Source organism: Roseateles flavus (assembly GCF_039872765.1).
Lineage (GTDB): Bacteria > Pseudomonadota > Gammaproteobacteria > Burkholderiales > Burkholderiaceae_C > Roseateles_B > Roseateles_B flavus.
In genome coordinates, this window is record NZ_JBDPZC010000019.1 from 1 (window position 1) to 57,264 (window position 57,264).

General features: G+C 67.3%; 46 protein-coding genes. 30 read left to right on the plus strand and 16 right to left on the minus strand.

What is annotated here, in order from left to right:
* Positions 1–383: 383 nt before the first annotated feature.
* Positions 384–1,556, minus strand: coding sequence for a hypothetical protein (locus tag ABDJ40_RS23565; RefSeq protein WP_347613419.1), 1,173 nt, complete (start codon positions 1,554–1,556; stop codon positions 384–386).
* Between the two features lie 269 nt (positions 1,557–1,825).
* On the opposite strand from ABDJ40_RS23565, the gene ABDJ40_RS23570 reads away from it, so the two are divergent.
* From ABDJ40_RS23570 to ABDJ40_RS23580, 3 genes are all read left to right on the plus strand, one after another.
* A complete protein-coding gene (locus ABDJ40_RS23570; protein ID WP_347613422.1) occupies positions 1,826–2,467 on the plus strand; it encodes an ATP-binding cassette domain-containing protein in 642 nt (213 codons plus the stop codon).
* Positions 2,468–2,539: 72 nt separating this feature from the next.
* Positions 2,540–3,175, plus strand: a complete 636-nt coding sequence (locus ABDJ40_RS23575) for a glutathione S-transferase family protein (RefSeq protein WP_347613424.1) — start codon at positions 2,540–2,542, stop codon at positions 3,173–3,175.
* Positions 3,176–3,243: 68 nt separating this feature from the next.
* A complete protein-coding gene (locus ABDJ40_RS23580) occupies positions 3,244–3,855 on the plus strand; it encodes a LysE family translocator (RefSeq protein WP_347613427.1) in 612 nt (203 codons plus the stop codon).
* 66 nt (positions 3,856–3,921) lie between these two features.
* On the opposite strand, the gene ABDJ40_RS23585 is transcribed toward ABDJ40_RS23580, so the two are convergent.
* Entirely contained in the window at positions 3,922–5,253 is a 1,332-nt protein-coding gene (locus ABDJ40_RS23585; protein WP_430765676.1) for an MFS transporter, read from the minus strand.
* A 96-nt stretch (positions 5,254–5,349) separates the two neighbouring features.
* On the opposite strand from ABDJ40_RS23585, the gene cyoA reads away from it, so the two are divergent.
* The 13 genes from cyoA (at position 5,350) to ABDJ40_RS23650 (ending at position 20,518) form a co-directional block, all read left to right on the plus strand.
* Positions 5,350–6,423 (plus strand): ubiquinol oxidase subunit II, encoded by a 1,074-nt coding sequence (gene cyoA, locus ABDJ40_RS23590; protein ID WP_347613430.1) that lies wholly within the window; start codon positions 5,350–5,352, stop codon positions 6,421–6,423.
* Positions 6,424–6,440: 17 nt separating this feature from the next.
* The gene (gene cyoB, locus ABDJ40_RS23595; protein ID WP_347613432.1) at positions 6,441–8,450 is read left to right on the plus strand and encodes a cytochrome o ubiquinol oxidase subunit I; all 2,010 of its coding nucleotides are present in this window, start codon (positions 6,441–6,443) and stop codon (positions 8,448–8,450) included.
* 19 nt (positions 8,451–8,469) lie between these two features.
* On the plus strand, positions 8,470–9,096 hold the full coding sequence (gene cyoC, locus ABDJ40_RS23600; RefSeq protein WP_269633894.1) for a cytochrome o ubiquinol oxidase subunit III: 627 nt from the start codon (positions 8,470–8,472) through the stop codon (positions 9,094–9,096).
* A 30-nt stretch (positions 9,097–9,126) separates the two neighbouring features.
* On the plus strand, positions 9,127–9,504 hold the full coding sequence (cyoD, locus tag ABDJ40_RS23605) for a cytochrome o ubiquinol oxidase subunit IV (protein ID WP_347613435.1): 378 nt from the start codon (positions 9,127–9,129) through the stop codon (positions 9,502–9,504).
* Between the two features lie 38 nt (positions 9,505–9,542).
* A complete protein-coding gene (locus ABDJ40_RS23610) occupies positions 9,543–10,313 on the plus strand; it encodes an SURF1 family protein (RefSeq protein ID WP_347613437.1) in 771 nt (256 codons plus the stop codon).
* Positions 10,297–11,667, plus strand: coding sequence for an ATP-binding protein (locus ABDJ40_RS23615; protein WP_347613439.1), 1,371 nt, complete (start codon positions 10,297–10,299; stop codon positions 11,665–11,667). Before ABDJ40_RS23610 ends, ABDJ40_RS23615 begins: the two co-directional genes overlap by 17 nt.
* A complete protein-coding gene (locus ABDJ40_RS23620) occupies positions 11,657–12,196 on the plus strand; it encodes a response regulator transcription factor (protein WP_347613440.1) in 540 nt (179 codons plus the stop codon). The genes ABDJ40_RS23615 and ABDJ40_RS23620 overlap by 11 nt, the downstream gene beginning before the upstream one ends.
* A gap of 44 nt (positions 12,197–12,240) precedes the next feature.
* Positions 12,241–13,932, plus strand: a complete 1,692-nt coding sequence (locus ABDJ40_RS23625) for a hypothetical protein (RefSeq protein WP_347613441.1) — start codon at positions 12,241–12,243, stop codon at positions 13,930–13,932.
* 355 nt (positions 13,933–14,287) lie between these two features.
* Positions 14,288–15,610, plus strand: a complete 1,323-nt coding sequence (locus ABDJ40_RS23630; protein WP_347613443.1) for an efflux RND transporter periplasmic adaptor subunit — start codon at positions 14,288–14,290, stop codon at positions 15,608–15,610.
* Between the two features lie 7 nt (positions 15,611–15,617).
* Entirely contained in the window at positions 15,618–17,669 is a 2,052-nt protein-coding gene (locus tag ABDJ40_RS23635) for an ATP-binding cassette domain-containing protein (protein WP_347613444.1), read from the plus strand.
* A gap of 15 nt (positions 17,670–17,684) precedes the next feature.
* A complete protein-coding gene (locus ABDJ40_RS23640; RefSeq protein WP_347613445.1) occupies positions 17,685–19,124 on the plus strand; it encodes a TolC family protein in 1,440 nt (479 codons plus the stop codon).
* Between the two features lie 145 nt (positions 19,125–19,269).
* Positions 19,270–19,932, plus strand: a complete 663-nt coding sequence (locus tag ABDJ40_RS23645) for an RHS repeat-associated core domain-containing protein (protein ID WP_347613447.1) — start codon at positions 19,270–19,272, stop codon at positions 19,930–19,932.
* A 196-nt stretch (positions 19,933–20,128) separates the two neighbouring features.
* Entirely contained in the window at positions 20,129–20,518 is a 390-nt protein-coding gene (locus ABDJ40_RS23650) for a hypothetical protein (RefSeq protein WP_347613448.1), read from the plus strand.
* A 176-nt stretch (positions 20,519–20,694) separates the two neighbouring features.
* On the opposite strand, the gene ABDJ40_RS23655 is transcribed toward ABDJ40_RS23650, so the two are convergent.
* Both ABDJ40_RS23655 and udk read right to left on the minus strand, forming a co-directional pair.
* The gene (locus ABDJ40_RS23655; RefSeq protein ID WP_347613451.1) at positions 20,695–21,990 is read right to left on the minus strand and encodes a hypothetical protein; all 1,296 of its coding nucleotides are present in this window, start codon (positions 21,988–21,990) and stop codon (positions 20,695–20,697) included.
* Positions 21,991–22,451: 461 nt separating this feature from the next.
* A complete protein-coding gene (gene udk / locus ABDJ40_RS23660) occupies positions 22,452–23,093 on the minus strand; it encodes a uridine kinase (RefSeq protein WP_269633229.1) in 642 nt (213 codons plus the stop codon).
* A gap of 491 nt (positions 23,094–23,584) precedes the next feature.
* On the opposite strand from udk, the gene ABDJ40_RS23665 reads away from it, so the two are divergent.
* Positions 23,585–26,551, plus strand: coding sequence for a KAP family NTPase (locus tag ABDJ40_RS23665; RefSeq protein WP_347613453.1), 2,967 nt, complete (start codon positions 23,585–23,587; stop codon positions 26,549–26,551).
* A 475-nt stretch (positions 26,552–27,026) separates the two neighbouring features.
* Here ABDJ40_RS23665 and ABDJ40_RS23670 read toward each other — a convergent pair whose 3' ends face one another.
* Both ABDJ40_RS23670 and ABDJ40_RS23675 read right to left on the minus strand, forming a co-directional pair.
* A complete protein-coding gene (locus ABDJ40_RS23670) occupies positions 27,027–28,892 on the minus strand; it encodes a DUF885 domain-containing protein (protein ID WP_347613454.1) in 1,866 nt (621 codons plus the stop codon).
* A 100-nt stretch (positions 28,893–28,992) separates the two neighbouring features.
* Positions 28,993–30,915 (minus strand): bifunctional 2',3'-cyclic-nucleotide 2'-phosphodiesterase/3'-nucleotidase, encoded by a 1,923-nt coding sequence (locus ABDJ40_RS23675; protein WP_347613455.1) that lies wholly within the window; start codon positions 30,913–30,915, stop codon positions 28,993–28,995.
* Between the two features lie 226 nt (positions 30,916–31,141).
* Here ABDJ40_RS23675 and ABDJ40_RS23680 point away from each other — a divergent pair, with 226 nt between their 5' ends.
* The 3 genes from ABDJ40_RS23680 (at position 31,142) to ABDJ40_RS23690 (ending at position 34,897) form a co-directional block, all read left to right on the plus strand.
* Entirely contained in the window at positions 31,142–32,413 is a 1,272-nt protein-coding gene (locus ABDJ40_RS23680) for a 3-methyl-2-oxobutanoate dehydrogenase (2-methylpropanoyl-transferring) subunit alpha (protein WP_269633226.1), read from the plus strand.
* Positions 32,414–32,478: 65 nt separating this feature from the next.
* Entirely contained in the window at positions 32,479–33,483 is a 1,005-nt protein-coding gene (locus tag ABDJ40_RS23685; protein ID WP_269633243.1) for an alpha-ketoacid dehydrogenase subunit beta, read from the plus strand.
* Positions 33,484–33,589: 106 nt separating this feature from the next.
* The gene (locus ABDJ40_RS23690) at positions 33,590–34,897 is read left to right on the plus strand and encodes a dihydrolipoamide acetyltransferase family protein (RefSeq protein WP_347613457.1); all 1,308 of its coding nucleotides are present in this window, start codon (positions 33,590–33,592) and stop codon (positions 34,895–34,897) included.
* A 66-nt stretch (positions 34,898–34,963) separates the two neighbouring features.
* On the opposite strand, the gene ABDJ40_RS23695 is transcribed toward ABDJ40_RS23690, so the two are convergent.
* The 7 genes from ABDJ40_RS23695 to ABDJ40_RS23725 are packed head-to-tail and all read right to left on the minus strand — an operon-like array spanning position 34,964 to position 42,267.
* Positions 34,964–36,658, minus strand: a complete 1,695-nt coding sequence (locus tag ABDJ40_RS23695) for an asparagine synthase-related protein (RefSeq protein ID WP_347613460.1) — start codon at positions 36,656–36,658, stop codon at positions 34,964–34,966.
* The gene (locus ABDJ40_RS23700) at positions 36,658–38,106 is read right to left on the minus strand and encodes a lipopolysaccharide biosynthesis protein (protein WP_347613461.1); all 1,449 of its coding nucleotides are present in this window, start codon (positions 38,104–38,106) and stop codon (positions 36,658–36,660) included. The genes ABDJ40_RS23695 and ABDJ40_RS23700 overlap by 1 nt, the downstream gene beginning before the upstream one ends.
* Before the next feature lie 21 nt (positions 38,107–38,127).
* A complete protein-coding gene (locus tag ABDJ40_RS23705) occupies positions 38,128–39,060 on the minus strand; it encodes an AAC(3) family N-acetyltransferase (RefSeq protein WP_347613462.1) in 933 nt (310 codons plus the stop codon).
* Positions 39,047–40,231, minus strand: coding sequence for a hypothetical protein (locus ABDJ40_RS23710; protein ID WP_347613463.1), 1,185 nt, complete (start codon positions 40,229–40,231; stop codon positions 39,047–39,049). The genes ABDJ40_RS23705 and ABDJ40_RS23710 overlap by 14 nt, the downstream gene beginning before the upstream one ends.
* Before the next feature lie 21 nt (positions 40,232–40,252).
* Positions 40,253–41,158, minus strand: a complete 906-nt coding sequence (locus ABDJ40_RS23715) for a hydrolase 1, exosortase A system-associated (RefSeq protein WP_347613465.1) — start codon at positions 41,156–41,158, stop codon at positions 40,253–40,255.
* The gene (locus ABDJ40_RS23720; protein ID WP_347613467.1) at positions 41,155–42,000 is read right to left on the minus strand and encodes a hydrolase 2, exosortase A system-associated; all 846 of its coding nucleotides are present in this window, start codon (positions 41,998–42,000) and stop codon (positions 41,155–41,157) included. Before ABDJ40_RS23720 ends, ABDJ40_RS23715 begins: the two co-directional genes overlap by 4 nt.
* Before the next feature lie 33 nt (positions 42,001–42,033).
* Positions 42,034–42,267, minus strand: a complete 234-nt coding sequence (locus ABDJ40_RS23725; protein WP_430765677.1) for an acyl carrier protein — start codon at positions 42,265–42,267, stop codon at positions 42,034–42,036.
* 216 nt (positions 42,268–42,483) lie between these two features.
* Here ABDJ40_RS23725 and ABDJ40_RS23730 point away from each other — a divergent pair, with 216 nt between their 5' ends.
* From ABDJ40_RS23730 to ABDJ40_RS23740, 3 genes are all read left to right on the plus strand, one after another.
* Positions 42,484–44,136, plus strand: coding sequence for an acyl-CoA ligase (AMP-forming), exosortase A system-associated (locus tag ABDJ40_RS23730; protein WP_347613470.1), 1,653 nt, complete (start codon positions 42,484–42,486; stop codon positions 44,134–44,136).
* 36 nt (positions 44,137–44,172) lie between these two features.
* Positions 44,173–45,432, plus strand: a complete 1,260-nt coding sequence (locus ABDJ40_RS23735; protein WP_347613471.1) for a pyridoxal-dependent decarboxylase, exosortase A system-associated — start codon at positions 44,173–44,175, stop codon at positions 45,430–45,432.
* A 141-nt stretch (positions 45,433–45,573) separates the two neighbouring features.
* The gene (locus tag ABDJ40_RS23740) at positions 45,574–47,646 is read left to right on the plus strand and encodes a GGDEF domain-containing protein (protein ID WP_347613472.1); all 2,073 of its coding nucleotides are present in this window, start codon (positions 45,574–45,576) and stop codon (positions 47,644–47,646) included.
* Between the two features lie 12 nt (positions 47,647–47,658).
* Here ABDJ40_RS23740 and ABDJ40_RS23745 read toward each other — a convergent pair whose 3' ends face one another.
* Positions 47,659–48,726, minus strand: a complete 1,068-nt coding sequence (locus ABDJ40_RS23745; RefSeq protein ID WP_347613474.1) for a serine hydrolase domain-containing protein — start codon at positions 48,724–48,726, stop codon at positions 47,659–47,661.
* A gap of 24 nt (positions 48,727–48,750) precedes the next feature.
* Positions 48,751–49,629, minus strand: coding sequence for a helix-turn-helix domain-containing protein (locus tag ABDJ40_RS23750; RefSeq protein ID WP_347613477.1), 879 nt, complete (start codon positions 49,627–49,629; stop codon positions 48,751–48,753).
* A 331-nt stretch (positions 49,630–49,960) separates the two neighbouring features.
* Here ABDJ40_RS23750 and ABDJ40_RS23755 point away from each other — a divergent pair, with 331 nt between their 5' ends.
* Positions 49,961–51,181, plus strand: a complete 1,221-nt coding sequence (locus ABDJ40_RS23755; protein WP_347613478.1) for a tyrosine-type recombinase/integrase — start codon at positions 49,961–49,963, stop codon at positions 51,179–51,181.
* A gap of 178 nt (positions 51,182–51,359) precedes the next feature.
* On the opposite strand, the gene ABDJ40_RS23760 is transcribed toward ABDJ40_RS23755, so the two are convergent.
* Positions 51,360–52,316, minus strand: a complete 957-nt coding sequence (locus ABDJ40_RS23760; protein WP_347613480.1) for a WYL domain-containing protein — start codon at positions 52,314–52,316, stop codon at positions 51,360–51,362.
* A gap of 81 nt (positions 52,317–52,397) precedes the next feature.
* On the opposite strand from ABDJ40_RS23760, the gene ABDJ40_RS23765 reads away from it, so the two are divergent.
* From ABDJ40_RS23765 to ABDJ40_RS23790, 6 genes are all read left to right on the plus strand, one after another.
* The gene (locus ABDJ40_RS23765) at positions 52,398–52,757 is read left to right on the plus strand and encodes a hypothetical protein (RefSeq protein WP_347613482.1); all 360 of its coding nucleotides are present in this window, start codon (positions 52,398–52,400) and stop codon (positions 52,755–52,757) included.
* A 41-nt stretch (positions 52,758–52,798) separates the two neighbouring features.
* Positions 52,799–53,695, plus strand: a complete 897-nt coding sequence (locus ABDJ40_RS23770; protein ID WP_347613485.1) for an AAA family ATPase — start codon at positions 52,799–52,801, stop codon at positions 53,693–53,695.
* On the plus strand, positions 53,692–54,180 hold the full coding sequence (locus ABDJ40_RS23775; RefSeq protein WP_347613487.1) for a hypothetical protein: 489 nt from the start codon (positions 53,692–53,694) through the stop codon (positions 54,178–54,180). The genes ABDJ40_RS23770 and ABDJ40_RS23775 overlap by 4 nt, the downstream gene beginning before the upstream one ends.
* Positions 54,177–54,677 (plus strand): HORMA domain containing protein, encoded by a 501-nt coding sequence (locus tag ABDJ40_RS23780; protein WP_347613489.1) that lies wholly within the window; start codon positions 54,177–54,179, stop codon positions 54,675–54,677. The genes ABDJ40_RS23775 and ABDJ40_RS23780 overlap by 4 nt, the downstream gene beginning before the upstream one ends.
* Positions 54,674–55,576 (plus strand): CBASS oligonucleotide cyclase, encoded by a 903-nt coding sequence (locus ABDJ40_RS23785; protein ID WP_347613491.1) that lies wholly within the window; start codon positions 54,674–54,676, stop codon positions 55,574–55,576. The genes ABDJ40_RS23780 and ABDJ40_RS23785 overlap by 4 nt, the downstream gene beginning before the upstream one ends.
* The coding region (locus ABDJ40_RS23790; protein ID WP_347613493.1) for an SAVED domain-containing protein at positions 55,488–57,264 on the plus strand (1,777 nt) is incomplete at its 3' end. The genes ABDJ40_RS23785 and ABDJ40_RS23790, both read left to right, overlap by 89 nt.

The window sequence follows — 57,264 nt, forward strand, 5'->3', positions numbered from 1 at the left end:
GGCATGCTTATGGCTGTTCATCCGGTGTTGGCTCTGGAGTGGATTGGGTGTTTGGCGACTTCCAGTCTCTCAAACCCAATCCGGATGAACACCGGATACAACCTATTGAAGCTTCACAACTAGCACTCGGGGTGGCTCGACAAACCCAAACGGATCAGGCTGGCTCACCCCATGAGCCACCAGGGCCTCAGCATCGGGCCCATGAAGCAAATCCAATTCTGGCAATGGACGCTGCGCGACCCCGTGACGGGGCGCGTGGCGCGCACGCAGCGCAAGATGTGCGCCGAGGAGGCGCGGGCGCTGGATGCAATGGCGCAGCGTGTGGACGGCACGCTGGAGTGGCGCCCGGCAGGCGGCACCCCAGCGCCGGACGATGGCGTCGATCAGGCGGCGCGTGAGCGGCGGCGCAGCGCGGCAGGCGTCAGCAGGCCGAGGGCGCCCAGCCCGCCCAGTGCCAGCCACACGGACGCCGGTTCAGGCACCTCGGAGCAGCCGGGCGTGCTGGCCGTGCAGGCGAACTGTGCGGCGCGGCCCATGAAGATCTGCTCGTAGCCGTTGTTGAGGTCCCGGCCGAAGGGCACGCCGCCCTTGAGGTCGCCCGTGCAATTGCCCGGTGTGGTGGCCGCATCGCAGCCCAGGCGGATGTCTGCGTGGAAGGTGTACTTGGCCAGGACGGTGTCGTCCAGCACCGTCGCGAACAGCGTGTTCATCTGCGCGTTCAGCTCGGGGAACAGGATGGCGTAGGCCGCTTCATTGGCGCCCAGGTTGTGGTCCACCGGCTTGTTGCTGGTGGTGCTGCAGGAGACCGGGATGCCGAAGTTGTTGCGGCAGATGGCGCCGCCGGACAGCACGTAATCGGTGCTGCTGTTGTCACCGGCCAGCGGGCCACCGCCCAGTGAGGTGTAGCTGCCGACGTCGCCCAAGAAGGTGCCGCCGCCGCCTTCGGTGAAGAGGGCGTAGCGGCCGGCGCGGTTGGTGAAGTCGTAGTAGCCGAGGTTCATGCCCTGGTCGTCGGTGATCCACACGCGCGCCCAGGCGGCCAGGCTCTCGGTGGCGGTGCCGCCGCTCTTGGTCTGGTTGTTGTTGAAGAAGAAGACCATCTGGTCCGAAGCCAGGAAGGACTTGAGGGAGGTCAGCGAGGCGTCCCAGGTGTTGGAGAGGTTGCCGGTGATGCTCCCCTGTGAGCCGCGGGAGTTGCCGGCATCCGGACGGAAGAAGGGGGCGCCGCCCGCGCCATCCGGCGTGCGGTAGGCGTTGTCCATGCCCAGGAAGTTGGTGGTCGTCGGCCCGCTCTCGGTGCCCGTGGCCAGCACGACCAGGCTGTCGATCTGACCGGGGCTTGACGGCACGTAGTACTGGCAGCCGGCCTTGGTGCCGCCGCATTGGTCGATGACGGCGAAGGGGAGGGAGTAGGACTGGCCGTCTCCGTACTGCACGTACTGGACGCTGCTCAGGTTGATGCCTGGCGCGGCCTGTGCCAGCGGGCTGGTACTCAGGCCCAGGCAGACCAGCAGGGTGGAGGACAGCGGGGAAGCGAGGCGAAGACGGCGGCCCATGGCAACTCCATGAAGTCTTCCCGTCCATGATCGTCCTGCGAGGGCGGAGGCCACTGACGGACCTGTCCTGCGACCGCGACGAATCATGCCGACCCATCCTCGTCAGTCCCGAAGCATGCATAGGCTGTGCCCACTCCCCCGAAATGGTGGGAAATCAAGCACTTGCCCGCACGGCTTGGGCGAATTGCGAACGCAAAGTCTGGGGTCTGTCAAGAAATCCGACAGTGCCTATGCAGGTCCGGGCGTCGGCGGGCACTACCATGGCCGCCATGACTGGACACGACCACCTCCCGCATACGCCTGGCACGGCGCCGTATCTGCGGGCCCATGGCCTGGGCTGGCAGCCGCCGGGCGCCGGGGCGCCGCGCCTGCTGGCCGGGCTGGATTTCGAGCTGGGCCCCGGCCTGCACCTGGTGCAGGGCGGGGAGGGCCGTGGCAAGACCGCGCTGCTGCGCCTCCTCGCAGGCCTTCTGGCGCCGGATGCCGGCCGGCTGGAGCGGCTGCTGGCAAGCCAGGCCTGGCCTGAACCGCTGGACCCCGCGCGCGACGCGCAGCAGGCCGCCGACTGGCTGGCCGAGGAGCGCGCCAGGCATGCCGCCTGGCATGCTGACGCGGCGGCGGCCCTGCAGGAGGCCTGGCAGCTGGGGCCCCACATGGTCAAGCAGATGCACATGCTTTCCGCCGGCAGCCGGCGCAAGCTGGGCCTGCTGGCGGCCGCCGCCAGCGGGGCGGAGCTGGTGCTGCTGGACATGCCCTTTGCCGCGTTGGACGGCGTCTCCCGGCGCGTGCTGCTGGAACTGCTGGAGGACGCCGCCCGGCAGTGCCGGCAGATCTGGGTGATGGCCGACTACGCCGCGCCGGCCGGGCTGGATGCCTCCTTGTTCGCCTCGCGCATCGACCTCGGCGAATGAGGGCCTCCGCCGGGGCGGACTTGCGCTAGCCTCTCTCCATCGACAGCAGCCAGGGCCAGGCCCGGAACACTCATGAGCCAGCGACTGCGCCTGCTGGGGCGCGCCTCCTCCATCAATGTCCGCAAGGTGCTCTGGACGCTCGATGAAACCGGGCTGCCCCACGAGCACGAGCCCTGGGGCGAGGGCGCGCTCTCGCTGCAGAGTCCGGAGTTTCTGGCCCTCAATCCGCTGGGCATGGTGCCGGTGCTGGTCGACGGCGACCTGGTGCTGCGGGAGTCCAATACCTTGTGCCGCTACGTCGCCCAGCGTGCCGGCCGCCAGGACCTCCTGCCGGACGATGCCGGCGGCCGCGCCCAGGTGGAGCAGTGGATGGACTGGCAGGCCACCGAGCTGAACAACAGCTGGCGCTATGCCTTCATGGGCTTGGTCCGCCAGAGCCCGGCGCACCAGGACACCGCCCTCATCGCCCAGGGGCTGCAGGGCTGGAATGCCCAGATGGCCGTGCTGGAGGCGCAGCTGCAGCGCACCGGCGCCTATGCGGCCGGGCCGCGCTTCACCCTGGCGGACGTGGTGCTGGGCCTGTCGGTCGAGCGCTGGCTGCGCACGCCGCAGCAGCAGCGGCCGGTCTTTGAGGCCATCGCGACCTATCACGCGCGGCTCTGCGAACGGCCGGCCTTCCTGCGCCATGGCGCCAACGGCCTGCCCTGAAGGCCTGTTGTGCAGGGGCTGTCGCCTCGGCGCTTGACGACCCGCAGGCCTGCCGCGACAGTCGCCGCATGGCATTCGACACTTGGCTCCTGTACCTGCTGGCCGCCACCGGCCTGTCCCTCTCGCCCGGCCCCAACGGCCTGCTCGCGCTGACTCACGGTGCCCTGCACGGTCGCCAGCGTGCGCTGTGGACCATCCTGGGCGGCGCTCTGGGCTTTGTGGGGGTGATCGCGCTCTCGCTGTTCGGCATCGGCGCCTTGCTGAAGAGCTCGCTGCTGTGGCTGACGGTGCTGAAGTGGGTGGGCGGGGCCTACCTCTTCTGGCTGGGCGTGCAGGTCTGGCGCTCGCCGCCCATCGGAGTGGATCTGCCCGAGGCGGCGGCGCCGCGCAGTGGCTGGTCGCTGTTCCGCCAGGGCGCGCTGTCGGCGCTGACCAATCCCAAGGGCCTGCTCTTCTTTGCGGCCTTCCTGCCCCAGTTCATCGACCCGGCCCGCAGCCTGTGGGTGCAGTTCGCCATCCTGGCCGGCACCTTCGCCGCGGTGGAGTTCCTCACCGAGTGGGGGCTGGCCAGCGCCGCGCACCGCATCAGCCCCTGGCTCCAGCGGGTGGGGCGGCGCTTCAACAAGGGTTGCGGCGGGGTCTTCATGGCCCTGGGGGCGGCGCTGCCCTTGCGCGGCTGAGGGCAGGGCGTCGCTCCAATGAAAACGGACGCCGAGGCGTCCGTTGTCCCTTGAGGGCGACGGGGGTCAGTCCTTGATGGTCTGCAGCCGGCGGTTCACGCGCAGCGCCAGCAGCGTGGCGGCAACGCCCGAGAGCAGGTAGAGGCTCACCGAGATCAGGCCGAACTCCGCCGACAGGCCCAGGGCCACCAGCGGCGCGAAGGCGGCGCCCAGCAGCCAGGCGAGGTCGGCCGTCAGCGCGGCGCCGGTGTAGCGGAACTGGGGCAGGAAGTTGGAGGTCACCGTGCCGGCGGCCTGGCCATAGGACAGGCCCAGCAGGATGAAGCCCACCAGGATGAACATGTCCTGACCCAGCGCGCCGCCCTTGAGCAGGGCCGGCGTCGCCAGGGCGAAGAGGCCGATGCCGATGGCCACCGCGCCCAGGGTGCGGCGCCGGCCGAAGGTGTCAGCCAGCAGGCCGGACAGCGGCATGGCCGCGGCCGCCAGCAGGGCACCCACCACCTGCACCACGAGGAAATCACCCACATCCTGCTTGGAGAACAGCAGGATCCATGACAGCGGGAACACCGTCACGATGTGGAAGAGGGCGTAGCTGGACAGCGAAGCGAAGGCGCCGATCAGCACGTTGTGGCCCTGCTGGCGCATCAGCTCGGCCTCGTTGCAGGGTTCCAGCTCGTGGGCCTCCAGCTCGCGCTCGTATTCATGCGTCACCACCAGGCGCAACCGGGCGAACAGCGCGACGACGTTGATGGCGAAGGCTGCGAAGAAGGGATAGCGCCAGCCCCAGGAGAGGAAATCCGCGCTGCTGAGGTGCGTCCACAGATAGGCGAAGAGCCCGCTGGCCACCAAGAAGCCCAGGGGCGCGCCCAGCTGGCCCAGCATGGCGTACCAGCCGCGCTTGTGCTCGGGGGCGTTCAGGGCCAGCAGGGAGGGCAGGCCGTCCCAGGAGCCTCCGAGGGCCAGGCCTTGCCCCAGGCGGAAGGCCGCGAGCAGCCAGATGGCCGTGGAGCCCAGGCTGGCGTAGCCCGGCAGCATGGCCATGCCGGCGGTGGAGGCGCCCAGCAGGAAGAGGGCGGCGGTGAGCTTGACGCTGCGGCCCCAGCGGCGCTGGATGGCCATGCTCAGCAGCGAGCCGATGGGGCGCACCACGAAGGCCAGCGCGAAGAGGGCGAAGGCGTAGAGCGTGCCCGTGAGGTGGTCGGCGAAGGGGAAGAAGAGGGCCGGGAAGACCAGCACCGAGGCGATGCCGTAGACGAAGAAGTCGAAATACTCGGACGCCCGGCCGATCACGACCCCCACCGCGATGTCGCCCGGGGCGACGTTCTGCTGCTCTGAATCCGCCCCGCCGGGGCTGATCGCGCTCAAGGAATTCAGGGGCAGGGCACTGCTGGTAACCATGGGGCCTGGGACAAAATGTCCAATCGTTGACATGGGTCAATCAGGATACATTCGCGCCCGAAACGCAAGCTCGTTAACCCGGCGCTGGTTATCCCGATGTATAGAAAACCCCTGCTGTCCCCGGCCGCCCTGGCCCCCGTCCTCGGCCGCTCCGTGCTGGCCCTGGCCCTCCTGCCCCTGGCCGCCTGCAACACGGTGGTGATGAACCCTTCCGGTGACATCGCACGCCAGCAGGCCGACCTGGTCACCACCTCGACGCTGCTGATGCTGCTGATCATCGTGCCGGTGATCCTGCTGACCCTGCTGTTCGCCTGGCGCTACCGCCAGTCCAACAAGGAGGCGACCTACACCCCCGACTGGGACCACAGCACCAAGCTGGAGCTGGTGATCTGGGGCGCGCCGCTGATGATCATCATCGCGCTGGGCGCCATCACCTGGATCAGCACCCACAAGCTGGATCCCTACCGCGCCCTGGAGCGGCTGGACGAGTCCCGCCCCCTGCCCGAAGGCGTCAAGCCGCTGGAAGTGGAAGTGGTGGCCCTGGACTGGAAATGGCTGTTCCTCTACCCCGAGCAGGGCATTGCCACGGTCAATGAGCTGGCCGCCCCGGTGGACCGCCCCATCCGTTTCAAGATCACCGCCTCCACGGTGATGAACGCCTTCTACATCCCCGCACTGGCCGGCCAGATCTACGCCATGCCGGGCATGCAGACCCAGCTTCACGCCGTGATCAACAAGCCCGGCGCGTACGAGGGCTTCTCGTCCAACTTCAGCGGCGACGGCTTCTCGCACATGCGCTTCCAGTTCCATGGCCTCTCCGACGCCGACTTTCAGGCCTGGGTCGCGAAGAACAAGCAGGAAGGTGGCGAACTCAGCCGCGCCGTCTACCAGCAGCTGGAACAGCCCAGCGAGAAGGAGCCCGTGCGCCGCTACGCCCGCGTGGCCGACGGCCTGTACGACGCCATCCTGAACCGCTGCGTGGACAGCGCCAAGATGTGCATGGGCCAGATGATGGCCATCGACGCCGCAGGCGGCCAGGGCAAGGGCGGCGTGGACGGTGTGTCCCGCAAGGCCTGGGGCCAGGGCGAGAAGTCCTTCGTGACCGCCCAGTGCACGCCGGCCAATGCCGAGCAGTTCCTCCCCGCGGCCACCGCGGCCCGCCAAGATTGATCCGCTGAAGTACCAAGATGTCTGACGCTCAAGACCTCAGCCGCCTCGTGTTCGGGCGGCTCACGTGGGATGCGATCCCCCTGCATGAACCCATCCTGCTCGCCACCTTCGCCGGTGTCGTGCTGGGCGGGCTGGCCATGCTCTTCCTGCTGACCAAGTACCGCCTGTGGGGCGTGCTGTGGCGCGACTGGATCACCAGCATCGACCACAAGAAGATCGGCATCATGTACATCATCCTGGGCCTGGTGATGCTGCTGCGCGGCTTTGCCGACGCGCTGATGATGCGGGCCCAGCAGGCCATCTCCTTCGGGGACCAGGTCGGCTTCCTGCCGCCGCACCACTACGACCAGATCTTCACCGCCCACGGCGTGATCATGATCTTCTTCGTGGCCATGCCCCTGGTGACGGGCTTCATGAACTACGTGGTGCCGCTGCAGATCGGCGCCCGTGACGTGGCCTTCCCCTTCCTGAACAACTTCAGCTTCTGGATGACGGCCAGCGGCGCCATCCTGATCATGATGTCGCTGTTCGTGGGCGAGTTCGCGCGCACCGGCTGGCTGGCCTACCCGCCGCTGTCCGGCATCCTGGCGAGCCCGGGCGTGGGGGTGGACTACTACATCTGGTCCCTGCAGATCGCGGGCGTGGGCACCACGCTCTCGGGCATCAACCTGATCGCGACCATCATCAAGATGCGCGCGCCGGGCATGACGATGATGAAGATGCCCGTCTTCACCTGGACCAGCCTGTGCACGAACGTGCTCATCGTGGCGGCGTTCCCCGTGCTGACCGCCGTGCTGGTGCTGCTCTCGCTGGACCGCTACATCGGCACCAACTTCTTCACGACGGACCTCGGTGGCAATGCCATGGTCTATGTGAACCTGATCTGGATCTGGGGCCACCCCGAGGTCTACATCCTGGTGCTGCCGGTCTTCGGCATCTTCTCGGAGGTGGTGTCCACCTTCAGCCGCAAGAAGCTGTTCGGCTATGCCTCCATGGTGTACGCGACGGTGGTGATCACCATCCTGTCCTACCTGGTGTGGCTGCACCACTTCTTCACCATGGGCTCGGGCGCCAGCGTGAACTCCTTCTTCGGGATCACGACCATGATCATCTCCATCCCGACGGGAGCGAAGATCTTCAACTGGCTCTTCACCATGTACCGCGGCCGCATCAACTTCGATGTGCCCATGCTGTGGACGGTGGGCTTCATGGTCACCTTCGTGATCGGTGGCATGACTGGCGTGCTGCTGGCCGTGCCCCCGGCGGACTTCGTGCTGCACAACAGCCTGTTCCTGATCGCCCACTTCCACAACGTGATCATCGGCGGTGTGCTCTTCGGCCTGATGGCGGGCATCACCTTCTGGTTCCCCAAGGCCTTCGGCTACAAGCTGGACCCGTTCTGGGGCAAGTGCAGCTTCTGGTTCTGGTTCGTGGGCTTCTACCTCGCCTTCATGCCGCTGTACGTGCTGGGCCTGATGGGCGTGACCCGCCGCATGAGCCACTTCGAGGATCCCTCGCTGCAGATCTGGTTCCAGATCGCCGCCCTGGGCGCCGTGCTGATCGCCCTTGGCATCGGCAGCTTCCTGATCCAGCTGGTGGTCAGCTACCTGCGCCGTGACCAGCTGCGCGACGAGACCGGTGATCCCTGGGACGGCCGCACGCTGGAGTGGTCCACCGCCTCGCCGCCGCCGGACTACAACTTCGCCTTCACGCCCGTCGTGCACGAGCTGGACGCCTGGCACCACATGAAGAAGCTGGGCGTGAAGCGCCCGACCAGCGGCTTCGTGGACATCCACATGCCCGCCAACACCGCCGCAGGCGTGGTGATCGCCGGCCTGTCCACCCTGTTCGGCTTCGCCATGATCTGGCACATGTGGCTGGTGGCCGGCCTGAGCTTCCTGGTGACCCTGGTGGCCATCCTGGCCCACACCTTCAACTACAAGCGCGACTACTACATCCAGGCCGATGCCGTGAAGCGCAGCGAGGACGCCCGCACTGCCCAGCTGGCAACGCTGGCGGCCCGTTGATCGCCTGGAGGACCGAATCATGAGTCACACCATTTCCCTGACCGAAGCCGACGGCGCGCCGCGCTTCTATGACCTGAAGGGCGAGCACCACCCGCAGCAGGGCACCCTGCTGGGCTTCTGGCTCTACCTGATGAGCGACTGTCTCATCTTCGCGGTGCTGTTCGCGGTGTTCGCGGTGCTGGGCAAGTCCTACGCCGCCGGCCCCTCGGGGGCTGACCTCTTCGACCTGCCCCTGGTGGCGGTGAACACGGGCTTCCTGCTGTTCTCCTCGATCACCTATGGGCTGGCGATGATCGCCATGAACCATGGCAAGAAGCAGCACCTGCTGATGTGGCTGGCGGTGACGGGCCTCTTCGGCGCGGCCTTCCTGGGCCTGGAGCTCTACGAGTTCGCCCACCTGCTGCACGAAGGCGCCGGCCCTCAGCGCAGCGCCTTCCTTTCGGCCTTCTTCACCCTGGTCGGCACGCACGGCCTGCACGTCACCTTCGGCATCGTCTGGCTCGTCACGCTGATGCTGCAGGTGAGCAAGCATGGTCTGATCAAGGAGAACAAGCGCCGCCTGATCTGCCTGTCGATGTTCTGGCACTTCCTGGACGTGGTGTGGATCGGCGTGTTCACCTTCGTGTACCTCATGGGCTCGATGTAAGCCCGGCCTGAGATTGATTGAGGAACTGAGATGAGCGAACACAACCACGATCACCACGCGGATCACGCCGACGATGACCTGGCCTACCACGCCACGGTCAAGGGCTACGTGATCGGCTTCCTGCTGTCCGTCGTGCTGACGGCGATTCCCTTCTGGCTGGTGATGGGCCAGGTGCTGCCGTCCAAGAACGCCACGGCGCTGGTGATCCTCGCCTTCGCGGCTGTGCAGATGGTCGTCCACATGGTCTATTTCCTGCACATGAACAGCAAGGTCGAGGGCGGCTGGTCCCTGCTGGCCCTGATCTTCACCGCGGCGCTGGTGCTGATCATGCTGGCGGGCTCCATCTGGGTCATGTACCACATGAACGCCAACATGATGCCCGTGCACGACATGCGCAACCTGCCCTGATGCGAGAGGATCGGAGCCATGCCGCCGATCCAGCTGCCATGAACAAGCCGCCCACCTTCGCCACCCCGCACCGCCCCTCGTGGCGGCTGCTGGCGGTGACGCTGGGCGGCCTCGTCCTGATCGGCGTCTTCCTGGCCCTGGGCCTCTGGCAGGTCCAGCGCCTGGCCTGGAAGGAGGCGCTGCTGGCCCGCATCGAGGCCAGCCAGCACGGCGATCCCCGGCCCTTGCCGGCGCCACAGGACTGGTCTCGTGTCCAGCGTGACACGCACGAGTACCAGCGCCTGCAGCTGTCCGGCCACTTCGATCATGGCCGCGAGACCCGGGTCCAGGCCAGCACCGTGCTGGGCACGGGCTGGTGGGTGCTGACGCCGCTGCGAACCTCGGATGGCCGCTGGGTGCTGGTCAACAGGGGCTTTGTCGATGCCGAGCACCGCGATCCCGCCACCCGGCCCGAGCCGGAGGCCGAGGTGATGCTGCTGGGCCTGCTGCGCCTGACCGAGCCCGAAGGCCGGCTCTGGCAGCACAACGATGCCGGGACGGGGCGCTGGTATTCCCGCGACGTCGAGGCCATCGCCGCCGCGCAGCAACTGCCGGGCGAAGTGGCGCCGTTCTTCGTGGATGCCAGCGAGGGCGCCGAGGGCCAGTGGCCGCGCGCCGGGCTGACCGTCCTGGCTTTCAGCAACAATCACCTGATGTACGCCCTGACCTGGTTTGCGCTCGCGGCCATGGTGGCCGGGGCGCTGGTGTTTGTGTGGCGCTTCGAGAGGCGCCGAGTCCCTGGAGCGGCCTCTGTTGGATCCGACACTTGAAGCGCATGAGCAGGCCGAGGTGGCCCACCTCGGTGCGGCGGGCCGTGCCTCGGAAACGCTGGCCGGCCGGCGCAACCTGCTGCAGCTGATCCAGCTGCGCTGGCTGGCCGTGGCAGGGCAGCTGGCCACGATCCTGGCCGTGCACTTCCTGCTGGCCATCCGCCTGCCCCTGGTCGAGATGCTGACCCTGCTGGGGGCGCTGACCCTCTTCAACGTGGCGAGCTGGCTGCACAGCCGCAGCGGGCGTGACGTCAGCAACGGCGCGCTCTTCGGCGGCGTGCTGATCGACGTGGCCGTGCTCAGCGGCCAGCTCTACTACAGCGGCGGCATCACCAATCCCTTCTGCTTCCTCTTCCTGCTGCAGATCGCGGTGGGCACGGTGCTGCTGCGACCAGCCTACATCTGGGCCATGGTCTTCATCGCCAGCGTCAGCTTCATGACGCTGACCCATGTCTACCGGCCCGTGGCGCTGCCCGACGTGGACGTGCCGGCGCTCTCCGTGCATTTCATCGGCGGCCTGCTGCTGTGCTTCCTGCTCAATGCGGTGCTGCTGGTGGTCTTCATGCACCGCATCGTGCGCAACCTGCGCCAGCGCGACGCCAGCCTGGCCAAGCTGCGCCAGCGTGCGGCGGAAGAGGAGCACATCGTGCGCATGGGCCTGCTGGCCTCGGGCGCGGCCCATGAGCTGGGTACGCCGCTGGCCACGCTGTCGGTGATCCTGGGCGACTGGGCCCGCATGGCGCCCTTTGCCGGCGACCCCGAGCTGCGCGAGGAGATCGAGGAGATGCAGCTGCAGCTCAAGCGCTGCAAGACCATCGTCAGCGGCATCCTGCTCTCGGCCGGCGAGGCCCGCGGCGAGGCACCCGCACAGACCCATCTGCACGCCTTCCTCGACGAGCTCGTGGCCCAATGGCGCCGCACCCGTCCGGCCAAGGCCCTGCACTTCGAGGCGCAGAACCTTCCCGACCTGCCCATGTTCTCGGACTTCGCCCTGCGCCAGATGGTGGACAACGTGCTGGACAACGCCCTCGAAGCCTGTCCGGACGGCGAGATCACCCTGCGCGCCGAGCTCGAGCAGGACGGCGAGGTGCTCGCCCTGACCGTGCTGGACAAGGGGCCAGGTTTTGCCCCAGAGATGCTGGAGCGCTTCGGCAAGCCCTACCAGAGCAGCAAGGGCAAGCCCGGTGGCGGCCTGGGGCTGTTCCTCTCAGTCAATGTGGCCCGCAGCCTGGGTGGCAAGATCGAAGCCCGCAACCGCTGGGAAGGCGGGGCCGAGGTGGGCATGCGCCTGCCCCTGTCCAGCCTCAGCGTCCAGCGGCAAAGCCCATCCCTGAAGGACAAGCGTGGACGCTGAAGACCGCCTGCTGCTGATCGTCGAGGACGACGACAGCTTCGCCCGCACCCTGATCCGCTCCTTCGAACGGCGCGGCTATCGCGTGCTGCGCGCCGCCAACCTGGCCGAGGTCCAGGCACGTCTGGCCGAGCACCGCCCCGGCTTCGCGGTGGTGGACCTCAAGCTGGCCGGCGGCGACTCCGGCCTCGCCTGCGTGCAGGCCCTGCATGCGCACGACGAAGCCATGGTCATCGTCGTGCTGACGGGCTACGCCAGCATCGCCACTGCGGTCGAGGCCATCAAGCTGGGCGCCCGCCACTACCTGGCCAAGCCGGCCAACACCGACGACATCGAGGCCGCCTTCGACAAGGCCGAGGGCGATGCCGAGGTCGAGCTCACCGAGCGCACCACCTCCATCAAGACCCTGGAGTGGGAACGCATCCACGAGACTCTGGCCGAGACCGGCTTCAACATCTCCGAGACCGCACGCCGCCTGGGCATGCACCGCCGCACGCTGGCGAGGAAGCTGGAGAAGCAGCGGGTGAAGTGAGGGAATCTGAGGGGCAGGGCGCGGACTTAAGATGCGAGCCGCCCATGTCCTCGCCCACGCTCCCGCTCGATGCCTTCCTTCCCTGTCATCCGCTGGACGCGGAGGAGCGAGAACGCCGGGTCGCCAGGCGCGACCAGCTGTTCGCCCTGTGCTCGCCGGCGGAGCAGTCCTTGCTCGTGAAGATCGCGCGCTGGCATCGGCGAAGTCAGCCGCGGGTGCTGGTCCGGACATCCGAGCCTCTTCTCGCGCAGGTGGCCCTTCAAAGCCGCCAGTGGCTTGCCATGGACGCCAGGAGAGACCTGTGGCTGAGGGAGCGCTTTCTGCGGCGGCTTTGGACGGCACTTCGCGAGCATCCTGGTGACACGCTCTTCGGTGCCCTGTATGTCCTGCGCGCACTGGACCCGCTCTGTGAGCTGGAGGGCAGGGAGTCCGCAATCAGCCAGGCCTGGACCCGGCTTGCACGGGCCTGCCTGGAAGACCTGCGGTCTCCGGCAGCCGCGCGCCTGGCTGCCTTTCAGCGCTGCGCCGACCTTCCGCAGGCGCTGGTGCCCAGGGCGACACGGCCGGATGAGCTGGATCGGCAGGCCTGGCTGCTGCTGGAAGGGCTGCTCGCGCAGGCAGCACCGGAGGCCTTGCAGCTGCTCGACATGCACTGGCGTCGAAACGACACGGCGGTCCGCCTTGAGCCTCAGAGCCTGTTTCCTCCGGCGGAAAACCTCTGCCGGGTCGCTCGTTTGCTGCGACCGGAGAGGCCGACCGTCGCGGCGCAACTCATGGGCGAGGCGCTGCTCTTCATGGCCTTCCAGCGGGACTCGCAGGAAGCCGGTGGCGCCTTGCGATCCGTCCTGCGGCAGTCCATGGCAGCCGTGGCCGAGGACTTGTTCTCGATGCTGCTTGCCGAACCGCCCTTGCCATTGGAAGACCAGGGCCAATTGCTGCGGCGGCTCTTCAGATTCGGTGACCCCGACGCAGCCTACTGGGCCCAACTGCCTGCTCTTGCCCTTGGGCTGCAGTCTCGACTCGATCCGGCCCAGGAGATGCTGGGCATGCGGCTGCTGGGGCTGGTCGCCGCCTATGCCGCCCCCGCGTCGGGGCTGGCTGGCGTGGCGATTGAACGCCTGGAGGCCTTGGCCGGCAAATGGTTGGCGCTTGCGGAAAAGCCCCGGATGGAGTCTCTCCACGGGTGGCTGCACAGTCTGCTGGGATGCCTGGCCGAGCGGTCGGCGAACAACGGTGCATGGCAAAAGTCCTCGCGGCGTTGGTTCCGCTGGACGGCCCAGGGCGACCTCGTTCTTCAGGAGCGCAACTCGGCCTTGCTCGCCTCGCCGGATGCACCGGCGCTGGCGATGGTCGACCGGGTGCTGGACGACTTCATGGGGCGGGTGATTCGCGAAGCGCCCTGCGCAGCCCTGCGCCACCGAGTCACCCTCATCCGTCACATTCCCCATGAAGGGCTGAATCGCAAGCACCATCAACGGCTGCGCGAAGAGTTTGCGGCGCTGGCTGCTGCGGACCCGTCAGCGGCCGGCGCGGCCTTGGAACGGGTGGCAGGTACCAGCGTGGACGAGCGCGATTCCGACTTGCCCTACCAGGCGGCCTTGTGCCGCGAGACGCTGGACCTCCTGCTGCCGGCGCTGCAAGCCCTCTCGCTAGCCGCCGCCGCCCGGGCGCGCAGGGGACTGGACCTCAATCCGGGACTTGGCAGCCAGTGCGACTACTTCGACGATCTCTACTGACAGCTGCGACCCCGGACGACTGGCCGCGGGCCCGCCACTCTGTCGGGCCGCTGCGGCACTTGGCCCCTCGTGCGGTCCGGTGGTCTGGCGCGCTGCACCGTGGGGCTTGGCGAGCAGGGGGTGGGCCTTCAGAATCACGCCAGCGGTACGTGTGGGGTCAGGGCTTGCGCCCTTTGTCCGGCCCGGATCGCCTCCCGTCCATCGCCCGCCAGGACCTTTGGCGCCTCTCTTTTGGCAGCCTGTCCGGAGCCTGCCTTTCGGCACCCCGGACCTCGTCTTCTCGTCGCTAGACTCCGGCCCCACACCGGGCCCCTGAACAGGAGCCCGCGGACGGACAAGAACGACGGGAGAGACCGTGAGCGACAGCGCCCCCACCACCCTGGTGATCCCACCGGGCAGCCACCCCGCGGCCCCGCGCATTGCCGATGCGCCGTCCAGCGATCCGGTTGATCCGCCGGCACAACCCGGTGAGCAGCCCTCCCAGCCGCAGGGGCCGGCACCGGCGCCGAGGCGGGTGCGCTCGCGCTGGCGTCGCTGGCGCACGCCGCTGACTGTGCTTGCCGTGCTGGCCGTGGCGGCGGGTGGCTGGCGCCTCACGCATCCGCCCAAGCCGCCGGCCGCGCCGCCCGTGGGCGAGGTCAAGCTGGCCGACATCACCCAGCTCGTGCAGGCCTCCGGCATCCTGCAGGCCCGCACCAAGGTGGACGTGGGCGCGCAGGTCAGCGGCCAAGTGCAGACCCTGCACGTGGAGCTGGGCCAGAACGTGAAGAAGGGCGACCTGCTGGTGAGCCTGGACCCCGAGATCGCCCGCAGCGACCTCGCCCAGGCCGAGGCCGCCGTGGCCCAGCAGAAGGCGCAGCTGGAGCGCATGAGGGTGGACATCGAGCTGACCCAGCGCGAAGTCCAGCGCCAGCAGCGCCTGCTTGCGGGCAGCGCCACCGCCGGCCAGGAGGCCGAGAACGCCCAGGCCCAGCTGGACAAGCTGCAGGCCGACTACCGCGGCCAGCAGGCCAGCATGCAGCGCCTGCAGGCGGACCTCGCCAAGCGCCAGCTCAACCTGGGCTACACCCGCATCACGGCGCCCATGGACGGGACCGTGGTCAACATCCCGGTGCAGGCCGGTCAGACCGTCATCGCCGTGCAGATCACGCCGGTGATGGTGACGCTCGCGCAGCTGGACACCATCACCGTGCGGGCTCGCGTGCCCGAGGCGGATGTGTCCGCGGTGAAGGTGGGGCAGGTGGCACGCTTCTCGACCCTGTCCGGCGAGGGCCGGCAGTACGAGGGCCGGGTCCGCGTGATCCAGCCGGTGCCCGAGCGCATGGGCAACGCCGTCTACTACAACGTGCTCTTCGAGGTGGACAACAAGGACCGCACGCTGCTGTCCGACATGACGGTGCAGGTGAACATCGAGACCGGCAGCGCGAAGCAGGTCCCGACCCTGCCCATGGTCGCCCTCGGCGAGCGCGATGCGCAGGGCCGCTACGAGGTGCAGCTCTACAAGCCCGGCAGCGAGCAGGACGCTGCCCACAAGCCGGAGAAGCGCAAGGTGCGCATCGGGCTGCAGGACGGCGGCAAGGCCCAGGTGCTGGAGGGCGTCAAACCCGGCGAGAAGCTGCTGCTGGCGCCTGTGGCCAAGAAGGCAGGTGATGGCGATGCCGGCGTGACCGTCGACTGAGGCCGCCATGAGCACATCGCATCCACACGGCACGCCCCTGATCGAGCTGCGCGGCGTGGCCCGCCGCTACGTGATGGGCAAGGCCGACGATCCCCAGGCCGTCATCGTGCCGGCGCTGCAGGGCGTGAGCCTGCGCATCGAGGCCGGCGAGTACGTGGCCATCATCGGCCAGTCCGGCTCGGGCAAGAGCACGCTGATGAACATCCTGGGCTGCCTGGACAACCCCAGCGAAGGCCAGTTCCTCATCGACGGCCAGGACGCCAGCGAGCTGGACGCCGACGAGCTCGCGGCCCTGCGGCGCGAGCGCTTCGGCTTCATCTTCCAGCGCTACCACTTGCTGCCGGGCATGGACGCGCAGGCCAACGCCTCGCTGCCCGCGGTCTACGCCGGCGTCGGCACTGGCAAGCGCATGGGCCGTGCGGCGCAGCTGCTGGCGGACCTGGGCCTGGGCGAGCGCATGCACCACAAGCCCAACGAGCTCTCCGGCGGCCAGCAGCAGCGCGTGAGCATCGCGCGGGCCCTGATGAACGGAGGGCAGATCATCCTGGCCGACGAGCCCACGGGCGCGCTGGATTCCGCCAGCGGCCAGGAGATGCTGCGCCAGCTGGACGCCCTGCATGCGGCTGGCCACACCATCATCCTGGTGACGCATGATGCCAAGGTGGCGGCGCACGCGCGGCGCGTGATCGAGCTCTCCGACGGCCGCGTGCTGCGCGACAGCGGCACACCCGCCGGCCACACCGTGCCCTCGGCCGCGCTGGCCATGGCCTCGGGCCCGGGCAGCTTCTGGGCGCACTGGCGCGGGCAGCTGCGCGAGGCGCTGAGCTCGGCGCTGGGCGCGCTCTACGCCAACCGGCTGCGCTCCAGCCTGTCCATGCTGGGCATCTGCATCGGCATCACCGCGGTCGTCTGCACGGCGGCGCTGGGCGATGCGGCACGGCAGGGCATCGAGGGCAATCTGGGCGCGGCCGTGGCGAGCAAGCTGTGGGTCTGGTCCGATCCGGCCAAGCTGGCACCCGGGGCGCTGCCGCGGGACTTCCGGCCTTACGAGCTGGACGCCATCCGCGCCATCGAGGGCGTGCAGGACGTGCAGGGCGAGCGCCGCATGATGGGCGGCCTGCGTCACGGCACGCAGCAGGTCAACGGCCAGACCGTGGCCGCCACGACCGACACGCTCAAGAGCTACCAGCTGACACTGGAGCTGGGCCGGGACTTCACCAGCGCCGACCTCCAGGCGCGTGCCCAGGTGGTGGTGATCAGCCATCGGCTCTGGCAGGACCTGTACAAGGGCAGGGCCTCGGCCCTGGGCTCGACGATGCTGATCGACATCCTGCCCGGGCCTGCGGACGGCGCCCAGCCGGGCGCGATGGCACCGCCGCAGGTCGGTGCCGCGCTGCCGGTGCAGGTGATCGGCATCCTCAAGGAGAAGCGCGATGGCGACGGGGACGACGGCCGCTCGGCCAACCTCTACCTGCCCGTCAGCACCTACCTCAGCAAGATCGACGCCCGGCCCGCGGTGGGCAGCTTCCGCGTACTGGTGGCCAAGGGCTTCGATCCCTCCAGCATCGAGGCCCAGGTGAGGCACCGGCTGAAGGCGCTGCATGGTCAGCAGGACTTCGGGCTCTGGAACGGCGACGCCATGTTCCGCCAGGTCCAGCAGGTGATGGGCATCATCGCGGGCATCTTCACCGGCGTGGGCGCGATCGCGCTGCTGGTGGGGGGCGTGGGGGTCATGAACATCATGCTGGTCTCGGTGTCGGAGCGCACGCGGGAGATCGGCATCCGCATGGCCGTGGGCGCGCGGCAGAGCGACGTGCGCATGCAGTTCCTGATCGAGGCGGTGATGCTGTGCTGCCTGGGCGGCCTGGCGGGCCTGGGCCTGTCCTGGCTGGCGGCCCAGGGCGCGAATGCCGTGCAGGACAAAGTGACGCTGGACGTCAGCGGCAAGGCCGTGGCCCTGGCCTTCGCGGTCTCGGGCGGCATCGGCCTGCTCTTCGGCACGCTGCCGGCCCGCCGTGCGGCGGCGCTGAGCCCGGTCGATGCCCTGGCGCGTGAGTGAGTGGAGGCGCAAGACATGAAGAAAGATGAACTGAAGTCCCCGGGCCTGCGCCTGTCCACGCTGGCCGTGGCCGCCGCGATCCTGGCCCTGCTGGGCGGCTGCGCGGCGACAGCCGATCTGAAGCGCCCGGTCGAGCCCGTGCCGCCGGCCCAGTGGCAGCACAGTCCCGAGTCCGCGGCGCAGGTCGGCGCCTGGTCAGCGGTGATGGACGAGGAGCTGCGGGCCTTCCAGCGCGAGGCTCTGTCCCGCAACCGTGACATCGCCCTGGCCGCCCTGCGGCTCAAGGACGCGCAGCGCCAGCTGGAGCAGCAGGGCCTGCGCCTGCAGCCCTCGGCTTCGCTGGGCAGCTCGGCCAATCGCCCGCTGGACAGCGGCGGCAGCACGCGCACGGTGGACGTGGGCGGCGTGCCGGTGCCGGTGGAGACACGGGTCGGCTGGAGCCACAGCTACAGCGCCTCGCTCTCGGCCAGCTACGAGCTGGACCTGTGGGGCCGCCTGGCCGCGCGTGACCGCGGCCTGCTGGCCCAGCGTGAGCAGCTGCAGACCGACGTGGCCGCGGCCCGCGTGGTGATCGAGGCCCGCGCGGCCGAGATCTACTGGACGCTCGGCGCCCAGGAGCGCCTGCGCCCGCTGGCCCGCGATCAGCTGGCGGCGGCCGAGGAGCTGCTGCGCATCGTCAAGCTGCGGGTGCGGGAGGGCAAGCTGCTGCCGGTGGAGTCCGACCGCGCCGCGCAGTCCGTGCTGGCCGCCCAGCATCGACTGGCCGACATCGAGGCCGAGCAGCAGCTGCAGGCCCAGCAGCGTGCCCTGCTGCTGGACCAGTTGGAGCAGGTTGCCTCGGCGGGCGCGCGCGGCCGCTTGCCGGACACCAGTCCGCCGGCCTGGGCCCTGGGCTCGCCTGCCCAGGTCCTGGGTGCGCGCCCCGACGTGCAGAAGGCCCGCCTGCAGGTGGACGCCGCGCTGGCCCAGCTCTCGGTGGCCGAGGCCAGCCGCTATCCCGGCCTGAGCTTCAGCGCCTCCGTGGGCACCGGCGGTTCAAGGATGGGCGATTGGCTCAGCCAGCCCGTGCTGGCGCTGAGCTCCTCCCTGCTGATCCCCCTGGTCGACTGGCGCCGTCTCAACCTGGAGCGCGACGGCGCCCGCAATGCCCTGGAGCAGTCCGCCCTGGGCCTGCGTGACACGGTCCACAAGGCCCTGGTCGACGCCGAAGGCCAATGGACTCAGCGCGAGAAGCTGCAGCGCCAGACCGAGGCCCAGGCCCGGCGCGTGGCCGAGGCCCAGGAGAACGAGCGCCTGGCCGCGCTGCGCCTGGAAGTCGGCGCCATCGGCCGCCACGACTGGCTGCAGGCCCGCGTAGCCCTGCTGGAGGCGAAGCAGTCCCTTGTGCAGCTGCAGCTGCAGGCCTGGCTCAACCATGCGGCGCTGTATCGGGCGCTGGGTGGGGCGCAGGGGTGAGGCCTGCGCTGCTTGCTTCTTGGTCGCGTAGCCATGGCGCCAGAACTTCATCGACTGCGCGGCCGGCAACCTGCAATCAGAGTCCCGGTGGGATGGCTCGCGCAGCTATGGCTACGACGGCTTCAACCGGCTGAGCAGCGTCATCGTGAATGGCGTGGCCAGCCAGTACCTCAGCAACGGCCTGAACCAGCGCGCCCAGAAGACGGTTGGCGGTGTCGCGACCCGCTACGCCTACAACGCCGCAGGCCAGCACCTGCATGAAGCCGCCAGCACCGCCACCAGCTATGTATGGCTGGGTTCGGAGCTGCTGGGCCTGGCTCGAAACGGCCAGTTCTTCATCGCCCACAATGATCAGCTGGGCCGCCCCGAGGCCTTGAGCAACAGTGCGGGTTCGGTCGTCTGGCGCGCCGAGAACAACGCCTGGGATCGCAAGGTCGTCCAGGACTCGGTGGGCGGACTCCAGCTGGGCTTCCCGGGGCAGTATCTGGATGGGGGGACGGGGCTTTGGTACAACTGGCATCGCTACTACGACGCGCAGATTGGGCGGTATACCCCATCTGACCCCATCGGGTTGGACGGGGGCATCAACACCTGTGCATACGTCGAAGGCAAGCCGCTGAGCTTCGTTGACCCCGACGGGTTGGTCCCGATCTATCGGGGTGAAGGCGTCGTGATGCAGTCCTACCCTGGTCCGCAAGCCGGGGCATCGAGCATGCACGCTGGGGCCCCGGGGGAAACTCCCATGTCCACTTGTTCGACAAGGAAGGGCGCGAGGCGCGGATATCCACGGAAACGTGGAAGCCGCTGACGCCGGAGGGCGCGAAGGCGTACAACCAGAGCAAGCAGATGCAGTGCGCTTGCGCTGACCTGACCGAGGGCGAGAAGAAGTTCCTCGACCGGGTCAATCGGACTGTCTTCCACCGTGGTGGTCCAAGCGTCAATCAACTTCTACGACTTGGCGGATGGCGCGGTCGTGGAGGTGGTCCTCAACAGCCAGGTGATTGATGAAACCATCAGCTCAGTTTCTGGAGGCGATGGCGGCATACGACGCCGACAATGAGTCGCAGGCCTTGCGCTTGATGGAGCAATGCGCCGAAGCAGGCGACCCGGTGGCCTGCTTTACGACGGCGCTTGGGTACTACAGCCTGGGGCGCAATCAATCTGGCGAGGCGATTCCATGGCTGCGCCTGGCCTCGAAATGTCAGTCGCCTTCGGTCATGGCCGAGTTGGCCATGCTTCTTCTCGGGGCCGAGTCTTTCCCGGCTGTTGAGTCTGAAGTGCTGGCGCTGGCGGCCCGCATCGGCCCCACGGACCCTCAGCAGGCGGCCGCCGTCCGCGCAGAAGCTGACCTTGCCCGGCAGCGCTGGCAAAGGAGAGCGTCGTCTGCCCCATAGGCTCTCGCCTTGAAACTGCCCGCCTGCCTCTTCTTGCAGCACCCTAGGCACAGCCCCGTAACCATCGGGGCTGTGGCACGCGGTCCCGAGACCGTCCCCAGACTTGTCCACAGAAGTTGTGGACGCCTGCGCACGCGGCCAGGCTGCTGGGGTCAGGTCTCGTTAAGGCACCAGGCTTACTTGCCCGGCATGAAGCCCAGCATCCACGAGAAGTCCACCGGCTCCCAGTGGCGGCCCGGGATGGTGGGCGGGATCACGGGCTTGCCGATGGACGGCCCATTGCCGATGGGGCCGCCATTGCCGGTGCCCGGCGGATTCAGGGCCACGTTGATGGCGGCGTAGCCGTGGCAGGTGATGCAGGAGGCCTGCTGCGGCAGGACCTGGGCATTGAACTCGACGAAGGAATTGCCGAGCTTGCCCTTGCTGGCGAGCGGCTGCTCGTACTGCGTCTGCGTGCCCACGAGGCGGTAGTTGCGGAACTCGGGCGGCAGGCCGGCCTGGTCCATCAGATTCGTCAGGTTCTTGGTGGCTGCGGTGGCCTGGCCCGTGCTGAGCGCCGGGTTGGAGCCCCAGGGATCGTTGCAGGACGAGTAGAGCGAGGGCTTGCAGCGGTTGGGGTTGGTCACCGGCGATTGCGGCTCGAAGGTGGCCCACAGCCAGTTGGGGTAGAGCTTGGACGAGATGTGCACGCCGACCAGGGCGTAGCAGACGCCGTCGATGGTCTGCACATAGACGCCTGCCGGCTTCTTGTCGCTGCAGTTGAAGAAGCTGGCGGCGTTGAGCGAGCTGGCGGCAATCCAGTCGGCCTTGATCTCCACGGCTTCCTTGGGGAAGTCCAGCGGCTTGCCCGTCGTGGCGATGTAGTCGGCCTGCCCGGTCCGGGTGGTCAGCGTGGCCCCGGGCTTGCCGCCGGGCGGCGCGGTGACGAAGGCGGCCTCGCTGGCATTCACGTAGACCTCCTCGCAGAACTGCGGATTGGCACCGAGATTGCCGGGCACGAAGGGCAGCAGGGACTTGGGCGTCTGGCTGGACTTGGACGTCATGGGCTGGCAGCCCGGCAGGCCGCTGGCCGCGGCGGTCGCCGAAGGGGTGTGCAGCTTGCCGCGGGTCGCCAGCAGGCTGATGGCGTGGCTGAAGCGCTTCTTCTCCTCACCGGTCTTGCAGCCCGGCGCGCCGGGATTGAGCCAGCAGGTCTGCTCCGTCCAGGTCTCCCAGTTGAGCTTCTGGCCCCCGGGCGTGTTGACCGTGCAGTGGGCGGCCACGAAGAGTTGCCAGGCGGTCTCCTCCTGCGTGGCGGCGGGCTTCAGCGGCAGGCTGCAGGCAGCCGGCGATGCGGCGGCGGGCATGCTTTGCGCCGCGGCAGGTCCCTGGCACAGCGCGAGGGCCGCCGCCGCCAGCGTGGCATGCGCGATCGAAGGACGCGAACGGCGCGCGGCACGTGAAGGCAGCGACAGGGCTTGCATGAGATTCATCGTGGGTCTCCCAAGTGTTGACAGCAGACGTCTTGTAGATAGGCGTTCCCGCTGCGGACGAACACCAGGACGCACCAACTGGTGCGCTGCTGATGCCAGCGTGCGCAGGGACGCCGTCCCGGCCGCTGCGGCAAGGTTCAGCCGTGCCCGCGGTCCGCAGGCTCGCATGGGGGGAGGGGAAGGGAATCTGTAAGTGCTGACAGGCCGCCGACACGCCGCACCTCGTGCAGGCGCGGCGGCCAGTGCTTCAGAGGGCCTTGCACAGGGCGTCGGCGAGGGGCAGGGACTGTGCACCCGGGCCGGCGCGCGGGGCTGCAGGATCTCGAACTGATCCACGTCGCTGTCGCGGGGCCGCGTCATTTCGTGCCTTGCGCCGAACCATCGAGGAAGGTCATGCGCTCCCAGCCATCCGGGCATGGACGCCCTCCGGGAGTCCCGATTGACGCGGGTCTGTGGCTCAGTCAGCCCCGCTCGTCATCCTGCAGCAGGCTCTTCACTTTGGTGGTGATGATGTCCACCGCCGGGCCGTTGGCACCGTGCGGAAGGATGACATCGGCGTTGCGCTTTGTCGGCTCGATGAACTGCTTGTGCATGGGGCGCACGGTTTCCAGGTACTGGTTCACCACCGACTCGGTGCTGCGGCCGCGCTCAGAGATGTCGCGCTGCAGCCGACGGATGAACCGAACGTCCGAGGCTGTGTCCACATAGATCTTCAGCGACATCATGTTGCGCAGCTTGGTGTCGTACAAGGCGAACAGGCCCTCGACCACGATCACCGGTGCGGGCTTCACGGTGATGGTTTCGCTGGAGCGGTTGTCGGCTGCGAAGTCATACACCGGCATCTCGATCGCCTCCCCCTTGCGCAGCGCGGCCAAGTGCTGTGCCATCAGTGGCCAGTCAAAGGCATCGGGATGGTCGTAGTTCTGCTTGCGCCGGTCTTCCGGCGGCATGTGGGACTGGTCGCGGTAGTAATCGTCCTGCATCACCACCGCCACCTTCTCCGGCCCGATGGCCGCCAGCACCTGGCGCGTCACCGTCGATTTGCCGCTGCCGCTGCCTCCAGCGACACCGATGACGAAGGGCTTGTGAGTGGTCTTGGGCATGAGCGTGTGCTGCGTGAGGAGGCGAAGCCACGAACTGTACAAGGAGGCGCGGGCGGGGAGGTGAGGGGCAGCGCTGGAGAGCTCTTCTGGCTGCAAGCTGTCAGTCGCCTCCAGCCGCTGGGCGGGGAGCTATCGATCCGGAGCGGACGTGGTCGCCGCAGGTGTAGGTGGCAGTTTGGCAGCGGGTGCGGCCGGTCGCGCTGATGACACTAGAAGTCCAGTCTCGGCCAGGACCAGACACTGACGACGCCTTCTTTGGTGCGTTCTAATGAACTGCAAGACTTGCGCTCGTGTCCTGGATGGGCAGGATGATCCGCTGGAGATCGACTGTGGTGGTGATCACTGTGGCAGCGTGGGCGCAACCGAAGCGGAGACTGGCGACGATGAGCCGCAGGCGGTCGCACGGGTTGTTGCGCGCAAGAGATTTGCGGAACGCGCCCCGACAGCACGGGGCGGTTGCAGCGTGCACGCTGCATTGAGGGGAACGGTTAATGGCAGATGCCAAGCAGACGATGAAGATGCCGGAACTCCTGGTCTACGCCAGGATGTTCGTTGTTGGCTTGGTTGGCGCTGAAGTAGGCAGGGCAGCTTATTACCTTGGGACTGCGTTCGCGCCTGTCATGGCTCATCTGGAGGTCTGGGCAACAGGGAGCGTGGTTCTGGCCGGACTGGCGATTTGTGTGGCCTACGCCGCAAATCGCGGCGCATTGACTGCCGCCGCACAAATGGGTCGAAGCGTTCGTCTCGACCTACTGATGGCTGTTTGTCTTGGAGCTTGGTCGAACGAGTTGACTCTGCCGTGGCTCTCGAAGTTTCACGCCGCCTTGAAGGCTGCAAACCCACATTGGGCGCCACTTGCTCTTCTGCTGTTTGCCACGGTGCTGTTATCGCCGCTCGTTCAGCGGCATTGGCCGAGAGGACGGCAGACAGCTTCGCAGCTCCAGTTCCTTGTGGACGAGGAGATCGGGCGCGAGACGGACGACTTGCTCTCCAACGAGGCACAAGCGAAGTCGTTCGCGGAAACCGTCCTCGCGAGCGGCGCTCACGCAGGATTGGTGTTCGGTGTGGATGGCCCCTGGGGCGTAGGCAAGACAAGCTTCATCAATCTTGCCGAACGCTACTGGGAACAAGCCGCCGACAAGGTGATTGTTTGTCGGTTTGAGCCCCTTCGATACGCATCCGAGCCAGATCTCGCTGATCGCTTGATTCGCGACCTGTCCGCCGCGATTCAGAGCCAGGTCTTTGCACCCGAGTTCCGTCCTACGGCCTCCCGATACTCTCGGCTCATCAAGGGTAAGGCTGACGTTTCGTTCCTGGGCTTCAAGCTCTCGCTGGAGCCTTCCCAGGAAACGGTCGATGAGTTGCTCGACGACATTGACGAGGTCCTTCGACGTATAGGTCGACGTGTGATCGTAGTCATCGACGACCTGGATCGTCTGGACGCGAAGACCGTCAACAACGTCCTATTCGCAACGCGACGCACCTTCAAGCTGTCGCAAGCGACCTACGTCCTTTGCTATGACACCGAGGTGCTGGCCGGTGGCAAGGAGGAAGGATCCAGGGCGCGTGAGTTCCTTGAGAAGTTTGTGACCGTCAAACTGAGCTTGTTCGTGGACAGCTCCAGCATCCGCAACTTCTTGCAACGCGACTGGGAAAAGAGCGAGAGCCAGCTCGGGTCCGTGCCATCGGACACGATGTTGAAGCTTGGTGCCGTTCTAAATGAGCTAGCTGAAATCTTGAGCGGTGATCTTGCCGCCAAGTACCTGCCTTTGCTCGGTGATCTGCGCAAGGTCAAGCGCTTCATCAACGCGATGTTGCTCATGCAGATTGAGAAGACCAATCTGGGCCGGACCGACTTTAACAAGCGTGACCTCATCAATTTGATGCTGCTGCACTTGAACTATCCAGGGTTGTTCAGGCGCATATACGCCGAGGAGACAGAGGGGCGTAGTGGTACTTTCTCGATTCGGCGCAAGTACGACGAACCAGATTTCAAGAACGCCGAAAGTTTTGCAGAGGTTAAGGAAGAGCATCCAGGTTCTGCCAGGTTCTTGCTGGAGCAGTTGTTTGACGTGGAGGTTCTGGAGCTGGGCGACGGGCGCAACATTGAAGAGTCCGTTCTTCGGTCTCGGGCGTGCTTCAACAAGGGCGATACCAGAAACCTGGAGGGCTTTCTGAAGCTCATCGTTCGCTTTGCCACGCCGGAGCCGCAGGAGACCTTTGTTCTCTACCAAACAGCCGTGGATCGGGTTCGAAACGGTCGGTCGATTGCCTCGGTTCTCGCGGAGGCTGATTTTGCACTGGAGCGAGCGGAGACCGCACACGACCAGTTCTGGCGGGTACTGGTCAATCAGGCCCACGACTTCACCAGCCCGACCGCAGAAGACGCTATCGAAACGCTCGTTGAGTACCTGCCACGCTACTCGTCGTTTGACAACGATGACCGTGGACTGCGGCCGAGGTCGATCTACTCGCTATTGCGGCTGTTGGATCGCGCGGGCTGGGGGCGTACTGCGGGCCGGCGACGCGTGAACAGTCCGGAGAACGTCATTGAGATCGCGTGGCGCATCTTTGGCGAGCACGCCTTCGTTGGAAGAGGCCTGCTGGAGCGGCTTGCTAGCCCAGACCGAGGCGTTCTGGGTTGGAACGACCTTATGCTCTTCAGGTTGCAGTGCTCAGCGGATCGCGGTGGCCAGTTGTACAACCTGCACACTGCGCTCATCGTCCACCAGGACATGTCTGCTCCAAGGTCCGGGTTGGTCAGTCAGTTGGCGCTGATGGGGATGAGGACGTTGTCTCAGCAGGTCTTCGCGCACTTCAAGCGCACTTACATTGAGAGTGGAAGGAACTTCTTCGCTGAAGCGCGTGAAGTGTCTGTCGGTGCGTTCCTCGGCCAGGCATTTGTGCATCTTCATGAGCAAGCTTCGCTCGACCCCGCATCCGAGCAAGGCGATACAACGGTTGCCCGTCGAGTTACGGCCGCACGGTCCTCTGCCGCGTCGTTCGTCATCAATCAGCTCAGCAATTCGCAGCCCCCGAATGGCTCTGGTGTTGGATGCGGTTACTACGATGAAAGCGGTGCCAAAGACGGCGGGGGCATCTCCATGTTGATGAACGAGTACGTCTTTGGCTTCTGCTTTAACCCGGCCGTCGACGTTAACAACGCGCTGCTGTTCATTGACCATTGCCTCGCCCACTTGAGCAGCCCGTTCCATACGGGGCGAGACGAAGAGGGCTATGTCGCAACCAAGTCTGGAATACCAGGCGGGTTGGATCCGAAGGCCATGGGAAGGTATTGGCTGACGCATGGCGATCACCTTCGGGCGCTGGCCCTCAAAGACAGCGGGCGATGCGTCTTTATGCCTAGTTACACAGCCTTCTATCGTGACGATCTCGATACGGTCTTTGCTGTACTGGATGAGCTGGCTGAGGAAGCAACTCCAAACCCTGCTGAATAGTGAAGCCGGCGGCAGGTTGTCGCGCGCTCCTCGAAGGTGACTGCGAGGCTGGCCCTTGCGATGACGCCGCGGGTCCGATCGTCGATCGAGAGGTGCTTCGGCACGCCGATTGGACGGCGGCTCCAGCGCTGCGCAATTAAAACAGCGAAGGTCCGCTTTGGGTCGGATAGCCGTCGGTCGTCACGCGTGTAACGAGCGGCAGCAAGCAGCCTTGAACTGGCGTAGCCCGCAGCTGGCCGACCTTCCGCTCCTGGCCAAGAGCAGTTCCCTGCCACCGACCTGACTCCTGACGGTTCGTGCTCCAGGCGCTCAGCATGATCAGGCGTCAATCCATGCCAGCCTGAGCCCGGACGGGACTGCTGCCTCTTCTTGCAGCAGCCTAGGCGCAGCCCCGTAGGCATCAGGGCTGTGGCCTGCGCTCCAAGGTCCGTCCCCAGACTTGTCCACAGAAGCTGTGGACGTCTGGGGCGGTGGCTCAGCGCATGAGCTCGCGGATCACGGCCACCGGCGCGCTGCCATAGCTCAGGAACTGGTCGTGGAAGGCCTTGAGGTCGAAGCGGTCCCCCAGGGCCTTCCGGCGCTCCTCGCGCAGGGCCATGATCTCGCTGTAGCCGCTGAAGTAGCTGGTGAGCTGGACCGAGGTCAGCTGTACGCGGCGCCACTTCTCGCGGGCCTCCTGCTCGGTCTGGAAGGCGCGCTGGGTCAGCAGGGCGATGGCCTCGTCCTGCGTCATGCCCAGCACGTGCACGCTGTAGTCCAGGATGGTGTTGGTGACGCTGCGCAGGTTCCACTTGCAGTACATGAGCCACATCTCGGGCGCATGGTCGCCGTAGCCGGCCTCCAGCATCATGCGCTCGCCATACACGGCCCAGCCTTCGATCATGGCGCCATTGCCGAACAGGGCCTTCACGAGGGACGGCGACTTGTTGGCATGGACCAGCTGGGTGTAATGCCCCGGAATGGCCTCGTGGATGTTCAGGATCTGCAGGATCCAATGGTTGTACTCGCGCAGGGTGCTCTCGGCCTGTTCGGGCTTGAGGTCGTCCAGCGGGGTGACGTTGTAGTAGGTGCGGTCCTGCGGGCGGTAGGGGCCGGGGGCCTCGATGCTGGCGCCGGCCACGCCGCGCTGGTAGGCGGGGGTCTCGCGCACCTGCAGGGGCTTCTCGGGGTCGATGGTGAGCAGGTCCTTGGCCTGGACGAAGGCCTGCAGCTGCGGGATCTGCTGCCGGATCTCAGCCAGGAAGTTCTCGGCCTTCACGTGCTTCACGGACAGCGCGGTGATCACGCGGTCGATCTTCTCCAGCCGGTCGGCGGGCTTGGGCCACTCGCCCTGGGTCTTGGTCCAGAGCTGGTCGGCCAGCTCGTCCATCTTCGCCAGCAGCTGCTCGCGGGTGGCCAGGGCCTTCTGGTAGGTCTGCTCGGCGCTGCTGGCGGACTGGATGTCCAGCTGGAACTTGCGCTCGTACAGCTCGCGGCCCAGGCGGAAGGAGCGGGCCTGGCCCTCCTTTCCATGGAGGCTGGCCAGCTTCTCGTCCAGGGCCTGCAGGCGCTGCTGGTAGCCCTTGACGGCGCTGCGTGCGGCGGCCAGGGCCTGGCGATCGGAGGTGGCGAGCAGGTGCTCCTCTTCGGCGGCTTTCTCGATCTCGTCGAACACCGCCAGCGTGCCGCCGATCTGGCTGATGGCCAGCTGGGTGTGCTCGCGGGTGGGCGTCTCGATGCTGGCGCGGGCTGCCGCGTAGTAGGCGGGCACGGCCTTGAGGCGGGTCAGCAGGGCCTTCAGACGCTGCGGTCGGGGGGCATAGTCGGTGTTCAGGATCAGGTCCATGGCACCGGCCACGTTGTAAATGGATGGGTTCCAAGCGAACTCGCGCAGGGTCTGCAGGTACCAGAGGTCCGACGCCAGCTTGTTCTGCAGCAGGATAAGGTCGGTGCGACCGCGGTCGGAGAGCTGAGCGGGCTTCAGCGTGGCGAACCGGGCCTGCCATTGCCGGGCAAAGCTCAGGGAGCGCTGGCGGCTTGCAGCATCCGGGGCCTGCAGTCGGGCTGCACCGTCAAAGCGGCCGGCGATCAGGGCGGCATCCGGGTCCAGCTTCCACAAGGCCTCGATGAACTGGTGGGCAAGGCGATCGAAGGCCGCGTCGGCGGACTGCTGCGTCGTGGCAGGCCCCAGGGCCTGTGTCGACCCAGGAGGGGGGCTCGCCTGGGGCGCGCTGGAGGTCGCGGCAAGGGTGGGCCCCGACCATGCGAGGGCCAGCGCAGCGCCCAGGATGCCGAGTCGCAGGCCCAGGCGGGACCAAGAGGTGCAAGGGGAAGTGGAGCGGGGGACGTGGGCGGCGCGCATGGGGGCTTTCTGGAAGTCGTGCGCCCCGGTCGGGCGCGAGGCGGCAGCATAGCGCTCCAGTCTCGTGCTGCCCCTCCGTTGCTGCCCCAGTGCGACTGTCTCAGGGGCGAAGTTCGAACACCGCGTAGCCTTCGCTCGCGTCCTGGACCCAGCGCAGGCGGCCTCCCTCGGGCAACAGGCGGCGCGCGGCCGGGCTGCCGCGGAACTGTGCCCGCGCACCCTCCGGCAGCTGCAGCGTCCAGCGACCCTCGTCGGCCTCGGGCGCGAAGGCCTGGCCCGACTGCAGCAGGCGCTGCAGGGCCTCGCGGTTCTCGTCCGGGGCGTCCAGCACGATGCGCTCCGGGCCCGCCCCGGGGAAGTTGCCGCCGCCGCCGGCGCGGTAGCTGTTGGTGGCCAGCAGGAAGCGCTGGTCGTCCCGCACGGGCTCGCCGTGATGGCGCAGCTCGCGGATACGGTGGGTGGTCACGGACGGCAGCCGCTTGCCGTCGGTGCCATAGCGGGCGGGCTGGGCGAGGTCGATCACATAGTCCAGGCCCAGGATCACGTCGTAGTTGAAGCTGGGCTGGGCCTCGTCGATCAGAGCCTGAGCCTCGGCCTGCCCGGGTGCCAGCTGCCGGAACTGCGCGGCCGAGCGCTCCAGCCACTCCCGCACCTCGGCGCCGCTGAGTTGCAGCACCTTCAGCGTGTTGGCGTAAGGGTAGAGCTCGGTCACATGCTTGACGGACATGGGGCCCGGGGCGATGTCCACATAGCTGCTCCAGCCCTGGCGCCCGCCGCTGCGGAAGGGGGCGGCGGCGCTGAGCAGGGGCAGGTCTTGCCAGCGCGTGCCGCGCAGGGCCTCGCGGGCATAGACCCGCTGGGCACGGGCGACGAGGGCCAGGGCCTCGGAGGGCTGGATGAGGTCGAAGTAGCTGTGCAGCGGCCGCGGGGCCTGGGCCACGGTCTGGCGGATCTGCGTCAGCGTGGCCTGGTGTGCGGGCTGAAGCAGGGCCTCCAGGGCGGTGTCGGGTTTGCCGTGCTCGTCGCGCAGGGCGCGCAGGCTGCTCTGGCTGTCTGTCACGCGCCAGCGGCCCGCACGCTTCTCCAGGCGCAGGTCGATCACGCCCAGGTGGCTGCCCCAGCTGCCGGGCATCACGGCGGGCACGCCGTGGATGCGGCCGTGGACCAGGTCCGCCCCTGCGTGCCGGGCAAAGGCGGGGCCGGGGAACTCGGCATGGGCGTGCCCCAGCAGCAGGGCATCCAGGCCGGGCAGCCGGGCGATGTCTCCGGCGCGGTTCTCGGCACCCTCGGCCTGGGGGGCGGCGTCGTAGCCGGAGTGGGCGAGGGCGACGACGAGGTCCGCGCCCGCGGCCCTCAGGCGGCGGATCTCGCGGCGGGCGGCCACCACCATGTCTTCGGCCACGACCCGGCCCTGCAGATGCTGGCGGTCCCATTGCAGGACCTGCGGCGGCAGCAGGCCCAGCACGCCGATGCGCAGGCGCTGCGGCCGGCCCTGATCGTCCCTGAAGTCCCGCTGCAGCAGCGCACTGGGCGTGAAGACCGGCTTGCCGCTGCGGGCCTCGCGCAGATTGCTGCTGATCACGGGGAAGCCGGCATGGGCATAGGCCTGCTTCAGAAAGGGCAGGCCGAAGTTGAACTCGTGGTTGCCGATGTTGGCCGCGTCATAGCCCAGCAGGCGCAGGGACTGCAGGGCCGGGTGCGCCTGCCCCGCGTGGCCCTGCTTCGCGATCACGTCGCCCATGGGCGAGCCCTGGATCAGGTCGCCGTTGTCCAGCAGCAGGTGGTTGGGCTGCTCGGCCCGTGCCTGGGCGATCAGCCGGGCGGTACGCGAGAGACCCTGTGTGGCGCTGGGCTGGTCCTGGTAGTAGTCGTAGGCCAGCAGGTTCATGTGGATGTCGCTGGTCTCCAGCAGGCGCAGCCGCAGGGTCTGGGCCTGCAGTCCGGCAGCCAGGCTCAGGCCGAGGAGGGCGAGCGCGCCGTGTCGCAGCCAGGGCGTTCGAGGGGTGGGGCGTCGTTCTTGCATGGGGCGAGGGTAGCGCAGACGGGCGTCGCGCCCCGGCCGCTGCCGCGCTTCAGGCTTTCCCTGATTCATAGCCTGGATCATGGGGATTGGCCGACGGATGCGGTACGCTGCCCGGGCGCACCGGCGTCTGGCGATCCCAGGCCTGTCCGGTGTGGGTGGCAGTGCCCGACCCGGTGGCTGCCAACTGCCTGAATTTCTGCATGGCATCACCATGCGGGAGCGATGTATGAGCGACAAGAACGAGCCCGGTGCGGTGCGCGCGCCGCTGCGCTTGCACGTGCCGGAGCCCACGGGGCGGCCGGGCTGCCACACCGATTTTTCCTATCTCAAGATCAGCGCGGCGGGCGAGGTGCCCCGGCCGGCGGTGGACGTGGCTCCGGTGGACACCGGCGACATGGCCCACAAGCTGATCCGCGTCCTCAACCAGGACGGCGAGGCCTGCGGCCCCTGGGCTCCCGAGCTGAGCGAGGCCCAGCTCAAGCGCGGCCTGCGGACCATGATGAAGACCCGCATCTTCGACGGCCGCATGCTCATCGCCCAGCGCCAGAAGAAGCTGAGCTTCTACATGCAGAGCCTGGGCGAGGAGGCCATCGGCAGCGCCCACGGCATGGCCCTGGAAGAGGGCGACATGTGCTTCCCCACCTACCGCCAGCAGAGCCTGCTGGTCGGGCGGGACGACGTGCCGCTGTCCGAGCTGATGTGCCAGCTGCTCTCCAATGAGAAGGACCCGCTCAAGGGCCGCCAGCTGCCGGTGATGTACTCCATCAAGCGCGCCGGCTTCTTCTCCATCTCCGGCAACCTGACCACGCAGTTCGTGCAGGCCGTGGGCTGGGGCATGGCCAGCGCCATCAAGGGCGACACCCGCATCGCCTCCGGCTGGGTGGGCGACGGCGCCACCGCCGAGAGCGACTTCCACAACGCCCTGGTCTTCGCCCACGTCTACCGCGCGCCGGTGATCCTCAACGTGGTCAACAACCAGTGGGCCATCTCGACCTTCCAGGCCATTGCCGGTGGCGAGGGCACGACCTTCGCCGCGCGTGGCGTGGGGGCAGGTATTGCCTCCCTGCGCGTGGACGGCAACGACTTCCTGGCCGTCTATGCCGTGACCCGCTGGGCCGCCGAGCGCGCCCGCAGCAATCTGGGACCCACCCTCATCGAGTGGGTGACCTACCGCGCGGGCCCGCACTCCACCTCGGACGACCCCAGCAAGTACCGCCCCTCTGACGACTGGACCCGCTTCCCCCTGGGCGATCCCATCGCCCGCCTCAAGCAGCACCTGATCCGCCGCGGCCTGTGGTCCGAGGAGCAGCACACCGCCCTGCAGGAGGAGCTCGAAGCCGAGGTGCTGGCCGCGCAGAAGCATGCCGAGAGCTTCGGCAGCCTGGCCGATGGCCACATCCCCAGCATCGCCTCCATGTTCGAGGACGTCTACGAAGACATGCCCCGGCACCTGCGCGAGCAGATGGCCGAGGCCCAAGCGTTTGGAGGCCGTCAATGAAGGCTGAGCAACTCCCCATCACCAAGGAGCAGGAGGCGCAGGACGCCGAGGGCAAGCCCGTCAACATGACCATGATCCAGGCCCTGCGCTCGGCCATGGACGTGATGCTGGCCCGCGACCCTGACGTGGTCGTCTTTGGCCAGGACGTGGGCTACTTCGGCGGCGTGTTCCGTTGCACCGACGGCCTGCAGGCCAAGTACGGCTCCCAGCGCGTCTTTGATGCCCCCATCTCCGAAGGCGGCATCGTCGGCGTGGCCGTGGGCATGGGTGCCTATGGCCTGCGTCCGGTGGCCGAGATCCAGTTCGCGGACTACTTCTATCCGGCCTCTGACCAGATCGTCTCGGAGGCCGCGCGCCTGCGCTACCGCTCGGCCGGCGACTTCACCGCGCCGCTGACCATCCGCATGCCCTGCGGCGGGGGCATCTACGGCGGGCAAACCCACAGCCAGAGCCCCGAGGCGCTGTTCACCCATGTCTGCGGCCTGCGCACGGTGATGCCGTCCAACCCCTACGACGCCAAGGGCTTGCTGATCGCCGCCATCGAGTGCAACGACCCGGTGATCTTCCTGGAGCCCAAGCGCCTCTACAACGGCCCCTTCGACGGTCACCACGACCGCCCGGCCACGCCCTGGACCGGCCATCCCAAGGCCCAGGTGCCGGAGGGCTACTACACGCTGCCGCTGGACAAGGCCACGGTCTACCGCCCCGGCCAGCAGCTGACGGTGCTGGCCTACGGGACCATGGTCTACGTGGCCGAGGCCGCCGCGAAGGAGACGGGGCTGGACGCCGAGATCATCGACCTGCGCGCCCTGTGGCCGCTGGACATCTCGACCGTCGTGGAGTCCGTGAAGAAGACCGGCCGCTGCGTGATCGTGCACGAGGCGACCCGCACCAGCGGCTTCGGCGCCGAGCTCTCGGCCCTGGTGCAGGAGCACTGCTTCTACCACCTGGAGGCGCCCATCGAGCGCGTCGCCGGCTGGGACACGCCCTATCCGCACGCCCAGGAGTGGGACTACTTCCCCGGCCCCGCCCGCGTGGCCGCGGCGCTGCGCCGGGTCATGGAGTCCTGAGCATGCAGAGCATGAAGGAGCAGCACGGCGCCCGCGCCGGCGCTCGTGAGCAATCGCGCCCTCGGGCGCAGCAGGGTCGCGCGATCGCGGCCCGGCAGGAGGTTTGATGAGCATTCATACGATCAAGATGCCCGACATCGGCGAAGGCATCGTCGAAGTCGAGCTGGTGGCCTGGCATGTGAAGCCGGGCGATGTGGTGCGCGAGGACCAGGTCGTCGCGGACGTGATGACGGACAAGGCCACGGTCGAGATTCCGTCTCCGGTCAAGGGCGTGGTCCAGCGCCTCGGTGCCGAGGCAGGCACCGTGATGCGCGTGGGCTCGGCGCTGATCGAGATCGCGATCGAAGGCGCGGCACCGGTGGAGACCGCGCCGGCCGCCGCGCCTGCCGCTGCAGCGGCCCCGGCACCCCTACCGGCACCGGCCGCGCCCGCGATGCCTGCGCATGCGCCGGCTGTGCCCGCCGTGCCGGGCGCCCGCCCCATCGCCTCGCCCTCGGTGCGCCGCCGTGCCTGGGAGCTGGGCGTGGACCTGTCCCAAGTGCGCGCCACCGGCACCGCCGGTCGCATCATGCACGCGGACGTGGAGGCCTTCGCGGCCTCCCATCCACACGGCCTGCAGCCCGGCAGTGGCGCGCCCTTCGCGAACGTGCCGGGCGCCACCGCGGCGGCCGCCCCCGTGCGGCCCAGCGAGCGTCATCTGGTCTCGCCCCGCGGTGACGGCATCGAGGCCAGCAAGGTCACGGGCCTGCGTCGCAAGATTGCCGAGAAGATGCAGGAGAGCAAGCGCCGCATCCCGCACTTCAGCTATGTGGAAGAGGTGGACGTCACCGAGCTGGAAGCCCTGCGCGAGCGCCTCAACGCCCTGCATGGCAAGACCCGCGGCAAGCTGACGGTGCTGCCGCTGCTGGTGCGCGCGGTGTGCCGCTCGCTGCGCGACTTCCCGCAGATCAACGCGCGCTTCGATGACGACGCCGGCGTGGTCAACCGCTACGAGGCCATGCACCTGGGCATCGCCGCGCAGACGCCGTCCGGGCTGATGGTGCCGGTGATCCGCCATGCCGAGGCCCTGGACCTCTGGAGCTGCGCGGCCGAGATCCGCCGCCTGGCGGAGGTGGCCCGCACCGGCAAGGCCACGCGGGACGAGCTCAGCGGCTCCACCTTCACCATCTCCAGCCTGGGGCCGCTGGGCGGCATCGTCACCACGCCGGTGATCAACCATCCCGAGGTGGGGATCCTGGGCGTGAACCGCATCGTCGAACGGCCCATGTTCAGGAGCGGCCAGGTGGTGGCGCGCCTGCTGATGAACCTGTCCTCGTCCTTCGACCACCGCGTGGTGGACGGGCAGGACGCGGCCGAGTTCATCCAGTCCATCCGCGCGCAGCTGGAGGCGCCGGCCACGCTGTTCATCGACTGACGCAGCGCCGCACCAAGGACAAGGGCGGCCCGCGGGCCGCCCTTTTTCATGGCGAGGCAGGCCCGCTCAGCGGCTGGCCTGCTCCACGGCCTCGGCGTAGCGGCCGTAGAAGCTCTGGTCGCGCAGGCCGGACTTGGTCAGCACCCAGGCCGCCAGCAGGTTGCCGCGCGAGAGCATGGGGCTCTTGGGCTGCAGGGCCGAGCTCAGACAGTGGGCCGTGTGCTGGTCCTTGAGCATCTTGGTGTCGTCCTCGTCGTAGCAGGCTTCCCACTGGTAGCGCAGCTTGAGTTCCTGCGGCACGGGGATGGGGCAGGGATCATGGCCCGGATAGGCCTGCCAGGGCACCTGCGCGATGGGGCCGGGCAGGGCCAGCAGGATGCGGTTGTAGACGCGGTGGTTGAGCAGGTCCTCGTTGGGGCCGGCCAGGACCTTGGCGATGACGCGGGCATCGAAGAAGGGCAGGGCGAAGTCGAAGCCCTTCTTGTGCACCGTCTCGAAGTGTCCGATCAGGTGGCGGCGCTGGTCGTTGAGCAGCAGGAACAGGTAGGCGGCCTTGGCCGGCACGCGGTCCCAGCGGCGCAGCTCCGCCGCGACCTCGGTCTGCAGTCGCCGCGCCAACTCGCGGTAGCGCGGGCGCAGCGCGCGCGAGGGCACGCCCCACTTGTTCTTGCGGCACAGCAGGGCGGCGGCCTCGTCGTAGCGGCGCTCGGTGGCCAGCTGGACGATCTGCTCGTCCAGGTAGACATGGCCCAGGCCCACGCTGCCGCCATCGCCCGACCAGATCCGGCGGTCGAAGTTGCGGCCACCGTCCTGCGCCTTCCAGGCGGAGATGGTCTGGATCTGCTTGTTGTCGAAGTTGTCCGGGCCCAGCGGGAACTCGAAATGCTGCGTGCCCAGGGCGGCCGCGGCCATGCGGCCGAAGGTGAGGTCCTGGGTGTCGCTGGGCGCGAAGTTCAGCGTGTTGAGGCGGATGCCGCTGTGGGCCAGGCTGGCGGCGATCAGGCGCGAATCCATGCCCCCGGAGAGGAAGGCCGTCTGCTCCTGCGCCTCGCCCTGGCGGTCCTGCACGGCCTGCAGGAAGGTCTCGTAGAGCTCGGTCTCGTAGGGCTTGCCCGCGTCCAGCGGGGTCAGGTCTTGCCAGTCGTGGTAGGTCTGGCGATGGGCGCCGGCAGCGGTGGCTTCGATCAGCTCGGCGCCGTAGCAGGCGCGGATGCCCAGGTAGCGCGTGCGCTCGGCCAGGGGGAAAGCCATGGAGGCGATCTCGAGCACGCCCTGCGGGTCCGGCTCCAGCACGATCACCTCGCCCATGCCCTGCAGCAGCCAGCGCGCATTGGTGAAGAAATGGATGCCGCGGTGCTGGCCGGTGTAGAGGGTGCGCACGCCCAGCTTGTCGGTGAAGGCGTGGAGGCGGGCGTGCTTCGGGTCCAGGCGCAGGCCGCAGAAGGTGCCGTGGGACTGTTCGAGCAGGCCGCGCAGATCGCCCTGGGCGAAGTGCACCAGGGCCTCCGTCTGCGGCACGCGCTGGCCGCCTTGCTGCAGGATGGGCTCGCCGGCCAGCAGGGCCAGGCTGCCATCCTCCAGACGGTGATGGGAGACCGGGGCCCAGATGCCCAGCTCGTGCCACACGGCGAAGAGCCCGGGGGCCTCGGTGGCCTCGATGGGGGCAGCGCCCAGTTCACGGCGCAGGGCAGCGGAGGCCGCGGCCTTGAGCCGCTGCAGGTCCTCCGGGGTGCCGCCGACGGCCGCAAAGAAAATCGCCATTACGAATCCTTGTTCAAACGGGTGGCCAGCTGCGCCTGCAGCCACTGCCGGAAGGCGCGGTCCACGACGAGCAGCGCCAGCACGTAGCTCAGCACCCCCAGCGAGCCCGGCACCAGCAGCTGCCACAGCGGCTGTGCCGGCACGAGGTGCCTGGCGGCCATCACCACGCCCACCAGGGGCAGGCAGGCCAGCAGGCCGTTGCGGAAGGTGCCCAGGACGGAACGCAGCGGCAAGTCTAGCAAGCGGGCGCTGCGGGGGGAGTTGAGCAGGAAGACCAGGGGCACGCCCACCGTCCAGGCCGCAGCCAGGCCGTTGGCGCCCCACAGCAGGCCGCCAGCGGCAAAGCCCAGGGGCATCACCAGCGCGCCGGTGATCGTGTTCCTGAAGTCGGCGCCCGCATGGCCGGTGGCAATGAGGGCGGTGGCCAGGATGGCACTGCACAGGCGCAGGGGCACGGCCAGCGCGATCAGCTGCAGGGCCGGTGCCGCATCAGCCCATTGCTGCCCGATGACCAGCAGCACCAGCGGCTGGGCCAGCAGGGCCAGCAGGGCGCAGCTGGGCAGGGAGACCAGGTTCAGCGCACGCAGCCCCTTCAGCAGCTCGGGCGGCACGGCCTGCCCGCTGTTCTTGAGCTTGGCGATGGCACTGAAGGCCACCTGGTTGACCACCTGCATGGACTTCTGCAGCGGCAGCGAGGCCAGCGTGAGCGCCACGGAATAGAGGCCCAGGGCCGCCGTGCTCAGCAGCTTGGCGCCGATCAGCACGTCCACCTGGGACATGAACCACCAGGTGAAGCGGCTGGCCGTGAGGTTGCTGCCATAGGACAGCAGGCCGCGCAGCTGCTGGAAGTCGGCATTGGGCCAGACCCGCGTGTGCGAGCGCAGGTGCAGCACCAGGGTCCGCACCAGGGCCCCGGCCAGGTTGCCCAGCAGCAGCGCCCAGACGCCATGGCCGGCATAGGCCAGGCCCAGGGCGCTGAGGCTGGTGACGATGACGGAGGCGATGTCGGCGAAGGCGATGGCCTTGAAGTCCATCTCCCGGCGCAGCACCGATTCCGGCACCGTGCTGAGGGCCGAGATGAGGAAGATCAGCCCGGCCGGCCGCAGCAGCTCCGCCAGGCGCGGATCATTGAAGAAGTGCGCCAGCGGCGCCGCGCCCAGCCACAGCGCCCCGTTGAGCACGGTGGCCACCGCCAGCATGGCGCCGAAAACGGCGCCGCAGGTCCGGCGGTCCAGGGTTTCGCCACGCACCAGGGCCGAGCCAAAGCCGAACTCGTTGAGGTTGGACAGCAGGGTGATGACCATCATGGTCATCGCCATCAGGCCGTAGTCGCTGGTCTGCAGCAGACGCATGACCACGATGGTGGAGCCCCAGCTGAGCAGCTGGCTCATCAGCTTGCCGATGGCGGACCATTTCAGGCCATGGAGGAAGCGATCGCGTATCTGCATCGATGGGATCGGCGCCCGGCCTCAGGCCGGCAGGCGCGACAGCTCCTCGGCCGTGGTGTAGATGGTGAGACCACGCTGCGCATCCTGCTCGAGGTGGCGGTAGAACTCGTCGGCCCGGATCCACCAGGAGCGCGCCGGCCCCACCTGGCCGGGATGCAGGATGCCCGCCTTCAGGTAGCGGTCGTAGAAATGCTGGCGCAGGTCGCCGCGGGACTTGTGGTCGATGCGCCGGCCCTGGAAGGCCGGGTCCAGCGGACGCACCGGCACCGTGATGTCGCGGCCCTGCCAGTCCTTGCAGGGCATCTTGAACGTCTCGGACATGCGCACCGGCAGCGGGAAGCGCTCGTCCATCAGATCTTCGAGCAGGTGATAGAAGGTCACCGGCCCCATGCTGATGCCCAGTCCAAGGATCTTGGCCTTGTGGTGCACACAGCGCTCCCAGGGCGACAGCCGGCCGCACACCGAGGCCGCGAGATGGTGCTGGCCCACGATGTCCTCGGCCAACGGCCCCAGGGCCGAGACCGAATGCGTCGGGTGGATGCTGCGGCGGATGCCGGGCATCTTCAGAAAGGCCGCGGGCAGGGCGCCCAGGTTGGAGCCATGCTCGCGAGGATCGAAGACATAGCCCTGCATCTGGCAGGTGGCGTAGATGGTGCCGCCGGGCAGGTAGTAGGTCGGCACGACCAGGGTGCCGCCAGGGCTGATGGCCTCGTGGATGGCCTCCAGCACCGCCGTGGGGCCGCCCTCCACATAGCCCAGGCTCTTGAGCGAGGAGTGCAGCATCACTGTGTCACCCGGGACGATGCCCATGGCGCGCAGGCCGGCGACGATCTCGGCCTTGCTGGTATGCGGCTGCTCGGCCTTGAGCTCGGCGCTGCGACGCCGGGCGCGCCAGGCGTTCAGCAGGCGCCGCAGCGGCGCCTTGATGCGCTCCTTGAGATCAGGCGCGGCCATCGATGTCCTGCTCCAGCAGATTGGCGTCGATCATGAACTTGGCCGCCCAGTTGAGGTACTCCCACTGGCCGTAGTCGCCGTCCACCGGGAATGAGCCCTTGACGCCACCGCGCTGGTCCTCGAGGCCGTCGATGGCGATGGCGCGGCGCACATAGCGGTTGGCCAGCTTGGCGGCGTCGCGGTACTTCTTCTGGCCGGTCAGCTCGTAGAGCATCAGCCAGCTGTGGGCGATCTGGACCTCGCCGGTCAGGCAGGACCAGTCCACCGCGGCGGACCAGTCGGGCTTCAGGCGGCCGGGGATGAAGCCGTCCGGGCGCAGGGCCGTCATCAGGCCGTCGGCGGTCTTGATGGCGCGGCGCAGGATGTGCTCGTCCTTCGTGAAGCGGTGCGCTTCCATGAAGCCGCGCAGGGCGTAGCCCAGGGTGTGGGTCAGCGGGGTTGCGGGGATGTTGAGGCAGCAGTTGGCCAGCCAGCCATTGGCCTGCTGCTGCGTGAAGGCCCATTCGACCTGCCGCAGCGCGGCCTCGGCATAGCCCTGGTCGCCCACGTGGCGGGCGGCCTCGAACAGGCCCCAGGAAACGTGGGTCTCGTAGGTCTTGTCGCCGCGCTCGGCGAAGGGCGTGGCGTGCTTGCGCCAGCAGCCGTCGGCGTCCAGCGAGTCGCGCAGGAAGGCGGCCGCCTTGTTCATCGGGGCCAGGTAGGGCTCGCCGAAGGCGCCGACGCCCGAGGCCAGGCCGATCAGGATCTGGCCGGTGTTGAAGGTGACGGGCACGCGCGGCGTGGCATTGATCTTGCCGCCCATGAAGCCGCCCTCGGGGAACTGGATGGACACCAGCCAGTCCAGCATGCGGCGGGCGCGCTCAAGGGAGTCGGGGTCCTGGAAGCGCTGGCCGCAGTCGATCATCGTGGAGACGATGTAGCCGGTGGTCTCGGGGTAGGACACGGCCCAGCCAGTCTTGAGGCTGAAGTCGCGGGCCACGCCGCCATCGTGCGAGGCGGACTGGTCCTGGGCGCGCTTGAGCCACTGCAGGGCGGCCTTCACGGCGGCATCGATGCCGGGGTCCTGGGCGGGCAGGCCGCGCGCGTCCCGGGCGGCTTCGGCCTTGGCCTCGGCGGGCAGGCTGGCCTGCTCACGCCAGTTGCGGAGAACCTGTTTGGCTGCGTTCAACATGCGGTGTCACTCCCTCTTGAATCAGATGACGGCGGGATCCTCGGCCGGGTGGGTGCAGGGCATGGCCGGGGCGGCCAGGAAGTCCTGCAGCCACTGCGCGCTGAGGTTCAGCGCGGCGGCCCGGTGCTCGGGATCGGAAAAAGTATGGTCGGCCCCGTCCAGCACCTGCTGGCTGAAGCCGGAGCGGCTGGCCTGCGCGGCCCAGCCGGGCTCGCGCAAGGTCTCGGTGAATTCCTGCGCCGTGAGGTCGGCGCCGGACAGCAGGCACGTCACGCGGCCGTGCTGGTCCAGTATGCGGGCCAGGCCCTCGCGCATGCCGCTGCGGAAATCGCCGGTGTCCTCGGCGGCGGCAACGCTTCGCCCCATGGCGCCCAGGGCCGCGCGCAGGCTGCTCCAGCGCACCTGGCCGCCGAACAGCCGGCGCCAGAAATCGGCGCTGACGAGCCGGGCGGGGTAGTAGTGGCGGGTGCGGGCCTGGGCCAGGCTGCGCTCGCTGCGCACCCACGGGTTGGCCAGCAGCAGGCCGGCCACGCGGGCGTCGCCCCGGCGGGCATGGAGCAGGGCGGCCGAGGCCCCATCGCACAGGCCCCACAGCAGCACGCGCTCCACGCTCGAGCAGGCCCGCTGGAGGGCGGCGATGGCGGCGTCGATCTCGGGGTCCAGCTGCTCGAAGCCGACGGCCTCGCCGGGTGCATCACCCATGCCGCGGTGGTCGAAACGCAGGACCGCCGCGCCCTGCCCGGCCAGATGGCGGGCCAGGCTGACGAAGAAGCGGTGGGCGCCCACACGGTACTGCGGGCCGCCGACCAGCACGATCACGCCCAGGCGCGGCGAGCCGCCCTGGGGCAGGCTCAGGATGCCGGGCAGACGCAGGCCTTCGCAGCAAACCGGGCAGACCTGCTCGATCACGGCGGAGCGGGCGCTCATGCGAAGGCCTCTTCGGCGCACAGGGCGCGCAGGCTGCCTTCGATGAGGCCCTGGCTGAGGGTCACTTCCTGGCTGGCCCAGAATTGCGGGCCCTGCACGCAGATGGTGCTGGGCTGGTAGCCGGCGGTGCGCCAGGCTTCGATGTGCTGGCGGCTGGCGGGCCCGAGGGTCTGCGTGGCCGCGCTGGCCATCTCGCACCACACCAGGCGGGCGCCGGCCACGCCGCCGGGCGGCTTCAGCTGGGTCGCGGCCAGGGGCAGGGCCAGCTCGGGGCGGACCACATAGCCTGCGGCATGCAGAGCCTGGCCGGCCTGCAGGGCCTGGCGCATGGCGGTGGTGTCGGCGTAGCTGCGCACGGTGCGGCTCATGTCGGCGGCCAGGCGCAGGCGAAGGAACTGCTGCAAAACCTGCTCGCCGCTGGGCTGGGGCTGCCACATCAGCCAGTGACAGGCGAGCTGGCGGGCTTGAGCGAAATCGCTGGCCAGCAGGGCGCCGCTGCGCAGGCTCCACAGCCACAGCGGGCTGTCCGGCTCGCCTTCCTGGCGCAGCCGCTGCAGGGCCAGGTCCAGGTCGTCCAGCCAGGTCTGCCAGCGGGCTTCGCCGTGCTCGCCGGCGCTGTCACCGCAGCCGAAGAGATCGGGCCACAGCACGGTGAAGCCGGCCTGGCGCAGGGCATCGGCGCCCAGGGCGAGCATGCGGCGGCTGCGGTTGAGCTCCTCCAGCCAGGGCGGGACCAGCAGCACCAGGCCGCGGGCAGGGGTGCCGGCGGCGGGCTTGAAGAGGCTCAGGTAGCGCAGGCTGCCGTCACGGCTCTCCAGGAAGAAGGCTGTGGCGGCGTCCATGTTCGGTGCGGGGGCGGACAGGCTGGCCCGGCCTCAGGCCGCCAGCTTGGCCTCGACGAAGCGGGTCAGGGCGCCCACAGTCGCGAAGGTCTGGCCGTCGATCTCGTCGTCGCCGATGCTGATGCCCAGCTGTTCCTCCAGCGCGGTGATCAGGCTCACCACGGCCATGGAGTCCAGTTCGGGCAGGGCGCCCAGCAGGGGCGTCTGCGCATCGAACTGCGCGGCGCGGCCCTGGAGGCCGAGCGTTTCGTCGAGGAGGCGGAGCACGTGAGAGGCTGGGGACATGGGACGACCGGAAAAGGAAAAGGGCGCCTGGGCAGGGCCAGGCGCCGGAGAGGGTGCCGGGGAAGGCGGCCGAATCTTACCCGGGGGCGCTGTCCAGATCCCGGGGGGCGGGCCCCCTCATCCCAAGGGAGGCGGCCCGCGGCGCAGGCCTCCCGCGAGTGCTGGGCCGCCCCCGGACTCGGGGACAATCGCCGCATCATGCAAGAGACTGCCGCCCCAGCCCCTGCCAACACCCCCGGCCAGCCGGGCTTTCGCACGCCCCGGCTGCTCGCCGACCTCGTCCACCACCAGGCGCTGTGCCGGCCCGCGGCCGTGGCCCTGGGCGGGGAGGGCGGCAGCCTGGATTACGGCAGCCTGTCACAACAGTTACACCTGATGGGGGGCTGGCTGGCCGCCCGGGGCGTGTCTCGCGGGGAGCGGGTGGCGGTCTACCTGGACAAGCGCCAGGAGTTCGTCATCGCCTGCTTCGGTGCGGGCGGGGTGGGGGCGGTGTTCGTGCCGGTCAATCCGGTGCTGAAGGCCGAGCAGGTGGCACACATCCTGCGGGACTGCGATGTGCGCGTGCTGGTCACCGCCGGGGCGCGTCTGCAGTCCCTGGCCGAGGTGTTGCCGGACTGCCCGGCCCTGCGCGAGGTGCTGCTGGTCGATGCGCCGCCCGCGGGGCTGGTCCTGCCGCCCGCGCTGCGCCTGCACGATTGGACCGAGCTGCAGGGGGCGCAACCGCAGGAGGCCGTCGCGCCCGTGCTGGACAGCGACATGGCCGCCATCCTCTACACCTCCGGCAGCACCGGCAAGCCCAAGGGCGTGGTGCTGTCCCACCGCAATCTGGTGCTGGGCGCGCAGAGCGTGGCGCAGTACCTGGGCAATCATGCGGGCGATGTGCTGCTGGCGGCGCTGCCCCTGTCCTTCGATGCCGGCTTCAGCCAGCTGACGACGGGCTTTCTGGTGGGCGCCAAGGTGGTGCTGCTGAACTACCTGATGCCGCGGGACGTGCTGAAGGCGCTGGACCGGGAGGGCATCACCGGCCTCACCGCCGTGCCGCCGCTGTACATCCAGCTGACCCAGTTGGCCTGGCCCGAGGGCGCGGGCCGCAGCCTGCGCTACTTCGCCAATACGGGCGGCCGCATGCCGCGCGAGACCCTGGACCGCCTGCGCGAACGCCTGCCGCAGGCCGCGCCCTTCCTGATGTACGGCCTCACCGAGGCCTTCCGCTCGACCTATCTGCCGCCCGCCGAGGTGGACCGCCGGCCCGATTCCATCGGCCAGGCCATCCCCAATGCAGAGATCCTGGTGCTGCGCGAGGACGGCAGCCTCTGCGATCCCGAGGAGCCCGGCGAGCTGGTGCACCGGGGGCCCCTGGTCGGCCTGGGCTACTGGAACGACGCCGAAAAGACCGCCGAGCGCTACAAGCCCCTGCCCGCAGGCGTGGGCGGGCGCGAGGCCGGCCTGCAGCTGCCCGAGTACGCCGTGTTCTCCGGCGACACCGTGCGGCGCGATGCCGAGGGCTTTCTCTACTTCATCGGCCGGCGCGACGAGATGATCAAGACCTCCGGCTACCGCGTCAGCCCGGTGGAGGTGGAGGAGTTGCTGTACCGCTCCGGCCTGGTGGGCGAATGCGCCGCTTACGGCCTGCCGCACGAGCAGCTGGGTCAGTGCATCGAGGTGGTGTTCTGCCCGCCCGAGGGCGCTGAGGCTGATCCAGCGGCGCTGCTGGCCTTCTGCAAGAAGCACATGCCGGCCTATCTGGTGCCGGCGCGCCTGCTGCCCGTGAGCGGCCCGCTGCCGCGCAATCCCAATGGCAAGATCGACCGCAAGCGCCTGCAGCAGCAGGCCGGGTCGGCCGAGGCGTGATCGCGCCGTTCTCATCCCTTCCTGCCCTTCGCCTTCATGGACACACCCTCCGCCGCCACCCCCGCCCGTGCCCTGCCGGTGCATGCGCCGATGCACCAGTTCCCGGTCCGGGGCCATGAGCTCATCGTCGGGGGACGGCCGCTGAGCGAGCTGGCGGCCTCGCTCGGCCAGACGCCTTTCTACGTCTACGAGCGATCCCTTCTGCAAGCCCGCGTGGCTGCGCTGCGCGAGGCCTTGCCGGCGGGCCTTCACCTTCATTACGCGATGAAGGCCAACCCCCTGCCGGCCCTGGTGGCCTGCATGGTGGGCCTGGTGGACGGCATCGACGTGGCCTCCGCCGGCGAGATGCAGGTGGCGCTGGCCCAGGGGGCGGATCCGCGGCACATGAGCTTTGCGGGGCCAGGCAAGCGGGCGCAGGAGCTGCAGGCCGCGGTGGCGGCGGGCGTGCTGGTCAACGTGGAGTCCTTCCGCGAGCTGCCGCTGCTGGCGCAGGCCGCGCAGGACCTGGGCCGACCGGCGCGCGTGGCCGTGCGCGTGAACCCGGACTTCGAACTCAAGGGCTCGGGCATGCGCATGGGCGGCGGACCCAGGCAGTTCGGGGTCGATGCCGAGGAAGTGCCGCGCCTGCTGGCCGAGATCGGCCGCCTGGGGCTGCAGTTCGAGGGCTTCCATCTCTTCGCGGGCTCGCAGAACCTGCGTGCCGAGGCGATCTGCGAGGCTCAGCGCCTGAGCTACCAGCTGGCCCTGCGCCTGGCCGCTGACGCGCCTGCGCCCGTGCGCCACCTCAACCTGGGCGGTGGCTTCGGCATTCCCTATTTCCCCGGCGAGCAGCCGCTGGACCTGGGCCCCGTGGCCGCCAACCTGGCCGAGCTGCAGGCCAGGGCAGGGCGCGAGATGCCCGAGGCGCACCTGGTGCTGGAGCTCGGGCGCTATCTGGTGGGCGAGGCGGGGCTCTATGTGGCCCGCGTGCTGGACCGCAAGGTGTCACGGGGTCAGGTCTTTCTCGTGACCGATGGCGGCCTGCACCACCACCTGGCTGCATCCGGCAACTTCGGGCAGGTGATCCGCAAGAACTACCCCGTGGCCATCGGCAACCGCATGGGCGAACCGGCCACCGAGTCCGTCCATGTGGTGGGCCCGCTGTGCACGCCGCTGGACCTGCTGGCCGAACGCATGATGCTGCCGGTGGCCCAGGAGGGGGACCTGGTGGTGGTCTACCAGTCGGGGGCCTATGGGGCCAGCGCGAGCCCGCAGGGCTTCCTCGGGCATCCGGGCTGCCTGGAAGTGCTGGTCTGAGCTGAAGAACGGCAGGATCGCACGGAGCCGGCGACCCCGCGGCCTGGCGCAGGAAGGGCTGCGGCCTACCATGGCAAGCCCTGCTTGTCCTGTCCCAGGTCGCGAAACTTGGCTGTTGAACCGCTCATCACGACTGCGCCCGTGCCCGTCTGCAAGAGCGGCCGGCCTGCTGCCCGGCTTGTCGCTGCGGGCCTGAGCCTGCTGCTGGCCGGCCTGGCGGTGTCGCAGGTGCAGGCCCAAGTGCTGGCCCAGGTGCCCTCCCAAGGGCCTTCCCAAGTGCGGGCTGCGCTCACTTTCGAGCAGGTGCGTGCGCTGCCGGCGCCGCCAGCGGTCTATGCCGACGAACCCTCGCTGGAGGCCCGGCTGCGCTGGCTGCAGACGCGCCTGGCAGGATCGCTCGACGCCCCGGAGCGCTACCGCAGTCAGCGCCTGCTGTTCAGCGAGTACTACTTCGCCAACCGTCACGCCGAGGCGGCTTCCCTGTGCCGCCAGCATCCGCCGCTGGCGGAAGATCTCCTGTTCCGGGCGCACTGCATCCTCGCCACGAAGTCCGGCCCGCAGGATCAGCTGCCGCAGCTGCTGTTGCTGACCCAGGAAGCGCGCAGCCGCCGCAATCCCGGCATGGAGGCGCTGCTGCTGCAGGAGATCGCCTGGCGGCAGTCGGAGCTCGGGGACATCGGCGGCGCCTTCGAGAATCTGGAGGCCGCGCTGGCGGCGGCGCCGGTCAGCGATGTGGGGCTGCTGACCGACCTGATGATGAACACGGCGACCAGCTACATCGTCAATGGAGACGAGGGCTATGTCCGCAAGGGCATCGCGCTGCTGGCCAGCAACCGCGAGCGCCTGGCGCGGATGCTGGAGGAGCCCACGGGCGACATCGACAAGGCCGTGCTGCGCGAAAGCATGCAGCTCACCGAGTTCAACCGCGGCATCGCCTATGCGCTGCATCTGGGCGACTATGCCAACGCCCTTCAGCACTTCGATCGGGTGCTGGCCGAGCCCAATCCCTATACCGAGGATGCGCTGGCCTTCGCCGCGCTGGCTGCGGCCGAGTTGCGCCAGAACGAGCGCGCCCGTGCCTACCTGGCGCGCGCCGGTCGGGAGGGCACCGGCAACGCTGCTCCCGCCGTGCGGCAGTACCTGAGCTGCTACCGGCAGCTGGCCGGCCGCCGCCTGCAGCCCGGGCATGCCTTGAGCGACTGCCTGAGCCTGCACCCTGACACCGCCACCGAGGTGCAGCTGGACGTCTACAAGCGCCTGTCCCATATCGACGATCCCGCGATCGCACTCGCCGGACTGAAGGGCCTGCGCACCCTGTTCCTCGAGAAGCTGGAGCCCCAGCTGCGCCGCCGCGGTTCCACGGCGGCCTCCAATGCCGAGCTGCGCCGGCTGCAGCGCGAGTCGGAGTTCAAGAGCCTGGTCCTCGAGCAGCAGCAGGCGCTGCAGCGCGAGCGCGATGCCACCGCAGCCCAGCGCCAGACCACCTTCATCGCGCTGTCCTTGCTGCTGCTGGCCGTGCTGCTGCTGATCGGCCTGAGCTGGCGTTCGAAGAAGAGGCTGGCCGAGCAGTTCGAGCGCATGAGCCTGGTCGACACGCTGACCCAGCTGGGCAATCGTCGCTTCCTGGAGCAGCAGGTCGGGCGCGAGCTGGCCTCCCTGGAGCGGGCGCGGCACCGGCACCCGGAGGCGGCGCTGGGCCTCTATCTCTTTGATGTCGACCACTTCAAGTCTGTCAACGACCGCTTCGGCCATGGCGTGGGGGACGAGGTGCTGGTCGAGCTGGCACGGCGCCTCCAGGCCGTGACGCGAGACACGGACCTGCTGGTGCGCTGGGGCGGCGAGGAGTTCCTGCTGGTCGCCCGGCTCGACACCGCCCAGCACGGCTCCCAGCTCGCCACGCGCATCCTGGAGGCCATCAACGGCAGCCCCTTTGCGCTCCAGCGCGGCGACGCGCTGCCTGTCACTTGCACCGTCGGGGCGGTATGTCTGCCCTTCATGCCCGGCAGTGATCCTGGCCTGTGGCCCGAGCTGGTCGAGCTGGCCGACCTCGCGCTCTACGAGGGCAAGCGCGCCGGCCGCAACCGCTGGGTGATGCTGTCGAACCAGGGGCTGGCAACGCCGGAGTCCTTGAGGCAGGCGCTGCAGCAGCCCCTGGCGCAGTCGCTGGAGGCCGGGCTGCTGGGCCTGCGCAGTTCGGCAGAGCCGGGCGATTGACCGACGCGCGGCCTAGAGTGCCGGCAGCAGGTCCTGGGTCAGCAGCTTGAAGGTGTGGAGGTGGGGCTGCCGCTCGTTGAAGTTGGTCGTGGTGATCACGATCACGGCGCGCTTCTCGGGCAGGAGGAAGACCGCGTTGCCGCCGTTGCCCGCCATCGTGGGCGCCGTGAGGGTCGAGGCGCCGAAGGGGATCTTCATCAGCCACCACAAGTAGCCGTAGTCGGCATCCTCGCGCGCCACAGCCTGCGGGGCCAGCGAGCGTCGGACCCAGTCCGCGGGGATGAGCTGCTGGCCCCCGGCCCGTCCGCCATCCAGGTAGAGCTGGCCGAGCTTCCAGAGGTCGCGAGTGCGCAGGCCCAGCCCGCCCCCGGCCTGGGCGAGCCCCAGCGGCGAGTGCTGCCACTCGGGGGCGTGAATGCCCAGGGGATCGAACAGGCGGCGCTGGGCGTAGGCGTCGAGCGGTTCCCGCACGGCGCTCTGGATGACGTCCCCCAGCGTGGTCACGCCGGCGGTGCAATAGCGGAAGCTGCGGCCGTGCGGCGAGTCCGCCGGCTTGGGCATCCAGGCGGGGAAGCCCTGCACCGGCAGGTCCGCATAGAACTGCACCCAGTCCTCGACGAGGTACATGCGCTCCTCATTGCCGCGGGAGAACTGGTTGTCGTCGTTGCACTCGACCAGCGAGGACATCGTCAACAGGTCCTCGACGCTGATCGCCAGCTTGCGTGGATCCGGATGCTGCATCCGGGCGCGACGCTGCGCCGGCAGCAGGTCAAAGATTCGCGAGCTGCCGCTCATGCGGCCGTCCGCGACGGCCAGGCCCGCCAGCATGCCGGCTACCGTCTTGGTGGCCGAGCGGGTGTTGCGGCGCGCTTCGGTGCCCTCGGCGTCGAAGTAGTGCTCGTACACCACCTGGCCCTCCTGGGCGACCAGGATGCTGGTGATGGCCTTGTAGCGGCCCTGTTCGACGTTCTTCTGGGCCTGCTCGAAGCGGGCGGGCGGGGCCGTCTGCGCCGTGGCAGCGTCGGTGGCAGCGGTGAGCGAGGCCACAGCGAGGGTGAAGCAGAGTAGGGTGCGATGCATGAGGGGTCCTTGTGTGCCCTGATGCTATCGGCGCCGCAGACGGGCATCTTGTACATGGGAAACCTCGGCGCGGCTGAGTGCGAGCTGCCGGAACGCCCCCGGCGTGATGCCGAACTCCGCCACGAAGCAGCGGTGCAGATGGCTTTCGTCGAAGAAGCCGAGCTCCGTGGCGACGAAGCTCAAGGGGCGACGTCGCACGATGAGCGACACCGCCCTGTGCAGCCGCAGCCTGCGCAGATAGTCGCTGGGGGCGATGCCATGGCGCTTGCGGAAGGCTCGTGCCAGGTAGACCGGGTGCAGATCGGCGATCGAGGCGAGCTCCTCCAGCGTGGGGACGGGCAGGCCGTCGGCTTCCAGGCGGTCCAGGACACGCTGGAGCTTGTCGCCGACCTTTGGCAGAGGCCGCGGCAGCGCGTCCGCCACCAGTTCGGTGACGATGGTCTCGATGGCGAGCGGGGATGCCGGCTCCCAGCGCCGGACCTCGGGCAGCAGCGACAGCGCGCATGACAGCGAGCGCCGCGGCAGCCGGCGCGGCTCATCGCCGATCGAGCGGCCATCGCTCAGGCGCTCCAGCACGGCGGCGGGCATCGTCACCGTCAGGAACAGGCCGTCGTGAGAGCGAAAGCGGTCGCGATGCTCGGTGCCGGGCGGATTCAGGATGACGGCAGGCCCGGTGCACAGGGCGGGCATGCCGGCCGCATCACTGACGTAAGTCCCTGCCAGCAGCAGCACCAGGTGCATGTCCGCATGCTGGTGCTGGTGAATCTCGTGCTCAGGGACGGTGGGGCGCAGCAGCGCGACGGCGAGTTCGGCGGTGGCCTGCTGGTGCAGCGCGGCGCCCTTGACGCCGAGGCCAGTCAGGGCTGGCGCCTGCGACGGCATCGTGGAAGGCGATGAAAGCATGCGGGGTGTGTCTGTGCGTCACCCCCGGGGTCCATCGTGAGGGCGACGCGAGTATGACCTGCTTGCGGCTGAGCACGGCGTGCCGACCCTATCGGCCCCACGTGTCCCCAATTTGGCCCCCGTGCCCCGGAAACGAAAAACGGGCCCAGAGGGCCCGTTCTTGCGTGGTTCTTGGCGGAGAGGGCGTCCGCCATTCGCCATTTCCATGAGTCTTCGCCGGATGGCAGCAATGCTCATACACAATTGCAAATCAACAGCTTAGCGGCGCTTGGCGGCACCATCGGTTCTCCAAAGGTCCACCGCATCTCAGATTTCAATTGTGGGTACACCCGTGGGTACAAGAACATCTTCCGCAAGAGACAGAAAGCGAATCTCTGCCGTCAGCCTGCCCAAATTGTTCAGGACCCCTGGCTACCACCATGACGGTGGGGGGCTCTATCTCCAGGTTACGGCGACCGGCGGGCGGTCATGGGTGTTCCGCTACATGCTGAACAAGCGTAGTCGTGAAATGGGTCTGGGCTCGGCCGACAACTGGGACCTCACGTCAATCCGGCAACGTGCAGATGAGCTGCGGCGCTTGCTGGACCAGGGCATAGATCCCATCGAGCAGCGCAATGCCGAACGCCGTGCCTTGGCGCAGAAGCAGGAGACGAGTAGGACCTTCAAGCAATGCGCCGAGCTGTTCCACGAGAAGAACGCCGCAGCATGGAAGAACGCCAAGCATTCAGCACAGTTCCTCAGCACACTGGAGACCTACGCCTATCCCACGTTTGGGGAATGGCCGGTCTCTGAGATAACGGGCGATGCCGTCGTCAAGGCAGTGCTGCCGATCTGGACGACCAAGCACGAGACTGCCACGCGAGTGCTTCAGCGGATCAAGAAAGTGCTGGTGTGGTCTGCTGCAGCCAGGCATCGTGAGCCACTTCCTTCCGACTTCTGGGACTTCGTGCAGACGCATCTGCCAGCTGTCAAAGTTGAGGAAAAGCACCACGAGGCGTGCCCCTACGCAGAGGCTGGCGCATTGCTGGTTCGCGTCAGGGACAGCAGTGCGAGTGACATCGTGAAGCTTGCATTCCTGTTCACCGTGTTGACGGCGGCCCGTTCAGGCGAGACACGGGGAGCCATGTGGGATGAGATCCACCTGGACAACAAAGTGTGGGTCATTCCAGCAGAACGAATGAAGGCAGGGCGGGTGCACCGAGTGCCCTTGAGCCCCAGCGCGGTGGCGATTCTCAAGCGGGCACGCGAGCTCTCCAGCAACGAGATGCTGGTCTTTCCAAGTCCTCGCGGCCTCAAGCTCAGCGACATGGTGTTCACGCAGCTGCTGCGGCGCCTGGAGGCTGGTTGCACCATGCATGGCTTCCGGTCGACGTTCCGTGACTGGGCTGCAGAACAGACCAACTATGCGGCGCAGGTCTGTGAGACGGCGTTGGCACACGTCAATGAAGATCAGGTGGAGGCTGCGTATCTGCGTTCAGACCAGTTTGAAAGGCGTCGTGGGCTGATGGCGGATTGGGCGAAGTTCTTGGAAGACTCCGCAATTCGAGGCTGACTGTGCCCACCTAGTCGAGCGTCGGTCGTTGCATACCGACCTGAAGGCGCCGAAACGGCACGCAGCGTGCGCAAGCCCTGGCGCCGCGTGGAGCGATAGGTTGGCACATGCTAAGTTTCCGGCTTGGCGAACGGGCCTGCTGGACGTGCATCTGCGCCGATTGCTTCCTAGCCTTCCGTCAGGACGCCCCTGTTGCGCTTGCTTCTGTGTTTTGCTTGGTCAGCTGAACTTTTGGATCTTGGTATCCCGGCGCGATCGTCGCGTTGGGCGATCCATAAAGTGACAACGGATCTTGTAGCCAAAGCATGTACTCAAGACCTCGGAGGTGATGGTCGGGAGAACAGTCCACGTTCCAACGTCTGAGCATATAACCAACGTTGGCTGAGCGGACTCTGACCGTCAGCACGCCATCGCGCATCGGATAGTCCATGAGAACGATCTCAGGGCGAGGGTGGTTCGGATGAGGAACTAGCTTCAGCTCGATGATTCGACTCCACTGAACATCTTGGTCGGCACGCTCTTCGCGGCCGACAGGGCTGGTTTCGAGAACCTCGACACCTTCCATCCGCGTAGGGACGAAGTCGGTGAAGTGCTGCTTCAGGCGGTCGAAAGCTCGAACATGCCAGCGGACTCCGTTATCTACAAGTGCGAGAGGAACTAGCTCTCGACGAGTCGCGCCACTGCTCACCGAGTGATAGGTCAAAGAGACGGCTTTGCCTCGGTGAATCGCACGTGTGATTGGGGCAAGAACATCCACTGAGGGAGCACTGAGCGTGGAGGGGAACTCGCAGGGGATGACTTGCGAACCCTTCTCCTCTTCGATCTGGCTGAATCCTTGAGAGAGCGTCGCAAGTGCGCGTAGAGGCGGATGGTCAAACAGTGGTTTGAACTTAGGGCTGGGCCGATAGAGCTTGCCTGCGCTGTCGAACTCAAGGTTGTCCGGGGCAAGGGCGCGATACATAGCGATGTCTCGCGTGACGCCAGCTGGGGCTGTCTCAAACTTGGAGATGACGTCTGCTCGCCGGAGCTCCCCAAGGAACAGTAGTGTGAAATCGATGTGAGACAGCCGCTCCCGTTGAGCTCGGGTCAGAACCTCGAGAGACGGGGATGGTTTGGGGCTGGAATGGGCGTCCATGTATAGATGATACCTAAGGCGCCACTTCATCTGATCCCAGAATTACGATCATCTAATCAAATTTAGCATGACTAGTGATATATGATTGCCTATCATGGCATCGCAATGATGCTTCCTGGTGAGCTCGAATGGAGGGTGGTGGCGGTGGAATGGGTTGCTGACTACTTCTATCAGCGGGGGCGTTTGCTCGGTGCGGGGCGCTTTTTGATTCACCTGGCGGTGTATTGGTGCCTCGTAGGTGCCGTCGGCCAAGTCATCACCGCCGTCCCGGCCGGTCTGCAGCAGGGGACACCGCAGACGCTGGCCAAAGTGCTGCCAGAAGTGCCAACTTGGTGGGGTCCTGAACACCCGTTGGCATTCGTTTTGGTCCTTGCCATAGGGATGCTGGGTTTCTTCCTTTCCCTCATAGGCAAGCGTCTGGACCGCTACCAGAGTGCGTAGGGCGTTTGCGTAATCATCTACCTTGAATCTCAGAAGAACTGATGTCGAACCAATCCGAAACTCCCAAGGGCATCCAACGTGTCGTCAAGCTGCCTGAAAGAGGTCTGGCAGACCTGTGGAAGTCAATTGTTGTTGACGAAGGCATCAAGTCGCGCCTTGTTTCCCAGGCGATAGTGAACTTCACGGTCCGTTCAAAGGTTAGTCGGACGGTGCTGCCGTTGCATGGCGCCATCCTGCTCGTGGGGCAGCCCGGGACGGGCAAGACATCGCTGGCCCGCGGGCTGGCAAATGAAGTAGCGACGCTGATGTCGAAGGCCGGCTTCCACTTGCTGGAGGTTGACCCTCACGCGCTCGGCAGTGCAATGATGGGTAAGACCCAAAAGGCCGTTTCTGAACTGTTCTCTCAGACGGTGGCAGAGGCGGCTGGGCGCGGGCCGGTCATTGTGTTACTGGACGAAGTGGAGACCCTGGCGGTGGACCGCTCCAAGCTGAGTATGGACGCCAACCCGGTCGACGTGATGCGAGCCACCGACGCGGTCCTCGTGCAGTTGGACGCCCTGGCGGAGCAGTTCAGCAACATCCTGTTTATTGCAACCAGCAACTTCCCGCAGGCGGTCGATGCCGCCTTCACGTCGCGCTGCGACCTGGTGCTCGAGGTTCCGCTTCCCAACCGCGATGCCTGTGAGCAGATCCTGACCGAGTGCCTGACGGCCTTGGGGCAGACCTTCCAGGGGATCGAGAAGCTGCCGATGGAAAAGGGCTTCAAGGCCGTGGTCGAGCAAGCCGTCGGCCTTGACGGTCGGACGCTGCGCAAGGTCGTGGCCAACGCGCTGGCTTTTCGCAAAGAGGTAGCGGTCGAGCCTACGAAGTTGACTCTGGCGGATCTTGCTGAGTCGCTGGTCATGGCCCAGGCCGTGCGCCGGAAGGGCAACCAATGAGCACAGCAACCGTCGTGAAGCGCGTCGTGCGCGGTTCACCGCACCGGGATTCAGTCGAGACTTGGGAATTCATCGTCGACCTGCTGACCCAGGGGAAGTCGGGCGTCAAGCGTGACGAACTGCTTTCGGTCTCAGGCATGGCCAGCTCCATCCTTACTGAGATGGCACCTCAAGACGCAGCCATCGTGGTCACCTGCGATGGTCCGCGAACGCGCATCTACTGCCTCTACGACGAGGATGCGATTGATGGCAGCGACGCCAAAGAGGACGCGCTAGGTCACGACCCTCTCCAGGGCGATTGGGCTATCTCGCTGCCATGCCTCACGGAAGACCTCGCGTGGGTCGAACGCTCCCTTAGAGCAATTAGTACGCGCATCACGGTTCGGGACATGGCCTCCAAGCTTGGCGACTCCGACTCGTCCGAGGACACCAGGAAGGCGTCTGCTGACTTCTCCTTTGACACCAGCGAGTTCCTGAAATCATGAGCGCCGTTGCCGTCTATTCCTATTCGCACTCGGTGAGCTATGTCACTGACAACATCCTGAAGACCTTCAAGGATGTACTGGTGCAGACCGGTCTGGATCCTCAAAAGCTAGCCGGGGACCACAAGGTGCTGCACGCCGGCATCAAGCGCTGGATCGATACCGAGCACCTCGAATTCGTCACCCTGGAAATTTACCACCCGAAGACGGACGCGCTTATCACGCGCTGGGATGTTGCCGTGTCGTACGCCTGGTCTTCTGATGCGGGCAGCTTCTGGGTCGACACCGAAGGCTTGCGCTACGCAATCAAGAAGCTTGGATTGTCGCCATCAGAAGCGCTCTACCGCGTCTTGGTGAAGAACAAGGCGGGCCGGCCCGACGTGGAAGGCTGGTCTGCAACTCAGTTCAGGTCGACCGATGGCATGGTCCGTCAATGCATTGGTACTGGCGTCGAGCACAGCGGCCTGAGCGCAAGCACGAGTTACTGGAGGACGAAATGACCCTATCCATTGATGAAGCCTTCCGCAAGTTCAAAAGCCGCCTGGAGCTGAATCAGAAAGAGCAGGACAACGCCTCGGCGAAGCACAAGGAGGTGCGGGAGTACCTGCACACCAAGTTCGACATTGAGGGCGACTTCCTCACTGGCTCCTATGCCCGCTACACAAAGACGAAGCCGCTCAAGGACATCGACATCTTCTTTCCCATGAAGGAGTCAGAGAAGGCGTACCGCGAGAAGGCAGCCAGTGTTGTCCTTGACGACTACAAGGCTGCGCTCGTTGAGAAGTACGGAGAGAAGGCCGTCCGTCGCCAGAGCCGCTCCATCAACGTCGACTTCGGCGTTGAAGTCAAAGAGGATGACAAGACTGACTACAAGGTGCTAAGCATCGACGTCGTTCCTGCCTTCAAGAGCGGTGACGACTATGAAATCCCGGACGGCGACACCGGCAAGTGGATCAAGACCAATCCGAAGATTCACGCGCAGAAGGCGGTGGACGCGCACCAAGCCTACTCCAATGAGTGGAAGGGGTTAGTGCGCATGGTCAAGTACTGGAACAACAACCCCAAGCACGGTGAGAAGCCCGTGAAGCCATCGTTCCTCATTGAGGTGATGGCGCTTGAATGCCTGCATGGCGGCTGGGGAGGGCAGTTCGACCGAGAGATTCAGTCTTTCTTCGCAACGCTCGCCGGCCGCATCGGAGAGACTTGGGCCGACCCGGCTCAGCTTGGCCCACCCATCAGCGGCTCTATGGATGCTGCTCGGGTTGAGCGTGCCCAAAAGCTGCTGACGGCTGCTGCTCGGGAAGCTGACCATGCGATCCACCTTGTCCGTCAAGGTAAGAACGGCGAAGCGCTGCGGGCTTGGCGAGACTTGTTCGGTCCAATGTTCCCGCTCAGCTGAACTTTCAAGCACCAAGAAGGCAACAGAACAGATGACGCAGGCGGTCAACACACTACGGTACGGGCAAGCGTTCCAGGCGCGGATTTTCTGGACTTACGCGGTGCAGCTTCTGAAGGCATCCCCGACAGTCCGTCGCGTCGGCTTCGAGTCGGGGCCTCAGGGCTTCGACGACGTCTGGGTGGAGTACGAGCCCGGCCGCGGCCTGATCGACCGGTTTGGCCGTCGACTTCAAGTTGAACGTTTTCAGTGCAAGTGGCACGTTGCCAACGGAACGTTTACGCACGTAGACCTGACCTTGCCGGCGTATTCGGGCGCTACGACTACGTCCCTCCTGCAGCGAGCGCGTGATGCCTTTTTGAGCGACCAGGCGAAAGGTCAGGAGTCACGGATCCGCCTGATGACCAACCACAGGATTCACACGGACGACGTGCTTTACAAGGTCGTCGAGCAGCAGCACCACATGCTGAAGATCGAGGAGTTCTTCCAGGGGGTTAGAAGGAATAGCCAGTATTGGCAGGCGCGTGAGGTCTGGCGTAGCCATCTGGGAATGGACGATGATGCGCTGCGCCCCTTCGTAGAGCGTCTGGCTTTGACGTCGGTGTCCGAGTCACTGGACGATTTCCGGCAGAAGATGGATACCGCGCTCCATGCGTATGGCTTGCAGCCCAGTGATTCAGGCGTCAGCTCAACGCACTACGACCAGCTGCCATACGACTGGCTTGCGCAGGGCAGGAACCAATTTGACGCCAAGTCCTTCCGCGAGGCCTGCAGTGACGAGATGCTTTTCGCCGACCAAGCGCCTCAACCGGTCAAGGTCTTTGGCGTCAAGTCCTTCGAGCATGGTTTTGACCGCCTTGAGGCACGGTGCGACGACGTTCTGAACCTGCTGCGTCACTTTGAAGACCGGTTCATTCGGCCAGAGTTCAAGTGGGATACAGATCTACTGCCACAGCTGGACTCGTTTGTCCGCCATGCTGCGCAGGGCGAATCTCGTCTGCGCTTGGCGATGGACGCTCACACCACGCTAGCGTTCGCCGCTGGCGTCGTGCTTGATACCAAGTCAGGAAAGACCGTCGAACTGCAGCAGCGTACTCGCGGTGGCTACGCCATCTGGGCGGCGGATGACACCCCCGTTGATTCCAGCTGGCCTGCCTGGCAATTGACTGACGTGGATCTGGAAACGGGGGGTGCTGATATCGCAGTGGCCGTGTCCATTGCGCGCCCTTGCGAGCAGGATGTTCGCAGATTCATTGCCAGTAAATCGGGCGTCGGGCGGCTGGTTGTCGCCAACTTGGCCAGCGGCGCCTCACAGGTGTCGGTGCTCAATGGGGCCCATGCTGACCAGTTGGCGGACCGCCTAGCAAATCACTTGAAGGACGTCAGGACGCGTACAAGTGGATTCGAGCGTCCGCGCTTGCACCTGTTTCTCTCCAGCCCATATGCCTTCGCGTTCTTCTTGGGGCGACACCTCAAGGTCTTGAAGCCAGTTACTCTTTACGAGTTTGACTTCGACACAGAGCGCGGCGGCAGCTACGAGGCTTCACTCTCCATCCCGGCAATCATCTGGAATACGAAGGGACTTCCCACCTTCAGGCAACGGCGTCAAAGCGCCAAGATTGGTGGTGTCGATCATCAATCTGCAGCCATGTTGAAAGGGGAAGTCCATGGACAAGAATACCCAAGTTCCA

Bases quoted from the DNA above. Each gene is read 5' to 3' on its own strand.
- ABDJ40_RS23720 (WP_347613467.1), bottom strand. From the start codon at position 42,000: ATGGACGCCGCCACAGCCTTCTTCCTGGAGAGCCGTGACGGCAGCCTG.
- ABDJ40_RS23770 (WP_347613485.1), top strand. From the start codon at position 52,799: ATGTCGAACCAATCCGAAACTCCCAAGGGCATCCAACGTGTCGTCAAG.
- ABDJ40_RS23565 (WP_347613419.1), bottom strand. From the start codon at position 1,556: ATGGGCCGCCGTCTTCGCCTCGCTTCCCCGCTGTCCTCCACCCTGCTG.
- ABDJ40_RS23650 (WP_347613448.1), top strand. From the start codon at position 20,129: ATGAAACCATCAGCTCAGTTTCTGGAGGCGATGGCGGCATACGACGCC.
- ABDJ40_RS23700 (WP_347613461.1), bottom strand. From the start codon at position 38,106: ATGCAGATACGCGATCGCTTCCTCCATGGCCTGAAATGGTCCGCCATC.
- ABDJ40_RS23665 (WP_347613453.1), top strand. From the start codon at position 23,585: ATGGCAGATGCCAAGCAGACGATGAAGATGCCGGAACTCCTGGTCTAC.
- ABDJ40_RS23735 (WP_347613471.1), top strand. From the start codon at position 44,173: ATGGACACACCCTCCGCCGCCACCCCCGCCCGTGCCCTGCCGGTGCAT.
- ABDJ40_RS23675 (WP_347613455.1), bottom strand. From the start codon at position 30,915: ATGCAAGAACGACGCCCCACCCCTCGAACGCCCTGGCTGCGACACGGC.
- ABDJ40_RS23655 (WP_347613451.1), bottom strand. From the start codon at position 21,990: ATGAATCTCATGCAAGCCCTGTCGCTGCCTTCACGTGCCGCGCGCCGT.
- ABDJ40_RS23695 (WP_347613460.1), bottom strand. From the start codon at position 36,658: ATGGCGATTTTCTTTGCGGCCGTCGGCGGCACCCCGGAGGACCTGCAG.
- ABDJ40_RS23685 (WP_269633243.1), top strand. From the start codon at position 32,479: ATGACCATGATCCAGGCCCTGCGCTCGGCCATGGACGTGATGCTGGCC.
- ABDJ40_RS23715 (WP_347613465.1), bottom strand. From the start codon at position 41,158: ATGAGCGCCCGCTCCGCCGTGATCGAGCAGGTCTGCCCGGTTTGCTGC.
- cyoA (WP_347613430.1), top strand. From the start codon at position 5,350: ATGTATAGAAAACCCCTGCTGTCCCCGGCCGCCCTGGCCCCCGTCCTC.
- cyoD (WP_347613435.1), top strand. From the start codon at position 9,127: ATGAGCGAACACAACCACGATCACCACGCGGATCACGCCGACGATGAC.
- ABDJ40_RS23775 (WP_347613487.1), top strand. From the start codon at position 53,692: ATGAGCACAGCAACCGTCGTGAAGCGCGTCGTGCGCGGTTCACCGCAC.
- ABDJ40_RS23785 (WP_347613491.1), top strand. From the start codon at position 54,674: ATGACCCTATCCATTGATGAAGCCTTCCGCAAGTTCAAAAGCCGCCTG.
- ABDJ40_RS23730 (WP_347613470.1), top strand. From the start codon at position 42,484: ATGCAAGAGACTGCCGCCCCAGCCCCTGCCAACACCCCCGGCCAGCCG.
- ABDJ40_RS23710 (WP_347613463.1), bottom strand. From the start codon at position 40,231: ATGTTGAACGCAGCCAAACAGGTTCTCCGCAACTGGCGTGAGCAGGCC.
- ABDJ40_RS23765 (WP_347613482.1), top strand. From the start codon at position 52,398: ATGATTGCCTATCATGGCATCGCAATGATGCTTCCTGGTGAGCTCGAA.
- cyoB (WP_347613432.1), top strand. From the start codon at position 6,441: ATGTCTGACGCTCAAGACCTCAGCCGCCTCGTGTTCGGGCGGCTCACG.
- cyoC (WP_269633894.1), top strand. From the start codon at position 8,470: ATGAGTCACACCATTTCCCTGACCGAAGCCGACGGCGCGCCGCGCTTC.
- ABDJ40_RS23610 (WP_347613437.1), top strand. From the start codon at position 9,543: ATGAACAAGCCGCCCACCTTCGCCACCCCGCACCGCCCCTCGTGGCGG.
- ABDJ40_RS23585 (WP_430765676.1), bottom strand. From the start codon at position 5,253: ATGGTTACCAGCAGTGCCCTGCCCCTGAATTCCTTGAGCGCGATCAGC.
- ABDJ40_RS23670 (WP_347613454.1), bottom strand. From the start codon at position 28,892: ATGCGCGCCGCCCACGTCCCCCGCTCCACTTCCCCTTGCACCTCTTGG.
- ABDJ40_RS23625 (WP_347613441.1), top strand. From the start codon at position 12,241: ATGTCCTCGCCCACGCTCCCGCTCGATGCCTTCCTTCCCTGTCATCCG.
- ABDJ40_RS23680 (WP_269633226.1), top strand. From the start codon at position 31,142: ATGAGCGACAAGAACGAGCCCGGTGCGGTGCGCGCGCCGCTGCGCTTG.
- ABDJ40_RS23580 (WP_347613427.1), top strand. From the start codon at position 3,244: ATGGCATTCGACACTTGGCTCCTGTACCTGCTGGCCGCCACCGGCCTG.
- ABDJ40_RS23575 (WP_347613424.1), top strand. From the start codon at position 2,540: ATGAGCCAGCGACTGCGCCTGCTGGGGCGCGCCTCCTCCATCAATGTC.
- ABDJ40_RS23760 (WP_347613480.1), bottom strand. From the start codon at position 52,316: ATGGACGCCCATTCCAGCCCCAAACCATCCCCGTCTCTCGAGGTTCTG.
- ABDJ40_RS23640 (WP_347613445.1), top strand. From the start codon at position 17,685: ATGAAGAAAGATGAACTGAAGTCCCCGGGCCTGCGCCTGTCCACGCTG.
- ABDJ40_RS23635 (WP_347613444.1), top strand. From the start codon at position 15,618: ATGAGCACATCGCATCCACACGGCACGCCCCTGATCGAGCTGCGCGGC.
- ABDJ40_RS23690 (WP_347613457.1), top strand. From the start codon at position 33,590: ATGAGCATTCATACGATCAAGATGCCCGACATCGGCGAAGGCATCGTC.
- ABDJ40_RS23705 (WP_347613462.1), bottom strand. From the start codon at position 39,060: ATGGCCGCGCCTGATCTCAAGGAGCGCATCAAGGCGCCGCTGCGGCGC.
- ABDJ40_RS23750 (WP_347613477.1), bottom strand. From the start codon at position 49,629: ATGCTTTCATCGCCTTCCACGATGCCGTCGCAGGCGCCAGCCCTGACT.
- udk (WP_269633229.1), bottom strand. From the start codon at position 23,093: ATGCCCAAGACCACTCACAAGCCCTTCGTCATCGGTGTCGCTGGAGGC.
- ABDJ40_RS23745 (WP_347613474.1), bottom strand. From the start codon at position 48,726: ATGCATCGCACCCTACTCTGCTTCACCCTCGCTGTGGCCTCGCTCACC.
- ABDJ40_RS23780 (WP_347613489.1), top strand. From the start codon at position 54,177: ATGAGCGCCGTTGCCGTCTATTCCTATTCGCACTCGGTGAGCTATGTC.
- ABDJ40_RS23570 (WP_347613422.1), top strand. From the start codon at position 1,826: ATGACTGGACACGACCACCTCCCGCATACGCCTGGCACGGCGCCGTAT.